Source organism: Pseudomonas sp. 05N433, assembly GCF_056396925.1.
On sequence record NZ_JBFTML010000037.1, the window covers coordinates 1 to 49,227 of the forward strand.

Consider the following 49,227-nt stretch of genomic DNA (forward strand, 5'->3'; position numbering starts at 1 on the left):
GTGCATGGCATCAACGGCGGAATATGCCTATAATCGCCGCCACTTTTTGGTCAATCCGGCCAAGTGTTTTTGGTCAACTAACGGGGGCACCGCCCAATGAGCTACAGCAAGATTCCGGCTGGCAAAGACCTGCCGAACGACATCTACGTCGCGATCGAGATCCCGGCCAACCACGCGCCGATCAAATACGAAATCGACAAAGACAGCGACTGCCTGTTCGTTGACCGTTTCATGGCCACCCCAATGTTCTACCCGGCCAACTACGGTTACATCCCGAACACCCTGGCTGACGACGGTGATCCCCTCGACGTGCTGGTCGTGACTCCTTACCCGGTTGCTCCAGGTTCGGTGATCCGCGCGCGTCCAGTCGGCATCCTGAACATGACCGACGACGGCGGCGGCGATGCTAAAGTCATCGCAGTCCCACACGACAAGCTGTCCCAGCTGTACGTGGACGTGAAGGAATACACCGACCTGCCAGCCCTGCTGATCCAGCAGATCGAGCACTTCTTCGCGAACTACAAGGACCTCGAAAAAGGCAAATGGGTGAAAATCGAAGGCTGGGACGGCGCAGACGCCGCCCGCGCCGCGATCACCAAGTCGGTCGCTGCCTACAAAGGCTGAGAAGCAACGGTTAGTTTCTAGCCTCACGCTTCAAGAAAAACCCCGGTTGATCCGGGGTTTTTTGTGCCTGCCTGGAACGCTTTTAACAATGAGTTTTGAGCATTTCGGCCTGGGTGTTTGCCTGTTTATTTTTTACGAAAAGCGTCTTACATCCGGTCTTAAATTTCCCTCGAAATTTGAACGGGTCGTTTATTCAAACCCCCATCCTGCGCCCGTAGACTCGTGTTTATGAAAAAGAACACTAGCGGCCCACGGTTCAGAGCGCTCCTCGAAGCAGCCAACATCACAACGACAGGATTTGCCGCTTTCTTCGACACGGAAGCGCAAAATATCCATAACTGGTACACCCGTGGTGTGCCCGCTTATCGCATGGAAGAAGTCTCCCGACTTCTGTCTGTAAACAGTGACTGGCTGAAAACCGGCGAAGGTCCTAAAGAGTCCTCACGCCTGCGTGTGCTCGACGAGTCCGGCAACACCTTCGACGCCCAGGCAATCCGGGGCATCTACACGGTGATCGAGCCCATCGACGTCGAACTGCCCTTCTTCAAAGAGACCGCCACCGCCCCAGGCTCCAACAAAACCCACGTCGTCGAGGACCCCGGCCAATCCATCCGCCTGCCCCACAGCCACCTCGACTCCCTGGAAATCAAACATGCCAATGCCATCTGCACCCATATGATCGGCAACAGCATGGCCGAAAAGATTGAAGACGGTTCTACCCTCGCCATTGATCGCGGGCTTACGCAGATTATCGATGGCGAGATCTATGCGATCGAGCATGACGGAATGTTGCGAATCAAATACCTGCACCGGATGCCGGGAAATGCGCTGCGGTTGCGCAGCCACAATCGTGCCGAGTATCCGGATGAGATCTTCAACGCCGAGCAGATCGACAAGCAGAACATCAGGGTATTGGGATGGGTGTTCTGGTGGTCGACGCTCAACAAACGCAGACCGTCCGTACCGTTCCTGTAAATACGAAGCCCTGTAGCAGCCTTCGGCAGCTGCTACGCCTCAGCGCAATCGCTCTATCCCGCACACCAAGCTGGGAATTCCTCAAAAAAATCAGTATGCTGCGCCCCACATTTGCGCATCGACCCTTTCCAAGGCTCAGATCGCACCGACAAGGCAGATCACTTTCTCGCCAAGTCCCACAGCCGGACGCAAGATCCGGGTGTACGTTTTGAAGGCTGGCGCGGTTTACCAAAAATAAACCAAGCCAGTCCCCGAGAAGCCGGCCACAAGCCGGCTTTTTAATGCCCGGAATAATCCTGCGCCCTCCCCCAAACCAACCTCAGCCCCCTCATCAAGCACCGCACTCCTTGTAGCAGCTGGCGAAGCCTGCGTCCGGCCACGAAGCAGTCGTAAAATCAGGCAACCGTTTCTTTCAGGAAGACCGTGTACAGCGGATATGCGAGGACTTCGGTCGAGCGCGACCCCGGCTCGAACGCAGCCTCGCAGGCTCGGCAGCTGCTACGGATTGGATAAAGGTCTCAGCAGTGCCGAGACGATCCCCCCTCACGGATAACTAAACCCCTTAACCAACGTCAACTCCCCCACCGCCCGCATCGGCACCAGGAACGTTTCCATTTTTTCATCTGGCGTCCCCTCCTCCGTAATCACTGTCACTTGCGCGGTGGTCAGCGGCTGAACCGCATCCTCCTGACCTTCGTCATCACTGCGATACCCGCCACCGTAGTAGTTCACATACACCAGGTATTGCCCCTTGATCGGCGCGGGCATGGCGAAGATTTCCGGGCCGTAGCCGGTGGTCACGTCGACATCCAGCGCTGCGCCGTTGGGTGCAACTCGATCGCCGTACCAGATGTGCGCGCCGTCGGGCGTAATCAGGTGCAAGTCCAGATCCGTGTTGTCGCTGTCCCAGGACAGCAGCACCCGCAACTTGGCCGGGGTTGCGCCGCCGCTGGCGTTAAGAAACTGCGTGCGGTGGCGTTGTTGGCCATCGGGGCTGCGGACTTCAACGCTGTTGCTGCCTTTGGGGAATGAGAACGGGCGGTCGAAGTGACCGGCGGGGTCTATCTTCAGTGGCATGCTGACGCCGTTGACGATCAGCTTGCCAGGTTCATTGCTCTTGGGGGTGGATTGGATCTGGCCGGTAATGCGCGCCGTATTGGCCTGGCCCACCGGGGTGTTAACCGACGAAGCCGGATAATTGACCGTCTGACGAAAGTTTTCGCCTTCGCCTTCAGGGGCGCCGGTACGCCAGCCGCCAATGGGCGTATCAAGTTTGACGGCGGCAAATGTCGCTGGCAGTACGCAAAAAGCGCAAAGCAACAGCAAGACCTGTGGATAACGGAGTTTCATGGCCTATTCCAGCAAGAGGTGACGGGCGAGCCCTTCGATGTAGGTTTCATCCTGGCCGTTAGGGTGTGCTTCGAAGGCCAGGTGCAGGTATTCGTGGGTCAGGTCGAGGCGGTCTTGCAACGACAGCACGCCGCGTACGTAGATGCGCTGGCGTTCACGGTCGACAAACGGACGACCAAAGGCCAGGCGGCAGACCGCAAAGGTGCTGACTTCGTTGTAGCCGACTTCGCTTTCGAGTCGTTGGCGCCAGCCGCGGCGCTGGTTTTGCAGCCAGTCTTGCGCGGCGGGCAGCGCTTCGCAGGAGGCGACCGGGTTGTCCCAGCGACTGAGGCTGGCGCGCGGGTAGGCATGCAGCAGGATGGCGTCGTAGCGTTGGCCGGCATTGGCTTGTTCGACGGCTTGCTGCCAGGAGAGTTTGTCCGGCCCCGGTTGGTCGGAGTGATAGGTGACGTTGCTGCCTGCGAGAACCAGATCGCTGGTCCACGCGGCGATGTTGCGCGATTCAGTGGCGGCCGGACGTGGCGCGACGCGCTGTCGACTGCTGCTGTCATCGATGCTCAGACAATCGCCGTTGCGAGTGGCATTTTGCAGCAGGTAGGTGCGGATCGCGACGGCCAGGGCTTTGGCCGCTTCGACGGGTTCAGGCCTGGCTTCGCGCTGCAGGACGCGGGCGACGTATTCTTCACGATCGAGGCGGGCGATGAGTTTGTCTTTGAGCAAGAACAACTCGCCGTCGCTGTGGATATCGAGTTGATTGCCGTTGGCGAACTCGACGCGGTAGTCGCCTTGCAAAGGGCCGGGCGCTATAACGCGATCCCCCGACAACACGCGTTTCAGTGGATAACGCGCGAACAGACCGACCTCAACGCACTTCCCTGCCTCGGCTGGCCACGACGAGGGCAGCACCGTCGCCAGCGACTGACCATAATGGCGCAACACCATTTGGCTGGTGCCACGCCCACCGGCCCAGATCGGCGTGCCGTCTACCGTCCAGCCCGCGAATCCGCCTTGGCGCGACGAAGGATCCTGATCCCCCAGCCAGCTCCAGGTTTTCACCCGCAACCGACCACCGAGTTCACCCACGACATTGCCATCCGCGGCATTGAGCACCACATCGAGCAACACCCTTCGCGCCTGATCCTGCGCCGGCATCACGGCCAACACCTTCAACAACTCCGCCACCGAAACCCGGGTCTGCGGTTGCAACGACGGCAAATCCAGCAACCATTTCGGCGCTTGTCTGGCCTGCCAATACTCGCGCCACTGTGCGCCGGCAATGCCCAGGCGCGCAGGCTCAAAGTACAAGCCGCAAGACTTCACCAACGCCTGATCACGCCCGATCGTGCCGCCCGCCGTGCAGCAATAAACTTCTTCCTTCGATTGCCCGCGACATTCATAAGCGGGTTCGCGCGCGCCGGTGTCCACCAGCCAACCGTAGACAAACAGCTTCCACAAGCTGCCCAACGGCGTCTGCAAATCATCAGGCAATGGCTCACGCGAGATCACCTGAGTCTGGCTCAACGCAAGCAATTCACCCTTGAAGCCCAGGCGCAACGGCTCGTCCTGCGCTGTCGCCAGCGCAGGAATCAAACACAGCAGTAACCAGACCAGAGGCCGGGTCATGTCAATTGACCGTGACCTGGCCAAGCGCCTGCTTCTGTTCCTGAGCCTGGTGCTGTGGCGCGTAGACCTGCGTGAAGCGCACCGGCGGCAGGTTGAACTGGCCTTTTTGCGAGAAGCGCACCAGATGACGCAGGCGCAACTCACCGCTCAGCGCATCCACTGGCACCGCATAGGCCATTTGCCCCGGCTCGAAACGGGCCTTCTCCAGCGAGGTCGGCTCGGTGCCGGCCTTGCCCATCAGCTTGATGCCCCACGTGGTGCGCTCGACGTCCGCACCCGGTGGCAGCGGCACTTCGAGCATGCCGTAGCGCAGCGGTTTCGCGGCTTTGCTGGTGATGATCACTTCGTCCAGGTACAGGCTGTCGCTGGACAACGGCTTGGTGCCGACCGCTTCGAGTTTGAATTCGAACGCTTCATCACCCGGCACCAGACGCGACAGGCGACGGGTGATGGTCACAGCCATCGGATCGATTGCCGGTTGTTTGGTCTGGAAGCTCAACATGGCGCGTAGCGGGCGCTCTTGCGTCCCGGTCAGCGACAATGCCGCCGGCACTGGCGAGGAGCCCTGCCACGTCCAATACATCTCACCGGTATCACTGTAACGTTTCTTCCAGCCCTCACCCGGTGCCAGTGCGATGGTCGGAGAGGCCTGCTCGATGCTGCGTTGCAACCAGGTCAGCGCCAACGCGCGTTCCAGGGTCGATTGCTGTGGCAACAGGCGTTGCAACAACGCTTGCGCATGAGCCTGATCGAAAGCTTGCAGTGACAGGTTCAGGGCTTCGACAAACGGTTGAGCGCTGGTGGCCACTTGCTGTTGCGCAGCATCCACTTGACGACTGAACGCCGGCGGCAGATTGACCTTGGCCTGACGCGCCAAAGACGCGGTCAACACCCGAGCACTGGCCAGCCCCAAGGCCGAATCCGGATCGTTCATGACCAGGCTCTCTGCGCCATCGTCCATCACGCTCGCGGCATTGCCTTCGCCGGCTTTCACCAAGTCGTCGATCAAACCGCTGAGCAGCGTGTTCACCGGCAATTGCATCTGTTTGGCAAACGACAGAATCAACGCCCGCTGCAACAGTGGTGTGTTTTGCGCCTGTTTCGCGTACACCTCCAACACCCGCTGCCAGTGCTCCGGCGGCAGGCTCAGTTCCAGCACTTTGCTGGCGTGCCAGTCGGCGTAATAGGCGTAAGCGGTGAGGAATGCATCCGGCTCGCCGTCAAAGCCCCACCAAGTGAAGCACGCCGACGGCCCGGCCATTTGCACCAGACGCAGGCGGCTGTTCTGCATGATCAAACGCAAGCGATCACGGATCTGTGGGTTCGACGACAGCGTTGGATAGGCGATGCTCAGCGGCAGCAGACGGCTGGCGGTTTGTTCGACGCCGCCATACGGATAGCTCAGCAGATCGTCGAGGGCCGAACGGAACACCGCTTGCGGGCTGTCATCCAGACGCAGGCGAATATCCGTGGCGTCCGCCGGCAAGGTCAACGGCGTGTCGCCGCTGACCGCGTCCAGGCTTTGGCTCTGGGTCACCTGCCAGCCTTCGCCAGTCGCGGTCAGGCGTACGGCCAAGGCGTCAGCGGTTTTGCCATCCTGCACCAGCTCGGCGGTCCAATCGCCATTGGCCAATGTGAATGCCGGCAATGGGATGTAGTTGATGCCGTTGTTCAGTGTGACCGGCACACGTTGCTCGGCACCCGCGTAATGAATCACCAGCTCAGCCTTGACCGGTTTCTCGGCCTGACTGAAAGCGAATACGCCAAGATCCGGTTTGTCGCCGTTACGGAATTTGGTCGGGCCGCTCCACTTCAGGTACAGCGGTTTTTCCGAGCGCACGAATTGCTTCTTTTGCCCGACCTGGCCGTCATCGGCGATGGCGCGGGCGGTGATGCGCCAGCGGGTCAAGGAGTCCGGCATCTTGAAGGTGAAGCGGGTCTTGCCGTTGGCGTCGGTGATCAATTCCGGCTGCCACGCGGCGGTGTCGACGTCTTCACGACGCGGCCGCTCCAGCACTTTCACCCCACGCTCGCTGCGGTTGGCTTTGCCCGGCGCACCCGGGCTGCCCGGCAGTGCCACGTCGTAGCTGATGAACGACAAACTGGCGCTGGTGCGCACGTTGTTGCGGCGCGGGTGGTAGAAGAACTGGTCGATGGTCGGCGCCACTTCCGGTTGCAGCGCGTAGATCATTTCGTCGACCACGCTGACCGTCAGGTGCGCCGGAATCGGCTTGCCGGCGAACTGGGTGGTGAGGTCCACGGACACGGTATCGCCGGGTTGATACGCCTCTTTGTCGGTAGTGATCGCCACATCGATCTGTGGCGCGACCACCTTGATACCGGCGTTCTGGAAGCTGTACTGACCGCCCTTGGTGTAGAGCACGGAGAACGTCAGGTTCGGCGCGAAGTTGTCCTTCACCGCGATGCGCGCGCGGTATTGGGTGTCGCTGAGTTTTTCCATCTTCAGCCAGTCGCCGCCCTTGGACAGCAACGCCGTGGCCTCGACCTTGTCGCGCTCGAGCGACAACAACGCATCGCTGACCGGCTCGGGGAAAGTGATCAACGCGAGGGCTTCGTCGCCGGCCTTGTATTCGGGTTTGTCGAGGACGATTTCCACGGTGCCGGGCACGGCTTTGACGCCATCACCCGTGACCGAATGACCGGTCGCGCCAAGCACGCGGCCATGATCATCTTTCAGCGTCAGGTTGTAAGTACCCGGACGGTCGAAGGCCAGGCTGAAGCCTTTGTCCTTGGCGGCGAGTTTTCCTTCGCCAGTGGTCTGATCTTCGAGTCGCACCCAGCTGTAGCTGCTCGGGTTGACCGCTTTGCTCTGCTCGCTGCCACCTTCATTGGCGTAGCTGAAGGCAACCTTGTCGCCCACCGCGCTGAACCGTTGCGGCGCGCTCAGGCGGAAACTGGCGGCACCACGGTCGATGAGGATTTCCTTGGTGGTCTTGACCCGGTACGCCGCGCCATCACTGGCGAACACGGTGAGCATGTAGCGGCTCGGTTTCTCGGCGGCGGGCAGGTCAAGCGTCGCGTTGCCCTTGGCGTCGGTGGTCAGTTCGGCGCTGGTCAGCTCCACCGGGAATTGCCCCAGGTATTGCAGTTCGTTATCGACCATCGACAGTTGTTGGGCGCGCAGGCTCAGGCTCACCTTGGCGTCGGCCACTGGTTTACCGTCCGGGTACAACAACACCAGACTGCCCTTGACCGGTTCGCCGGTGCGGTAATCTTGCTTGGCCAGGTTCAGAGAAATCTCGAAGTGCGGCTTGATGTACTCAGCCACGCGGAAGGCACTGCTGTAGGCCTGATCCTTGTAGCTGAAACGCAGCTCATAACCACCTGCCACCGCATTGTCCGGCAACTGGAAACGGCCCTGGGTGCCGGCCTTGGAATCGAGCTTCAACGCCAACGACTGCAGCGCAGTACCGGTGGCATCGAGCACCGTCACATTGACATCGGCAGCGGTCGGCGCCACGGAATCCCGGGCATTCTTGAACTCGCGACCGACGATTTTCAACGACACCCAATCACCCGGCCGGTACAGCGGTCGATCGGTAAACGCATAGAGTTTGGTGTCGTAGATTTCGCTGTCGTAATAGAAGTTCTCGGAGACGAACACCCCGCCCTCTTCGTCCTCGCCGATCACGAACGAACGCTCGGGGCTGACGTGTTTCAGGCGCAGCAAACCATCGGCATCGGTAGCGCCACTGCTCATCACGCCCAGGCCGTCGGTCCATAGCACATTCACTTTTGGCACCGAACTGCCTTCGTGTTTGCGCGCAGCCCACACCAGCAATTCATCACCGGCAATCTTGCTCACGGCCACGGTGTTGGAGACGAACACCATAGTGGTCGCGCGGTACTTGCCGATCAGCGCTTCCACCAGATACAGGCCCGGTTTCAGGTTGCCCAACGGGATGTACACGTTGCCCGGCGAGACGCTGACGAACTCACTGGAAGAACCAACCAGTTTCACGCCTTCAGGCGGCTGGATCGGTTTGGCTTGCCATAGCGGATAACGGAATTGGCTGACCACCGGCAGGCCCGGAATCAACGCGAATTGCGGCTGTGCGTCGTAGGGCGTTGGCGCGGCGATGGCGGTGCCCATCTTCAGTTCCGGCACTTCCTCGGTGACTTGTTTACGCGACTCGTAGGAAAACGCCCGCTGCATCACCCGACGGGATTTGCGGTACCAGTTGTCCCACAGGTACGCGAGGGTGTTCGACAGGCCTTCGCCCTTGAACTGGCCGTCGCTGACCACACGGTGCAGGTTCTTCTGGCGCTTGAGGAAATCCAGCGGCTTGTCGATGCGATACACCCGAATGTCCGCACCGCCGTAAGGCTCCATGCGGAACCGGCGATAGTCACGACCCGGCGCTTCGAGGCGTACCACCGCTTGTTCATCGCTGGCGAAACTACTGTCGGCCAACAGGAAAAAGCTTTCACCGGCTACCGGCGTATAGCCGCTCGGCTCGACGGTGTCTTCGGCGTTGACTGCCGACAGCGGCAGAACCAACGCAAGCAAAAGAGGCAGTTTTGAGCAAATGCGCAGCATGCGGGCACCGATCATTGGGAGAGAAAGTTCAGTCGATAGACGCCGATGAAGTTGGGGTTGGCTGCGTCGGGTATCCATCGGGTGTCCTTCCATGTCATGAGTTGCTGCAGGCTTGCGGAGCGCATGCCGTTGTCGGTGGGGGTGGTGGTGCCGGTGTGATAGGCGATGAAGCGGCCCATCCAGATCATCAGGTGCTGGTCATCGCCCTGATCGAAAAACATCAGGTCGCCGGGCCGGGCCTGGGCCAGGTCGCGGCCGACCAGATGACTGTTGAACTGAATCAGTTTGATCGCGTTGACGTAGGGCCCGACCTTGCCGCCGCCCTGCTGCCATTGCTGGGCGAGGCCGCGTTGGGCGTCACTCAGTTGCAACTCCGGCGGCAGGTAGCGGTTGGACAGGCCATTGCTGCGCAGCCATTTGTCGTCATGGACTTTCAGCGCTTCGTTGGCGGCAAACCGCACCAGCCCGGCGCAGTCCTGCTGATACCAGCGCGGGCTCGGGCCTTGGGTCAATTGTTCCTGGGCGATGCGCACGAACCAGGCACGGAATACCTGGGATTGCTGCGGGTCGAGCGCGGCGGCTTCGCTGGCGAATGTGCGGGTCCCCAGCAGCAACGCCAGCAAGCCGAGGCCTCGGATGAGTGCGGTCACAGAGCTTTCCACTCCAGCGGCAGCCATTGCCAGTGGCCGTCGGGCTCGCTGCCTTTGGGCAAGGTCAGGGCGTATTTGCCGTAGCCGCCAAGGGTGCGCAGTTTCGGGATCAGGTAGGTTTGCGCGGCGTTGTAGAACACCGGCTCCATGTCCTGCGGCAGGCTGTCGAGGGTTTCCTGCTGCATCAGTTGCGCCATGGAGTCGGGGCCGAAATAGATCGGCATCAGCAGGTCTTTCGGCAGCACGTCAGCCAGCGGCGGGAAGCGTTTGTCGAGGGTGCCCAGCGCTTTGTCGACGAGTTTGTCGTCGAGGGAGAACAGCAGCGTCGAACCATGGCGCGCCAGGCTGACGCGCATGAAGGCTTTGCCGGTGATCGCGTCCGGCTGCTCGGCATCCTTGGCCTTATAGGGGCCGAAGTTGGAGCTGACCTGGCGCTGCCACTGATGGGTTTTACCGTCCTGTTTCTCGACCACCGGGAATGCGTGCTCGGCAACATTGCCTTCGTAGGCACCGACCATCGAGCCGAACAGGTTGCCCAAGTCACCGTCGAGTTTGGCACTGTCATCGTCATTCAGGCTGGCCACCAGCAGCGGCGTGTACAGCCGCGAATCGGCGTACCAGCACAGGCCGGCGGCACCGGCCATATGTTCGGTCAGGGCCTGGGCCACGGACTCTTCGGCGCCAAGTTTCACCAGCAGCGGTTTCTGTTGTTCGGCGGCCAACGGCAAGGCCACGCAAGCGCTGGCGCCCATCGGCATGGCTTGCCAGATCGGTTTGAAGTCGAAGTCCGGCTGCTTGTCCAGTTCGTCCATGGCGAGGAAGCTGTGCCAGCCCTTGTCATCCATGTCGAAACGCAGGCCGGCAAAGTTCGGGATGAAGCGCTGATAACCCATGGCCAACACGCTGGAGTTGACCGAGAGGCGTTGTTTTACCTCGGGCGCACGCGGCGGCAGGCCGAAGGCTTCGGGGAACAGTTTGTCGCCGTTGAGCAAGGCGGCGATCGCCTTGGTCGAAACGCCGCCGGTTTCCTCCAAAGCCCCGTTATCCGGGTCGTAGAGTTTGGCCGGATTGGACAGCACCACCAATTTGTCGCCATGGGAAGCGAACACCAACGACTTGCTGGCGTTGTAGTTGAGCTGATAGAGGGTGACGGCGTCGGCACCGACTTTCACTTCGCCGAGCTTGCTCAGTTGCGAATCATCCAGCGCCACTTTCGCCAGCGGCTCCAGCACCTTGGCCAGTCCGCCGCGATCCATCACCAACAGGAAATCCTTGAGACGCCCATCCGCCCCACGCCACAGCGCCACATCCGCCGGTTGGTCGAAGAGCTGCTCGATCAGGCTGTCCTGCAGCTTCAGGTCATGCTCGTAAATAATCCGCCGCAGACTGCCAATCAAACCGAGACGGTCGGCGTGAGCTTCGTAATAGAAGACGAAATCTTCGGTCAGGGTTTCCTTGAGGAACGGCACGGCCAGCAAATCCTTGGGCAGCTGACTCAAGGAATGGGTTTCGAGCAGACCGTCCGGCCGGCTCATGCCCAGTTTGTCACTGGCCAATTGCGCAGGCGGGGCCTTGGGTTTGTGCAGGAACCAGCCCAATCCGCCCGCCACTCCGGCCACCAGGCATAGCCCGATCACCAGCGCTGGCCAGCGGCGAGGAGGTTTGGCAGCGGGTGCGGCGGCCGGGGAAGCTGCTGGTGGAATCGTGTTATCACTCATGTTCACGCTCATTTTCACAAGGCTGAATTCAACCGTGGTGCGGGATGTTTAATAGTTGAAAGTCTTGACCAGCAGCAGGTCGCCGATCGCCCGCAAGGGCACGATGAACGTCTCGCGTTTTTCGTCGACGGTGTTTTCATTGAGCACCAGATTGATTTGCGAGGTGATCACCTCGTTCTGGTTGCTGTTCTCATCGAAGTTATAGCCGCCGCTGCCGTAGTTGCCCCAATAGTTCACGTAAACCAGATAGGTGCCGTGCATCGGCGCAGTCATGGTGAACATTTCAGGGCCAGGGCCATCGACCCCGTCCGGGTCCAGCCCACCGCCGTTGCTCATCGCCGGACTGGCCCAGAACGCGTGCTGGCCGTCGGGGGTAATGATGTGCAGGTCGAGTTCGGCCTTGGGATCGTCCCAGCCCAGCACCACGCGAATCCGCGCCGGGGTGCGCAGGTTATTGGCTTCATAGAATTGAACGCGCTTGAGCGACTTGCCCTCGGAACTGCGCACTTCGACGCTGTTGGAACCGGCGCCGAACGCATACGGGCGGGCAAAACGCCCTTGATCGTCGGTGTACAGATTCAGGGGATTGCCGTTGACCGCCAGGCTGTGGGGCGGACGGAGCGTGCCGAGGGCCTTGAGCTGGCCTTCGATCATTGTGCGATTGCGCTGCACGCCCCGGTCGATGGGCGGTGTGGGATAGGCGACGCGAGGGTTTTCACTGCGGTCCAGCAAGCCGTGATAGCGCCAACCACCCACCGGTTCCGATAGCTCGGCCGTGGGCTCGGCCCGCGCCACTTGAGCGCAGACCAGCGTAATCAGCAGTGAAAGAACCCAACGCATGTGACGCCTCCTGCCATGCATAACGAAACCTGGCGCCTGATCCTCGGCGCGTTACAGATCAAAAAAACTGCGTTTCGTCAGAAGACCCTGAATATAGGGTCGTTGAAGGCGCGAAGATTAGCCATTCGGCAGTTTTTTAACAATCAGATACATCTATATTTGCGGTGAGAATCACGGTGTTTGTTGGGCGTGAGCCGAATAGCGATCTTATTCGGCTCATAAAGTGAGCCGAATAATCCACACAACCTATATAGACGACATACATCTGTGGCGAGGGAGCTTGCTCCCGCTGGGTAGCGTAGCGGCCCCAAAACCATACATCGCGTTTATTCAGGCCTACCGCGTCCAGAGGCTCGCGACTGCTGCGCAGCCGAACGGGAGCAAGCTCCCTCGCCCCAAGGTGTGTTGTCACCCCGGAACTGCTGCTCCAAATGGCCCAGCTCATTTGCCCATACCCCCCATGTCTGCTAGTGTCGCGCCGGTTTAACGTCAACCGGAAATAGCCGCCATGGCCCGCAAAAAAGCTGCACTGGATTTCGAACAATCCCTCGCTGACCTGCAAACGCTGGTGGAGCGTCTGGAGAACGGCGAATTGTCGCTGGAAGACTCGCTGACCGCTTTCGAGCAGGGCATCGGGCTGACCCGTGATTGCCAGGCGGCGCTGGCCCAGGCCGAGCAGAAGGTTCAAGTGCTGCTCGAGCGTGATGGCGAGTTGGCCGAGGAACCCTTCGACGCGGATCAGCCAGAATGATTGCAGCGTATTCGGCAGCCAGCCAGGCCCGCGTCAATGCAGCACTGGAAACCCTGTTCAACCCGCCGAGCCCTGAGCTCGCCCGCCTCTATGAAGCCATGCGCTACAGCGTGATGAATGGCGGCAAGCGTGTACGTCCGCTGCTGGCCTACGCCGCGTGTGAAGCGCTGGGCGGCAAGGCCGAGCAAGCCAACGGCGCAGCCTGCGCGGTTGAGCTGATCCATGCCTATTCGCTGGTGCACGACGATTTGCCGGCCATGGACGATGACGACCTGCGTCGTGGCCAGCCGACCACCCACAAGAAATTCGACGAAGCCTGCGCGATTCTCGCCGGCGACGGTTTGCAGAGCCTGGCCTTCAGCGCCCTGCTCGACCCACGCCTGAGCTCGTCGGATACCGAAACCCGGCTGCAGATGGTCAGCGCCCTGGCGCTGGCCGCAGGCCCGGCGGGCATGGTCGGCGGGCAAGCCATCGATCTTGGCTCGGTGGGACTGAAGCTCGATCAAAAAGCCCTTGAATACATGCATCGGCACAAGACCGGCGCGTTGATCGAAGTCAGCGTCAAACTCGGTGCCCTGGCCAGTGGCCGTGCCGAGAAGGACGAACTGAAGTCGCTGCAAAGTTATGCACAGGCCATCGGCCTGGCATTTCAGGTCCAGGACGACATTCTCGACGTCGAAAGTGACACCGCCACCCTAGGTAAACGCCAGGGCGCCGACATCGCCCGGGACAAGCCGACCTACCCGGCGCTGCTCGGTCTCGACGCGGCCAAGGCCTACGCTCTGGAACTGCGCGACCAGGCCCTGCACGCACTGCGACCGTTTGACGCGGCAGCCGAGCCCTTGCGCGATCTGGCCCGGTACATCGTTGACCGCCGCAACTGACGGCGTATCCGCCAAAAAAGACCAACGCGTGGGCAGGGGGCGATGCATCAGGTAAACTGCCGCATCTTTTATACCTATAACGATTCGCCTGATGCCCACGACGTTTCATGAGATTCCCCGTAAGCGCCCGACCACGCCCCTGCTCGACCGTGCCAACACGCCGGACGGCCTGCGCCGGTTAGGCGAAGCCGAGCTGGAAACCCTGGCTGATGAGTTGCGCCTGGAATTGCTCTACACGGTCGGCCAGACCGGTGGGCATTTCGGTGCCGGCCTGGGCGTGATCGAGCTGACCATCGCGTTGCACTACGTTTTCGACACCCCGGACGACCGGCTGGTGTGGGACGTGGGTCATCAGGCCTATCCGCACAAAATCCTCACCGGCCGTCGCGCGCGCATGAGCACCCTGCGCCAGAAGGATGGCATCGCCGCCTTCCCGCGTCGTTCCGAGAGCGAGTACGACACCTTTGGCGTCGGCCACTCCAGCACCTCGATCAGCGCAGCGCTGGGCATGGCCATTGCCGCCCGCCTGCAACACAGTGATCGCAAGGCAATCGCGGTGATCGGCGACGGCGCACTGACCGCTGGCATGGCCTTCGAGGCGCTGAACCACGCGCCGGAAGTGGACGCCAACATGCTGGTGATCCTCAACGACAACGATATGTCGATCTCGCGCAACGTCGGCGGGTTGTCGAACTATCTGGCGAAAATCCTTTCCAGCCGCACTTACGCAAGCATGCGCGAAGGCAGCAAAAAGGTCCTGTCGCGCCTGCCCGGCGCCTGGGAAATCGCCCGTCGCACCGAAGAATATGCCAAAGGCATGCTGGTCCCTGGCACGCTGTTCGAAGAGTTGGGCTGGAACTACATCGGCCCGATCGATGGCCACGACCTGCCGACCCTGATCGCCACCCTGCGCAACATGCGCGATCTGAAAGGCCCGCAATTCCTGCACGTGGTCACCAAGAAGGGCAAAGGCTTCGCCCCGGCGGAAGTCGACCCGATCGGTTACCACGCCATTACCAAACTCGAACCGCTGGACGCTCCGGCCGCCGCGCCGAAAAAAGCCAGCGGGCCGAAATATTCCGGTGTGTTTGGTGAGTGGCTGTGCGACATGGCCGCAGCCGATCCGCGCCTGGTCGGGATCACCCCGGCGATGAAGGAAGGCTCCGACCTGGTGGCCTTCAGCGAACGCTTCCCGACGCGCTATTTCGACGTGGCGATTGCCGAGCAACACGCCGTGACCCTGGCAGCCGGCATGGCCTGTGAAGGCGCCAAACCGGTGGTGGCGATCTATTCGACCTTCCTGCAACGCGGTTACGACCAGCTGATTCATGACGTCGCGGTACAAAACCTCGACGTACTGTTCGCCATCGACCGCGCCGGCCTGGTGGGCGAAGACGGCCCGACGCACGCAGGCAGCTTCGACCTGTCGTTCCTGCGTTGCATCCCCGGCATGCTGGTGATGACCCCGAGCGACGAAAACGAACTGCGCAAAATGCTCAGCACCGGCCACCTGTACAACGGCCCGGCGGCGGTGCGTTACCCGCGTGGCACCGGCCCGAATGCACCGATCGCGAAAGACCTCGAACCGATTGAAATCGGCAAGGGCGTGGTTCGTCGCCAGGGCAGCACAGTCGCCCTGCTGGTGTTCGGCGTGCAACTGGCCGAGGCACTGAAAGTCGCCGAGAAGCTGGATGCGACGGTCGTCGACATGCGTTTCGTCAAACCGCTCGACGAAGCACTGGTTCGCGAAATCGCCGGCAGTCACCAATTGCTGGTGACCGTCGAAGAGAACGCGATCATGGGCGGCGCCGGTGGCGCGGTCAGCGAGTTCCTCGCCCGCGAGAACATCCTCAAGTCGGTGCTGCACCTGGGCTTGCCAGACATCTATGTCGAACACGCCAAGCCTGCGCAAATGCTCGCCGAATGCGGGCTGGATGAAGCCGGGATCGAAGAGGCGGTGCGTCAGCGCCTGCAATTGCTGAATATCTGATCCTCTGGCTACATGCAAAACCCTGTGGCGAGGGAGCTTGCTCCCTCGCCACAGGTTAAAGATCGGGTGCGATCAACTGACAGAGCTTGGCCGTCGCTTCGATCATCTGCCCACTCGGTCGTTCCAGGCCTTTATCCGTCACCAACAGCAATTGCCCCTGCGCCACCGCCGTCACCTGGGGCCAGGCCTTCCACGCCTCGAGCTGCGCCTGATCGCTGGCCAGAATCACCTCGGGGTTGCGCTGCAACACCGCCTCCACACTGACCTGCGGTGCAGGCTGTGGCAGGTCGGCAAACACATTGCTTGCCCCGCAAACCTGTAGCGCATCACTGATGATCTGCCTTCCGCCCACGGTGTACAGCGGCCGATCCCAGACTTGATAAAACACCCGCAGCGGCTCGTCCCTTCGATAGCGCTGGCGCAAGGAGTCGAGTCGCTGACGCAGTTTTTTGGCCAATGCAACGCCCCGCTCCGCTCGCCCGAGTTGCGTGGCTATCGCTTCGATCTGCACAGTGAGTTGTTCGAGGTTATGCGGTTCGGCGACATAGGTGGGAATGTTCAGCCGTTTGAGCTGTTCACGCTGAGCCGGCCCCACACTGCCCGGCCAGAGCAGCAGTAAATCAGGTTTGAGGCTGAGCAACCGTTCGATGTCCAACTGACCGTAGCGGCCCACCGAAGGAATGTCTTTGAGCTCGGCCGGACGCTCACCGGCATCCAGCACTCCGACCAGCAGGTCAGCCGAATTCAGTTCAATCACGATTTCGGAAAGCGACGGTGCCAGGCTGACAACCCGCTCGGCCGCAGCTGCCGGACCACCGATGGCCAGCAACAGGACTGCCAGCCAGACGCAGCGCATCAGCCGAGTTGACGCGGGATACGGTAGAGGTAGAACAGCACCGCCGTCGACAACGCCAGCAGCATCAGCGGCACGGCTTCCAGACCAACGAAGACTGCCAGTGCGCCGATCCAGGCGGGCAGGCCGGCGACCAGAAACGCAGCACGGCGTTTCGCGGCCAGGGCGATCCAGGCGGTGGGTTCTTCAGGGGTATCGAGGGCTTTTTGGGTCGCGATCAGCGCATGTTTGTAACCGCCAAAGAACTTCAGGCTGACAAACATCGACGCCACACCGGCAATGAAAAACGGCATGGCCAGCACCGGCAGAATCGCCTCGCTTTGGCCGAATAAGCCATTGACCACGAACAGCGGCAGCAAGGCCAACGCCAGAAATTGCCACCAGTTGACGGCCAGTCGTCGCCGTACCTGACCGCGGGTCACGCCCGGTCAGCCTCGCCCTGGTGCTCGTTGCCCATCATGTGGTCGAGCTTGCTGGCCTTGGTGGCCAGGTAGAGTTTGTTGTGCGGGTTGTGCCCGGTGTGCAACGGCACGCGCTCGGCAACCACGATGCCCATGTCGGTCAAGGCTTTGACCTTGCGTGGGTTGTTGGTCATCAGTCGCAGGGATTTCACGCCCAGATGCTCCAGCATTGGCAGGCACATGGCGTAGTCGCGCTGATCGGCGGCGAAACCCAGACGCTCGTTGGCTTCAACGGTGTCAGCACCGCCGTCCTGCAATTCATAAGCGCGGATCTTGTTCAGCAGGCCAATGCCACGGCCTTCCTGACGCAAGTAGAGCAATACGCCACGGCCTTCACGGGCGATCGCCTGCAACGCCGCCTCGAGTTGCGAACCACAGTCGCAACGCTGGCTGAACAAGGCATCGCCGGTCAGGCATTCGGAGTGCAACCGACCGAGTACCGGAGCACCGTCGGCGATCTCACCCAGGCTCAGCACCACGTGCTCACGCCCGTTCTCTTCATCGAGAAAGCCGTGCATGGTGAATTGCGCAAAAGGCGTTGGCAGCTTGGAAGCGGCGACAAAAACGACAGGCACCGGTGTGCTCCTGATCTATAAGTACTGAAGATTCGCAGAGGCGGCATTGTAACAGCACGTTCCTACAGACGCTTAGGCTGAATTATCGGCCATAACGATCAAAAAGTTTGATATCTGCCCCGCGCCCGCATTGAACGTTTTCATTTCGAGCCGAACGGATAGGGCTGTTTCCAGCGTTCGAAGACCGGTTTCAGCTGACCGCTTTTTACCAGCAATTCCATACGCTGGTCGAACAGCACCATCAACTGCCGTGCCCGAGGGGTATCGGCGAAGCACAGGTACAGCGGTAAATCCGCGATGTGCGTGCGGCGGAACTGCGACGGATCCTTGGCTCGGCTGACGATAGAGTTAACCTCGTCCAGCGCGTCAATGTAGTAGTCGACGTGGTTGTGGATCAGCATCGGCAGAATCCCGGTACGCCGCGCGACTTCGTTATAGCGCTGCACGTTGGGCAGGTAAGCCTGGTACTTGTAGCCGCGTACCCAAGCCAAACGGTAATTGCCCAGATTTTCCGGGGTCGGCGCCGGATTGGTGGCCAGGCCCAGTGCATAGATCGGATCGGTATCGAAACTCCAGCGCGGATAGAGCACGTCACTGACTTCATCCCGATAGGCACCGACACACGCGTCCACTTCGCCACGCTGTGCCAGGCCCGTGGCGCGCGTATACGGTTCGATTCGAATATCCAGTTTGACGCCCGCAGGCTCGAACACTTCGCGCAACACGTCCCAGCCCAAACCACGACCATCGGCGGCGGTAAAGTCTTCCCACGCTTCGCTGGCCAGGTGAATCACGGACGGCGTCGTCGGTGCATCCCCCGCCTGGGCGAACGAGCAAAACGTCGCGAAAACCATCACCATCAACCAGCGAGCCATCTTTCGTCCTCGACTGTAGCCTTCAGGCGAAAAGCCAGACCAGCCCTTGCATCGCCAACCACGCGAACACCCCCGCAAGCACGTCGTCGAGCATGATCCCGACGCCACCGTGCACATGCCGGTCGATCCAGCGAATCGGCCAAGGCTTGAGGATGTCGAAGAAGCGGAACATCAGGAACCCCGCCAACAACCAATACCAACCTTGCGGCACCAGCCACAGGGTGATCCACATCCCGACCATTTCGTCCCAGACGATGCCTTCATGGTCGTGCACGCGCAAATCGTCGGCGACCTTGCCGCACAGCCAGAAGCCGAACAGCATGGTGATGCCGAGCATCAGCCAGTAGCCCCAGTCGGGCAGCATCTGCCACAACGGAATAAAGGGTAACGCCACTAACGAACCCCAGGTGCCCGGCGCTTTTGGCAGGGTGCCCGAGCCGAAGCCGAACGCCAGGAAATGCCACGGATTGCGCCAGACCGACGGTGGTACGAACTCCGACGGAACCTGTTTGGGATGATCTGTCACGGTGTCTCCCGAAAATGTTGGTAACCCCGGATTGGCGGGGTGATGTCGTGTCCGTCGGCGTCCAGCAGAATCACGCCCTGCCCTGCAACCACCTGCCCGAGCACATGGATCGGCCAGCCGTCCGCCAGTAACGATGGCAACTCGGCAGGCGGCAAGGTGAAGGCCAGCACGTAATCGTCACCGCCACTCAGGGCAGCCTGCTCAGCGCCGGATTGACCGAGGAAAGCCAGCAGCGCCTTCGACAACGGCAGCCTGCTGCGCTCTACCCGAATCCCGACTTTCGACGCCAGGGCAATATGCCCGCAGTCGGCGAGCAGGCCGTCGGAGATGTCCAGCGCGGCGGTGGCCTTGCCACGCAAGGCCTGGCCCAACGCCAGTTGCGGTTGCGGCGACCAGTAGTGGGCCAGCAATGGCTCGGCGATGGCCGCGTCCGCAGTCCGCTGGCCGAGCACCAGCGGCAATGCGCCCGCGCCGTTACCCAGTTCACCGCCCACACAGAGTAAATCGCCCGGCCGTGCGCCGCTGCGGGTCAACGCCAGACCGGTCGGCACCCGGCCGAACACGGTCATGGTCAGGCTCAACGGCCCGCGAGTGGTATCGCCGCCCACCAGTGCCACACGGCAATTCTGCGCCATGAGGTTCAAACCACGGGCGAACGCTTCCAGCCAATCGGAAGTCCCGGTCGGCAAGGTCAAGGCAAGGGTAAAGGCAACGGGGGTGGCGCCCATGGCGGCCAGGTCGCTGACGGCCACGGCCAGCGAGCGCTGGCCGAGCAGAAACGGATCGCAGGGGTCGGCGAAATGCACACCGGCCACCAGCGTATCGGTAGAAATCGCCAACTGCTCCCCGGGAGGAATAGCCAGCAAGGCGCAGTCGTCGCCGATCCCGAGGGCAACGCCTTCGCCGCCCTGCGCACAAGGCGCGGCGGCGAAGAAGTTGCGGATCAGCTCAAACTCACCCATGGCAATGGCAGTTCAAGCGCCAATCAGCGCTTGAACGCCTTCACTTCGGCTTCACGCAGACGCGGGGCCAGCTTGTCGAGCACACCGTTGACGAACTTGTGGCCGTCGGTGGAACCGAAGACCTTGGCCAGTTCGATACCTTCGTTGATCACCACGCGGTATGGCACGTCGACACGCTTGAGCAGTTCCCAGGTGGACAGGCGCAGAACCGCCAGTTCAACCGGGTCCAGCTCTTCGATTGTCAAGTCCAGGCAAGGCTTGAGCGCGGTGTCGATCTCGGTCTTGAACTGCGGAACCCCGTGCAGGATTTCGCGGAAGTACGCGCCATCGACATCGGTAAAATCGTTATCGACCCGGAACTGCGCTTCGATCTCGTTCAGCGACTGCTTGGCCATATGCCATTGGTACAGCGCCTGGGTCGCGAGCTGACGGGCTTCGCGACGCTTGGCGCTTTTCGATGGCTTGCCGGCATCCGCAGGCTTTGGATCGCGCGGGTTGAAACGATCGCTATCGTCGCTAATCACTTGGCCTCCAACTGCGCCAGCAGGCTGACCATTTCCAGAGCGGACAGGGCAGCTTCAGCACCTTTGTTACCGGCCTTGGTGCCGGAACGTTCGATGGCTTGTTCGATGGAATCAACGGTCAGTACGCCGAAAGCGACCGGTACGCCGAACTCCATGGACACCTGGGCCAGGCCCTTGGTGCATTCGCCAGCCACGTATTCGAAGTGCGGAGTACCGCCACGAATGACCGCGCCCAAGGCGATGATTGCCGCGAACTCGCCCTTCTGAGCGACTTTCTGCGCAACCAGCGGGATTTCGAAGGCGCCAGGCGCACGGATGATGGTGATGTCGCTTTCGCTCACGCCATGGCGAACCAGGGCATCAACTGCACCGCTGACCAGGCTTTCAACCACGAAGCTGTTGAAACGGCCCACTACCAGAGCGTAGCGGCCTTTAGGGGCGATGAAGGTACCTTCGATGGTCTTCAGGGTCATTCGTTAGATCTCTTAAAGAGCCGGGACGCGTTTTCTACGCATCCCTCAGTGATGTGTTAGCCGCGAATCAAGGACTGGAAACAACCGGTCATTATTCGGAGGGCACGTATTCTACAACTTCCAGATCGAAACCGGATATCGCATTAAATTTCATCGGCGCAGACATCAGGCGCATTTTACGCACGCCCAGGTCCCGAAGGATCTGCGAACCGGCACCAACGATGCTGTAGGTGGTCGGCTTTTTCACTGCGCTGTGGTCGGCGGTTTCGCGGATGTGCGCCAGCAACACGTCGCCATCGAGCGGGTGACCGAGCAACAGCACCACACCGCTGCCAGCCTCGGCAACCGCGGCCATGGCGGCGCGCAGGCTCCAGCGGCCCGGTTGCTTGACCATCAGCAGGTCACGCAGCGGGTCCATGTTGTGCACCCGAACCAGGGTCGGTTCTTCGGCGCACACGTTGCCCAGGGTCAGGGCCATGTGCACGTCGCCTTCCACCGAATCACGATAGGTCACCAGGTTGAACTGGCCCAGTTCGCTGTCCAATGGCTGCTCGGCAATCCGCTGAACGGTACGTTCGTGGATCATCCGGTAGTGGATCAGGTCGGCAATGGTGCCGATCTTGATGTTGTGCTCGGCGGCAAACGCTTCGAGTTCGGCGCGACGGGACATGGTGCCGTCGTCGTTCATCACTTCGCAGATCACACCGCTCGGCTCGAAACCGGCCATGCGTGCCAGGTCGCAAGCCGCTTCGGTATGGCCGGCGCGGGCCAGGGTGCCGCCGGCCTGGGCCATCAGCGGGAAGATGTGGCCGGGGCTGACGATGTCTTCAGCCTTGGCGTCTTTGGCGGCAGCGGCTTGTACGGTACGCGCACGGTCAGCCGCGGAGATACCGGTGGTCACGCCTTCGGCGGCTTCGATGGACACGGTGAACTTGGTGCCGAAGCCGGAACCGTTGCGTGGCGCCATCAATGGCAGCTTGAGCAGTTCGCAGCGCTCGCGGCTCATTGGCATGCAGATCAGGCCACGGGCGTGCTTGGCCATGAAGTTGATGTGCTCAGCCTTGCAGCACTCGGCGGCCATGATCAGGTCGCCTTCGTTCTCGCGGTCTTCGTCATCCATGAGGATGACCATCTTGCCTTGGCGGATGTCTTCAACCAGTTCTTCGATGCTATTGAGCGCCACAAGGCACCCCCTTGAGTCAGGATTTGAGGTAGCCGTTTTGGGCCAGAAAGCTTTCAGTAATAGTGCCGCCAGACTTCTGCGAAGAGCCAGGCTCAGCAGCTTTGTCACCCAGCAGCAGGCGCTCCAGATAACGGGCCAGCAGATCGACCTCCAGGTTCACCCGGCGACCTGGCTTGTAAGAAGCCATGATGGTTTCACTCAGGGTGTGCGGAATGATCGTCAGCAGGAATTCGGCGCCATCGACCGCGTTCACCGTCAGGCTGGTGCCGTCGACGGTGATCGAACCTTTATGGGCGATGTACTTGGCCAGTTCTTTCGGCGCACGGATGCGAAATTCCACGGCGCGGGCATTGTCGCTGCGCGAAACCACTTCGCCGACACCGTCGACGTGACCGCTGACCAAGTGCCCACCCAGGCGGGTGGTCGGGGTCAGGGCTTTTTCCAGGTTGACCGGGCTGCCGCTTTTGAGGTCATTCATGGCGGTGCAGTCGAGGGTTTCGCGACTGACGTCCGCCGCAAAGCCATTGCCCGGCAGTTCAACCGCCGTCAGGCACACGCCGTTGACGGCAATGCTGTCGCCCAGTTTGACGTCGCTCAGGTCGAGCTTGCCGGTTTCTACGTAAACCCGCACATCTCCGCCTTTTGGGGTCAATGCACGAATACTGCCGATGGATTCGATGATGCCGGTAAACATGGAGTCCTCCTCGAGAACAGGGCCTTCTGGGCTGCAGCCGGGAATTATACGCTGACCGTTGGGACAGGTATGGCAATGACTCGCCAGTCATCGCCAACCGCGCGGATTTCGGTAATTTTGAGCTCGGGCGCATCTTTCATCTGCGCCAGCGGCCAGTCCAGCAACGGTCGCGCCGTGGAGCCGAGAAACTTGCCGGCAATGAAAATCTGGAACTCGTCCACCAACCCTTGCTGAGCAAACGCCCCGGCCAGACGCGGACCGGCTTCGACCAGCACCTCGTTGACGTCACGGGCAGCCAGTTCAACCAGCAACTTGCGCAGGTCGACCTGGCCATCGTCGCCCGCCACGATCAGGCACTCCGGACCGTTGGCGTATTGCTCTTCGATCGCCATGCACGTCGCAACCAACGCCGGACCAGCCTTGAAAAACGGCGCGTCCAGAGGCACCCGCAGGCGACCGTCGATCAGCACGCGCAGTGGCGGACGGCTCATGGCCAAGGCGGTTTGTTCGGGATCGAGGCCCAATTCATCGGCACGCACGGTCAAGCGGGCATTGTCCGCCAGCACCGTGTCGGCGCCGGTCAGCACCACGCTGGCCTGCGCGCGCAGCCGTTGTACCGCCGAGCGAGCCGCCGGGCCGGTAATCCATTGGCTCTCGCCGCTTTCCATCGCTGTGCGACCGTCGAGGCTCATGGCCAACTTGACCCGCACGAACGGCAAGCCGTGTTCCATGCGCTTGAGGAAGCCTTCATTGAGCTTGCGCGCCTCACCTTCCAGCACGCCGCTTTCGGTGGCGATTCCCGCCTGGGCCAGACGTTGCAGACCGCGACCGGCAACTTCCGGGTTCGGGTCCTGCATCGCCGCAACGACGCGCGCCACACCGGCATTCACCAGCGCATCGGCGCAGGGGGGTGTACGGCCGTGGTGGCTGCACGGTTCCAGGGTCACGTAAGCCGTGGCGCCTCGCGCCTTGTCACCGGCGGCACGCAAGGCGTGGACTTCGGCATGGGGCTCGCCGGCGCGCACATGCCAGCCTTCGCCGACAATCTGCCCGTCACGCACCACCACGCAGCCAACCCGCGGGTTGGGGTGCGTCGTGTAATGACCTTTGCGCGCCAGTTCCAGGGCACGGGCCATGTAATGGGCGTCGAGGATGGCTTGTTCCGGGGAGGTGGTCATTCTTTCACCGGTTCACGGGCGAGGCGATCGATCTCTTCGCGGAACTCGTTGAGGTCCTGGAAGCGTCGGTACACCGAAGCGAAGCGGATATAGGCGACTTCATCAAGCTTTTTCAGCTCGGCCATCACCAGTTCGCCGACCACGAGGGATTTGACCTCGCGCTCGCCAGTGGCGCGCAGCTTGTGTTTGATGTGCACCAGCGACGATTCCAGGCGCTCGACACTCACCGGGCGCTTCTCCAGCGCTCGCTGCATGCCGGCACGAAGTTTTTCTTCGTCGAACGGCTGGCGACTGCCGTCGGTTTTGATCAGGCGCGGCAACACCAGTTCAGCGGTTTCGAACGTCGTGAAGCGTTCGCCGCAGGCCAGGCATTCACGCCGGCGGCGCACCTGTTCGCCCTCGGCGACCAGACGCGAGTCGATGACCTTGGTGTCGTTGGCACCGCAGAAGGGACAGTGCATGGTGGCAGGCAACAAAAAATGGGAGGGCCATGGTAGCGCATCCCCGTGGCAAGACAAGCCATAGGGTTTGCGGTATACAGACGGGCTATAATGTTTTCACCTTGCTGGAGCCGCCAATGTCGTTACGACCGCTCGTTTTGCTCAGTCTTTTCAGCCTGCTGGTGGCCTGTGGCAGCGATGCACCCAAGCCCCAGCCACCAACACCAGGCCCAGCGCCGCAACAGGCGCAGAAGAAGGCCAAGGCGTCTGCCGAGCTCGGCCCGCTGCCGGCTTACCAACGTGAAATCAGTGGCACCCTGATGGGCGTGCCGGCCGACGCCGAAGTCGAACTGGCGCTGCTGGTGATCGACGAAAAGGATCGCCCGCAACAATTGCTCGCCAGTGCCAACCTGATCGGCACCAATCAGGTGTTGCCGTTTCGCCTGCGTTTCAACCCTGAATCCTTCCCGGTTGGCGCTCGCGTTGAACTGCGCGGCCGCGCCAGCCAGTCCGGGCAGTTGATTCTGCATCTGCCGGCGCAACTCATCACCCAGCCGACGACCCAGGCCCTGGGTCAGTTGCAATTCGTCAAAGCGCCATGATTGCACCGCTCGACCTGCAACAGGCGTTGGGTGAACTGCTCGGTGACGCACAGCTTGTAGCCTGTGAATTGCCGGGCACCGAGCTGAAACTCTGGCTGATCGACGGCGACAACATGGATCGCGCCTTCAGCCCCGAAGAAACCCGGCGGATTCTCCACGAGCCGCCGTACTGGAGTTTCTGCTGGGCCAGTGGGCTGGCCGTGGCCCGCTATCTCGCCGAACACCCGCACTGGGTCGTAGGCAAACGGGTGCTGGATTTCGGCGCCGGTTCCGGCGTGGCTGCGATTGCGGCCGTGAAGGCCGGGGCGCTGGAAGTGGTGGCCTGTGACCTGGACCCGCTGGCGATTGCCGCGTGTCGGGCGAACGCCGAACTCAATGATGTGCAGCTGCGCTACTCGACGGATTTTTTCGCCGAAGCGGATCGATTTGATCTGGTTCTGGTGGCCGACGTGTTGTACGACCGGGAGAATCTGCCGCTACTCGACGAGTTTCTCAGCCGTGGCCGGGAAGCGTTGGTGGCGGATTCACGGGTGCGGGATTTTCGCCATCCGCTGTATCAGCGCATCGAGATGCTGCAGGCGATGACCTTGCCGGACCTGGCCGAACCCGAAGAGTTTCGGCATGTGAGCCTTTACCACGCGCGGCGCGGTTAGCAAAAAGCTTCACGGGCAAGAGTTGGATCACCCCCGCTTTCAGCCGCCCCCCACCAAGCCTTATAGTGGCCTCATCCACGCTTTTACGAGATCCCCCATGAGTCAGGAAACGCCGTACATCTTCGACGCCACGACTGCCGATTTCGACCAGTCGGTGATCGAGAACTCTTTCCACAAACCGGTACTGGTGGATTTCTGGGCCGAATGGTGTGCGCCGTGCAAGGCCTTGATGCCGATGCTGCAAACCATCGCCGAGAGCTATCAGGGTGAGTTGCTGCTGGCCAAGGTCAACTGCGACATCGAGCAAGACATTGTTGCGCGTTTCGGCATTCGCAGCCTGCCGACCGTGGTGCTGTTCAAGGACGGTCAGCCGGTGGACGGTTTTGCCGGTGCGCAACCGGAATCCGCTGTGCGCACGATGCTCGAACCTCATGTGCAAATGCCGCCTCCAGCCGCCGCCGACCCGTTTGAACAGGCTCAGGCGCTGTTCGATGAAGGCCGTTTCGCCGACGCCGAAGCCACGCTCAAAATCTTGCTGACTGAAGACAACACCAATGCCAAGGCACTGATCCTCTACGCCCGCTGCCTTACCGAGCGCAGCGAGCTGAGTGAAGCGCAAGCCGTACTCGACGCGGTCAAGACCGATGAACACAAGGCCGCGCTGGCCGGCGCCAAGGCGCAGATCCAGTTTCTCGGCCAGGCCAGGGATTTGCCGGATGCGGCAGACCTGAAAGCACGCCTGGCGAAAAATCCGCAGGATGATGAGGCGGTCTATCAGTTGGCGATCCAGCAACTGGCCCGTCAGCAATACGACGCGGCGCTGGATGCGTTGCTGAAACTGTTCGTCCGCAACCGCAGCTACAGCGAAGGCTTGCCACACAAGACCTTGCTGCAAGTGTTCGAACTGCTGGGCAACGATCACCCGTTGGTGACCACGTACCGTCGCAAGCTGTTTGCCGCGCTCTATTAAGCTCTTTTTTGCGGCTTACTCGATCCAGCTGTAGAGCGGCGTATCCCCGCCGCTCACTACTTTGACCTCTGCGCAGTGGCGCAAGCGCACCAACAAGCGCTTGCCCGCCGCTGCGCTGCCGGTCAGCCCTTCCAGTTGCTCCAGCAAATCCGGCCCACTCAATTGCCCGGCCTTGCGCAGCAATTCTTTGGCGATCTGCCATAGCGCATCATCCTGATTCACCGGTTTGACCGGTGTTGCACTCGCCTCGGGTTTGGCAGCCTGCAACTGCGCACCGAGCTGCGCCCAGTCGCCCTCATCCAGTTCAAGGGTCAAATCCACCGGCCAGTCGCCGATGCTTCCGCGTATTCGCAACATAAGTCTGCTCCAGCACATACCTGACTCGCATGCTCCCATGGGTCTTGCACAACGCCAAGCAGACGGTCAAACTCTCGGCACTTTCGTTATAAGATTACATAACAAATTTTTCATTTTACTTTTCGGAGACCCGTCATGCGCCGTCTGCTGCTCGCTTTGCCGTTTGCCTTGTTGCCGCTGGCTGTCGCCCACGCGGCTGTCGAGCAAGATCACGACCATGAGCACGGCAGCCTCGGTGCCCACGAACACGGCGTCGGTCGTTTGAATGCGGCGCTGGACAGCCAGACCCTGGAGCTGGAGCTGGAAAGCCCGGCAATGAACCTGGTGGGGTTCGAGCACGCCGCCACCACCGATGCCGACAAGGCCAAAGTCGCTGCGGTCCGTGCCCAACTGGAAAAACCGCTGACGCTGTTCAACCTGCCGAAAGCCGCCGGTTGCGTGGTCGCGACCCAGGAACTGGAAAGCCCGTTGTTCGGTGACAAACCGGATGCCGACGATGAGCATGAAGAAGCCAAGGACGGTCACGAGCATCAACATGACCACAGCGAAATCCACGCCCGTTACCAATTCAGCTGCTCGGCCCCGGGCGCGCTGAAGACCCTGGACCTGGCGACTGTCTTCAACACGTTCCCGGCTACCCAGAAGATTCAGGTACAACTGGTCAGCCCGAGCGGGCAGCAAGGGGTTGAGGTGACGGCCAAGGCGGCTGCCCTGAAATTCTGATCCGACACCAATCCTGTAGGAGCGAGTCTTGCCCGCGAAAGCGATCTGTCAGTCAACATCTCTGTTGGATCTACTGGCCTCTTCGCGGGCAAGCCTCGCTCCTACAGGGGGTAATGTTGAATGCGAAGTCGAGACAAACCTCATGAAATCGGCGCCATGACCCAAGCACTCATCGAATTGTCCGACCTGGGCTTCAGCTGGCCCGGTCACCCGCCGCTGCTGGACATCCCGGCGTTTCGCCTGGAGCCTGGTGAAACCCTGTTCCTCAAAGGCCCCAGCGGCAGCGGCAAGACCACCCTGCTCGGCTTGCTCGGCGGTGTGCAAAAGCCTGATCGCGGCAGCATCCGGTTGCTCGGCCAGGAATTGACTGAACTGTCTGCCGGGGCTCGCGACCACTTCCGGGTCGATCACACCGGCTACATCTTCCAGCAATTCAACTTGCTGCCGTTTCTGTCGGTGCGGGAGAACGTCGAACTGCCCTGTCACTTCTCGAAACTGCGCGCCGAGCGGGCGAAACAGCGCCACGGCAGCGTCGATCAGGCCGCCGCCACCCTGCTCGCCCATCTGGGCCTGAAGGACGAAAACATTCTGGGCCGCCGCGCCGATTCACTGTCCATCGGCCAGCAGCAGCGGGTCGCTGCCGCGCGTGCACTGATCGGTCAGCCGGAACTGGTGATCGCCGACGAACCGACCTCGGCCCTGGACTACGACGCTCGCGAAAACTTCATTCGCCTGTTGTTCGCCGAATGCCGCGAAGCCGGCTCGAGCCTGTTGTTCGTCAGCCACGATCAGAGCCTCGCGCCGCTGTTCGATCGCCACCTGTCGCTGGCCGATCTCAATCGCGCCGCCACCCCGTCCGAGGTTTGAGATGTATTTGTTTCGTCTAGCCATGGCCAGCCTCGCTAACCGTCGCTTCACCGCGATCCTCACCGCGTTCGCCATCGCCCTGTCGGTCTGCCTGCTGCTGGCGGTGGAGCGGGTGCGCACCGAGGCCAAGGCCAGTTTCGCCAGCACCATCAGCGGCACCGATCTGATCGTCGGCGCGCGTTCCGGCTCGGTGAACCTGCTGCTGTATTCGGTATTCCGCATCGGCAACGCCACCAACAACATCCGCTGGGACAGCTTCGAGCAGTTCGCCAACAACCCGAAAGTGAAGTGGGCGATCCCGATGTCCCTCGGCGATTCCCATCGTGGTTATCGGGTGATGGGCACCACTGAGGCGTACTTCGAGCATTACCAGTATGGCCATCAACAGCATCTGGAACTGGCCGACGGCCGTGCCTTCGCCAGCGATCCGTTCGAAGTGGTGCTCGGCGCCGAAGTGGCCGACGCGCTGCACTACAAACTCGGCGACAAACTGGTGCTGGCCCATGGCGTGGCGGCGATCAGCCTGGTCAAGCATGACGACAAACCGTTCACCGTGGTCGGCATTCTCAAACGCACCGGCACCCCGGTGGACCGCACGCTGCACATCAGCCTCGGCGGCATGGAAGCGATCCACATCGACTGGCACAACGGTGTACCGGCGCGGGGTAACGGTCGGGTCAGTGCCGATCAGGCGCGTAACATGGACCTGACGCCGCAAGCGATCACCGCGTTCATGCTCGGCCTTAACAACAAGATTTCGACCTTCGCGCTGCAACGTGAAATCAACGAATTCCGTGGCGAACCGATGCTGGCGATCCTGCCGGGTGTGGCGTTGCAGGAGCTGTGGAGTTTGATGAGCACGGCGGAAAAAGCCTTGTTCGTCGTCTCGCTGTTCGTGGTGCTGACCGGGTTGATCGGCATGCTTACGGCGATTCTCACCAGCCTCAACGAGCGGCGCCGGGAGATGGCGATTCTGCGTTCGGTGGGTGCGCGGCCATGGCATATCGCGACTTTACTGGTGCTGGAAGCGTTTGCCCTGGCGCTGTCGGGAGTGATTGCCGGCGTGGCGCTGCTGTATGTGGGCATCGCCGTGGCGCAGGGTTACGTGCAGTCGAATTACGGTTTGTACCTGCCGCTGGCCTGGCCAAGCGAATATGAATGGACGCTGCTCGGTGGCATCCTGATCGCCGCGCTGCTGATGGGCAGCGTGCCGGCCTGGCGCGCTTATCGCCAATCCTTGGCCGATGGCCTGTCGATCCGCCTGTGAGGACCTTGAACATGCCCCGCGCTCTGCTTGCGCTGTTGATGTTGGTTGCTCTGCCGCTGTGGGCGGCCGAGCCGAAAGACCTGACCTGGTCGGAAATGATCCCGCCGGATGCCCCGCCGGAAGTGCCGAACATGACGCCGCTGCACGACCTGTCGAAGATGAGCGACGCATTGTCCGCGGAGTCGGCCCCGGCCGCCAAACAGGACATGCCGAACGCGCCGGTGGTGAAAAGTCTCGATGGCCAGAACATTCGCTTGCCGGGGTACATCGTGCCGCTGGAGGTCAGTGAAGAAGGCCGCACCACGGAGTTTCTGCTGGTGCCGTATTTCGGCGCCTGCATCCACGTACCGCCTCCGCCGTCGAACCAGATCGTGCACGTCAAAAGCGAAGTCGGCGTGAAGCTCGATGAGCTGTACCAGCCGTACTGGGTCGAAGGTGCGTTGCAGGTCAAGGCGTCCACCAGCGAATTGGCGGATGCCGGGTATCAGATGGAGGCGCAGAAGATTTATGTGTATGAACTGCCGGAGTGAACACCGGTAGTTCGGTGTTGAATGAAAGGACGCCTTCGCGGGCAAGCCTCGCTCCTACAAGGAAATGTTGAACCTGTCGGAGCGAGGCTTGCCCGCGAAGAGGCCCTCGAAGGTTCCGCAAAAATCTGGGCCATCACTGTTTCGTTGAGCTGAGTCAAAAGACCGTATCAGTTGGATCCCTACCATTGGACATCAAGTATTTTTAACGTCCTTTGGAGCCCCCATGCACAAGTCCCTGCTCAGCGCTTCGCTGCTTGCCCTCGCGCTCGCAGCCCCGCTCACCCATGCCCATGAGGCTGGCAATATCATCGTTCGGGCCGGTGCGATCACCGTCAATCCGACAGCCGACAGCTCCAGCGTCAAGGTCGATCAAGGCCCGCTGAAGGGCGCCGACCTGGGTGGCAAGGCCACCATGAGCAGCGACACGCAACTGGGCCTGAACTTCGCCTACATGATCACCAACCACCTGGGGATCGAACTGCTCGCGGCCTCGCCGTTCGAGCATGACGTGAAGCTCAAAGGCACCGCGCTCGGCGCCGCCAACGGCAAACTCGGCACCCTGAAACACCTGCCGCCGACCCTGAGCCTGGTCTACTATCCGATGGATGCCAAGTCCGCATTCCAGCCGTATGTCGGCGGCGGGATCAACTACACCTGGATCTACGACGAGCACGTCAGCAGCGAAGCCAGCGCCAATGGCTTCAGCAACTTCAACGCGAAAAACTCCTGGGGCCTGGCCTGGGAAGTCGGTGCCGACTACATGCTCACCGATAAGGTGATGATCAACGCCCAGGTGCGCTACATCGACATCGACACCCGTGCCACCGTGGAAAACAACGCCGTGGCTCCGGGCACCCGCGCACGGGTGAACGTGGACGTCGATCCGTTCATCTACATGGTCGGTCTGGGTTACAAGTTCTAAGCAACATGTGATCAGCTTTTGTGGCGAGGGAGCTTGCTCCCGCTGGGCTGCGAAGCAGCCCCAAGATTGATGGCGACTGCTGCGCAGTCGAACGGGAGCAAGCTCCCTCGCCACGGAACTGCATCGGTCATATTCGACACACAAAAAAGGCGCTTCAAGGCGCCTTTTTCGCGGCTATGTAAAACCTCAGCGCCCCAACAACCGTGCCAGGCCAACGCTCATCGGCGTCTGCTCCGGGTAGGTGAACCGCTCCAGCAAACGCCGGTTATTCGCTCGTGAATGGCGGATGTCACCGGAACGCGCCGGGCCAAAGCTAACGGGCGGCAGCTTGCCCACTACGGCTTCAAGGGCTTCAAGCATTTGCTTGAGGGTCGTCGCCTGATTCCAGCCGACATTCACCGCGCCGACCTCGACCTGCGGTTTCTCGATGGCTTGCACCAGCACGTCCACCAGATCCTCGACGTAGACAAAATCCCGAGTCTGCTCGCCATCACCGAACACGGTGATCGGCAGGCCTTTCTGCGCGCGCTCGCTGAAAATGCTGATCACACCGGAGTATGGCGAAGACGGATCCTGACGCGGGCCGAAGATGTTGAAGAAGCGGAAAATCACCGGTTCCAGACCATGCTGGCGGCGATAGAAATCGAAGTAATGCTCGCTCGCCAACTTGTCCACCGCATACGGCGTCAACGGTGCCTTGGGCGTGTCTTCGTCGATCGACTCGCCCTCGCCATTGTTGCCATAGACCGCTGCGCTGGACGCGTACAACACGCGTTTGACACCGGCCTGACGCATGGCTTCGCAGACGTTCAGCGAGCCGATGAAGTTGCTCTGGTGAGTTTTCACCGGGTCATCCACCGAAGCCTGCACCGAAGCCACCGCGGCCAGATGCGCCACCGCGCTGCAACCGAGCATCGCCTGCGCCACCAGGGCGGCATCAGCGACATCGCCTTCGATCAGTTCGACGAGGGGATTGTCCATCGGCAGGTTGCTGCGCTTGCCGGTGGACAGGTCATCGAGAATTCGCACCGAATGACCTTTGGCAAGCAAGGCATCGGTCAGGTGCGAACCGATGAAACCGGCGCCGCCGGTGATTAAAACAGGGCCGTCAGCCATGGCGATAAAACCTATCCAGTAAGCCCGGGAGTGCCGCGCGCCAGGCGCGGGGCTTGATCCCGAAGGTGTGCAGAATTTTCTTGCAGGCCAGCACTGCGTGTTGCGGTTCTTCGGCAGCGTCGGGCCGCGCGGCGTGAGCCTGGGCGGTCGGCGCTTCGATGGCCAGCGGATGCAGGGCGCGCGCTTCAGTGAGAATCGCCTGCCCCAGTGCCAGCGGTGTGGTCGCCTCATGCCCGGCGTAGTGGTAGGTGCCCCACAGCGGCGCAGCACAATCGAGTTGCTTGAGCACCGAAATGATCACTCGGGCAGCGTCGTCCACCGGCGTCGGATTACCGCGACGATCATCCGCCAACAGCAGTTCTTCAGCTTTCTCGGCTCGGGCGAGGAATCGCCCGAGGGTGCCCTCGGGGCTGTCATCGAGCAGCCAGCCGAAACGCAGCAACACATGCTGTGGACAAGTGGCGCGCACGCTTTGCTCAATGCGCCACAAAGCTTGACCGCGCAGGCCCAACGGTACCGGTTCGTCTTTTTCGCTGTAGGCGGTCGCCCGGGAGCCATCGAACACGCGATAACTCGACGGTTGCACCAGCACGATGTTGTGATGCTGGCACAATTCGGCCAGACGCTCGATGGCGCGCTCCTGCCCGGCCAGACGCTGTTCGCTGACGGTCTCCGCCTGGAACCAGTCGAAATAGTAGGCGAGATTGATCAACGCATCCGGACGGGTATCGTCGAGCAGTTGCGTCAGGCTCGCGGCGTCCCAGCCGTCTTGTGGTGGGCGGGGGGCGAGGAAACCGATGTCTTCCTCCGCACCGAGGCGAATCAGCGCCTGCCCAAGGGCATTTCCGCCGCCCAGTAACATAAGGCGCATTCGCATAGAGTCAGCAGGCCCAGTCTGATTGGAACGATGGCTTTATCGACAGCGCCCGCAGGCGATGTCCTCAATAATTGCCGGAATCGTTGCATTTTGCGGGTTTAGTGCGCAACCGTCACCCGTAAAGTGTAGTTCCCGGGGATTTGTGGTGCCGCTACTGGCCTCAGGAGCAACACAGAGCCTGAGCGGTACTTGCAACTTCCCGTCCCCACCCGCATAAATTGGCTCATGAACCTGCCCATCCCCGCAGACAGCGCTCTGAACGGTTTCCACCCCGCCGTCAGCGCCTGGTTCAGCAACACCTTCGCGACGGCTACCGCCGCCCAGGCCCGGGCGTGGCCGTTGATCCGCCAGCGCCGTTCAACGCTGATTGCCGCGCCCACCGGCTCCGGCAAAACCCTCACCGCGTTTCTGGCCGTGCTCGACGATCTGGTCCATCGTGGCCTGGAAAACCCGGATGGCCTGCCAGACGAAACCCTGGTGGTCTACGTTTCGCCGCTCAAGGCCCTGTCCAACGACATCCGGATCAACCTGCAAAACCCGCTGGCCGGCATCACCGAGCAGTTACGCCTGATGGGCCTGCCCGACGTGCCGATCAGCACCGCCGTGCGCACCGGCGATACGCCGCAAAAAGACCGCTCGGCCATGCGCAAAACCGCGCCGCACATTCTGGTGACCACTCCGGAATCCTTATACGTGCTGCTCGGCTCCGACTCCGGCCGGAAAATGCTCGGCACCACGCAAACGGTGATCGTCGACGAAATCCACGCCATCGCCGCCAGCAAACGCGGCAGTCACCTGGCCCTGAGCCTGGAGCGCCTGCAAGCGCTTTGCCCGCAACCGTTGGTGCGGATCGGCCTGTCCGCCACGCAAAAACCCATCGAGGCGGTATCGCGTTTTTTGGTTGGCGGTGATCGCGACTGCGAAATCATCGACATCGGCCATGCCCGCCCACGGGATCTCGATATCGAAGTGCCGCCCGTGCCGTTGTCAGCGGTGATGGCCAACGACGTGTGGGAGCTGGTCTATGACCGCCTCGCCGCCCTCGCCCGCGAACACCGGACCACGCTGATTTTCGTCAACACCCGGCGCCTGGCCGAACGCCTGAGCCGACACTTGAGCGAACGCCTCGGCAAAGACGCGGTGGCCGCCCACCATGGCAGCCTGGCCAAGGAGTTTCGCCTGGACGCCGAGCAACGGCTCAAGCGCGGCGAGCTGCAAGTGCTGATCGCCACCGCCTCGCTGGAACTGGGGATTGATATCGGCGACGTCGACCTGGTGTGCCAGATCGCTTCGCCACGCTCGATTGCCGGTTTTCTGCAACGGGTCGGCCGCTCCGGGCACCAGGTCGGCGGCACACCCAAGGGCCGATTGTTCGCCACCACCCGCGACGACCTGATCGAATGCGCCGCTTTGCTCGATTGCGTGCGCCGTGGCGAACTCGACACCTTGTTGATCCCCGAAGCGCCGCTGGACGTGCTGGCCCAGCAGATCATCGCCGAGGTCAGTTGCCAGGAATGGCACGAGCAGGCGTTGCTGGAGATGCTGCGTAAAGCCTCGCCTTACGCCAAGCTCGACGAAAAGCATTATCAGGCGCTGCTGCACATGCTCGCCGAGGGCTACAACGGTCGCCAGGGCATACGTAGCGCGTACCTGCACCGGGACGCCGTAAGCCGCACCTTGCGCGGTCGTCGGGGCGCCAAGCTGACCGCCGTGACCAGCGGCGGGACGATTCCCGACAACGCCGACTACAGCGTGTTGCTGGAGCCTCAGGGGCTGAACATCGGCAGCGTCAACGAAGACTTCGCGGTGGAAAGCATCGCCGGGGATATCTTTCAGCTGGGCAATACGTCGTATCGAATCCTGCGGGTCGAAACCGGCAAGGTCCGGGTCGAAGATGCTCAGGGCCAGCCGCCGACCATTCCGTTCTGGCTCGGTGAAGCACCCGGTCGCAGCAATGAACTGTCGTTCGCCGTGGCCCGCCTGCAAGCGCAACTCGATGAACTCCTCGCCGCCACACCCGGCGATCTGCAACAGGCCCTCGACTGGCTGACCGACACTCTCGGCCTGAACCTCGCCAGCGCCGAGCAACTGGTCGACTACCTGGCCCGGGCCCGCCTGACCCTCGGCGCCTTGCCGTCCCAGGACACACTGGTGATGGAGCGCTTTTTCGACGAGTCAGGCGGTACGCAACTGATCATCCACTCACCGTTCGGCAGCCGCATCAACCGCGCCTGGGGCCTGGCCCTGCGCAAGCGTTTCTGCCGCACCTTCAACTTCGAATTGCAGGCCGCCGCCAGCGAGGACGCCATCGTGTTGTCGCTGTCCAGCAGCCACAGCTTCGAGCTGGACGACGTCTGGCGCTACCTGCACAGCAACAGCGCCGAACATATCCTGACTCAAGCGGTGCTCGAAGCCCCGCTGTTCGGCGTACGCTGGCGCTGGAATGCCGGGGTCGCCCTCGCGCTGCCACGCTACAGCGGCGGCCGCAAAGTGCCGCCGCAGATCCAACGGATGAAAAGCGAAGACCTGATCGCCAGCGTGTTTCCCGATCAGATCGCCTGCGTGGAAAACCTCGCCGGCGAGCGCGAGATTCCCGACCATCCGCTGGTGGAACAAACCCTCGACGATTGCCTGCACGAGGCCATGGACAGCGAAGGCTGGCTGGCGTTGTTGCGGCGCATGGAACAGGGCGATATCCGCCTGATCAGCCGCGACCTGCCGGCGCCTTCGCCACTGGCGGCGGAAATCCTCAGTGCCCGCCCCTACACCTTCCTCGACGACGCGCCGCTGGAAGAACGCCGTACTCAGGCGGTACTCAACCGTCGCTGGAGCGATCCGCAGTCCACCGACGACCTCGGTGCGCTGGACGCCGACGCGATTGCCGCGGTGCGCGACGAAGCCTGGCCAACGCCAACCGGCCTCGATGAAATGCATGAGGCCTTGATGAGCCTGGCGTGCATCACCGACGCCGAGGCCCGGGCCAACCCCAATTGGCTCGAATGGCTGAACACCCTGGCCAACAGTGGCCGCGCCAGCCGTTTGCAGATCAACGCCAAGCAATCGCTGTGGCTGCCACTGGAGCGACTGACCTGCCTGCGGGCGATTTATCCACAGGCCACCTTGTTTCCGTCGTTGGAGGCGTTGCCCGGTTTCGATGAAACCTGGGAGCCGGACGAAGCGGTGCTGGAAGTGGTCCGCGCGCGACTCAGTGCGTTTGGTCCATTGCCGCTGAAAGCGATTGCCGAACCGCTCGGTTTACCGGCGCTTCAAGTCACTCAGGCCCTGGCCCAACTGGAACGCGAAGGTTACGTGCTGCGCGGGCAATTCAGCCCCGGCACCCGCGAAGAGGAATGGTGCGAACGGCATCTGCTGGCGCGGATTCATCGCTACACGGTCAAACGGCTGCGCCGGGAAATCGAGCCAGTGGCGTTGCAGGATTTCATGCGCTTTCTGTTCGACTGGCAGCATCTTTCCACCCTGAGCCGAGGCCAGGGCAGCGCAGTGTTGCCGGCGATCATCAGCCAGTTCGAAGGCTACCCCGCCGCCGCTTCGGCATGGGACAGCGACATTCTACCGGCGCGGCTCAAAGACTATTCGGCGAGCTGGCTGGATGAGTTATGCCGCAGCGGCAAACTGGTCTGGACCCGCCTGACCGCGCGCAACAAGAGCACCGGCACGGCATTGCGCAGCACGCCGATTCTGCTGCTGCCGCGTAATCAGGTCGGGTTGTGGAGCAGCTTGACCGAGCAGACGCCGGTCAACGAGTTGTCGCCCAAAACACAAAAGGTCCATGCAGCACTCAGCCAGCACGGCGCGCTGTTTTTTGATGAGCTGATGCACGAGGCCCATCTGCTGCGCTCGGAACTGGAAATCGCCTTGCAGGAACTGGTCGGTGCCGGACTGGTCAACGCCGACAGTTTCGCCGGGTTGCGGGCGCTGATCACCCCGGCCAGCAAACGCCAGAATCGCAGCAGCCGACGCGGGCGTGGAGCGTTTGTCGGCGGGATGGACGACGCCGGGCGTTGGGCGTTGCTGCGCCGCAGTGCGGTCGCGCCGGTTGTGGATAAGCCGGTTGTGGATAAACAACGCCCGACGTCCACACCCACAGAAACCCTGGAACACATCGCCATGACCTTGCTGCGCCGGTACGGCGTGGTGTTCTGGCGCTTGCTGGAGCGCGAGGCGGACTGGTTGCCGAGTTGGCGGGAATTGCTGCGCACGTTCCATCGGCTGGAGGCCCGGGGCGAGATTCGTGGCGGGCGGTTTGTCAGTGGCCTGGCCGGCGAACAGTTTGCCCTGCCCGAGGCGATCCCGTTGTTGCGTGAAGTCAGGCGGCGCCCCCATGACGGTAGCTTGATCGCGGTGTGCGGGGTCGATCCGCTGAACCTCGCCGGCACCCTGCTGCCGGGCGCGAAAGTGCCGGCGCTGGCGAGCAATCGGCTGGTTTATCGCGACGGCTTGCCGGCCGCCGCCGAGATCGCCGGCAAGCAGCAGTTCTGGCTGGAGCTGGATCAGCAATCGACTACAGAAGTACACAACACACTGATCCGCCACTCCCCCCTGTAGGATTCAACCTCCTGTGGCGAGGGAGCTTGCTCCCGCTGGGGTGCGAAGCGCCCCCAAAACCTGTAAACCAATTTCTCCCGGATGCACCGCGCTGTATGGCTTTGCGACTGCTCCGCAGCCGAACGGGAGCAAGCTCCCTCGCCACAAGGTTTAATACCAGCCGTGAGATATTTGACCTGCACGCAAATATCAAATGCCCATCCCTGTATTTTTCCGCACGCCCCAAACCCCGACACTGCGCTCCATCAATCAATCCATCGGAGTTGCAGCCATGCCCATTGCCTTGCTGGCGCTGACCCTTAGCGCTTTCGCCATCGGGACGACGGAGTTCGTCATCGTTGGCCTGTTACCCACCATCGGCGCCGACCTCAGCGTCAGCCTGCCGTCCGCCGGTTTGCTGGTCAGTTTGTATGCACTCGGGGTGGCCGTCGGCGCGCCGGTGCTGACCGCCCTCACCGGCAAAGTCCCGCGTAAATTGCTGCTGTTGTCGCTGATGGTGCTGTTCACCCTCGGCAACTTGTTGGCCTGGAAAGCGCCGAGCTACGAGTCGCTGATCATTGCGCGGATCGTCACCGGCCTGGCCCACGGGGTGTTTTTCTCAATTGGCTCGATCATCGCCACCAGCCTGGTGCCTAAGGAAAAAGCCGCCAGCGCGATTGCCATCATGTTCACCGGCCTGACTGTGGCGCTGGTCACTGGCGTGCCGCTGGGGACGTTTATCGGTCAGCATTTCGGCTGGCGTGAAACCTTCCTCGCGGTGTCTGCACTGGGTGTGATCGCCTTCATCGGCAGCCTGCTCTACGTACCGAAGAACATCGCCCACAGCAAACCGGCTTCGCTGTTGCAGCAGTTGCAAGTGCTCAAGCAACCGCGCCTGTTGTTGGTGTATGCCATGACGGCGGTCGGCTACGGCGGCTCGTTCATCGCCTTCACCTTTCTGGCACCGATTCTTCAGGACATTGCGGGCTTCAGCGCCAGCACCGTCAGCCTGGTGCTGCTGGTGTACGGCATCTCGGTGGCCGTCGGCAACATCTGGGGCGGCAAGCTGGCGGATAAACGCGGCCCGATCGGCGCCCTGAAAATCATCTTCGCCCTGCTCGCCGCCGTACTGTTCGCACTGACCTTCACCGCCGCCAATCCATGGCTGGCCCTGGCCACTGTGCTGGTCTGGGGTGCGGTGGCGTTCGGCAACGTGCCGGGGCTGCAGGTGTATGTGGTGCGTCAGGCCGAACATCACACCCCGCATGCGGTGGACGTGGCGTCGGGCCTGAACATCGCGGCATTCAACCTCGGCATTGCCGGTGGTGCGTGGGGTGGTGGCTTGATCGTGGCGCATATGGGCCTGATCCATACCGCGTGGATCGGTGGCCTGGTGGTGTTGGTGGCATTGGCACTGACCGCCTGGAGTGGTCGTCTCGATCGATTGGGTCCGGTGTATGCCGAGCCGGCTGAAGGTTCGGCCCGGATCGTTGTCGGGCACTGATAGATCAAAAGATCGTAGCCTTCGGCAACTCCTGCACGCCTGTGGGAAGCTGCCGAAGGCTGCGATCTTTTGCTTTTACCGTCCGTAGCCCCGTCGAAACTTTCTCGCACACCCGGCAGTCATCAAAAGACAGGGCTGTCCGAGGATGGGAGGCGACATGGCGGCGATTCATATCGGCATTTCAGGCTGGCGCTACACGCCCTGGCGGGGAGCCTTCTACCCGAAGGGGCTGACCCACAAACGCGAATTGCAATTCGCGTCACGGGCGGTCAACAGCATCGAAATCAATGGATCATTCTACGCCCTGCAACGGCCCGAACGTTACGCCCAGTGGTACGCCGAAACCCCGGCGGGCTTCGTGTTCAGCGTCAAGGCGCCGCGTTTCATCACCCACATCAAGCGCTTGCGGGAGATCCATAAACCCCTGGCGAATTTCTTCGCCTCCGGGGTGCTGGAACTCAAGGAAAAACTCGGCCCGATCCTTTGGCAGTTCCCGCCCAGCTTCAAATTCGACCCGGAGCTGTTCGAACACTTTCTTGAACAACTGCCCCACGACACCGAACAGGCCGCCGCCCTTGCCCGCCAGCACGAACCACGTCTGAACGGTCACGCCAGCATGAAGGCCTACGGCAAAAAACCAGTGCGTCATGCCGTGGAAATTCGCCACGAAAGCTTCGTCGATCCGGCCTTCGTCCGGCTGCTCAAACGCTACAACACCGCGTTGGTGATTGCCGACACCGCCGGCAAATGGCCGTACCGCGAAGACCTCACCAGCGATTTCGTCTACCTGCGCCTGCACGGCGCCGAAGAACTCTACGCCAGCGGTTACACCCCTCAAGCGCTGCAACGCTGGAGCGAGCGGATCGAGGCCTGGCATCACGGCCAGCAACCGGCAGATCCGCAATTGATCGCGCCCCGGCAAAAACCCAAGACTCGCAGATCCCGGGAAGTGTTCTGCTATTTCGATAACGACATCAAAGTCCGCGCGCCCTTCGATGCCCGCCACCTGCTTGAGCGTTTGCATCTCGACAAAGACCTTGTCACGGCCCCCGGCGAGCCGGTTGCCGAAGGAGCGCTGCCATGAGCATTCCCGAACCGGTCGGCGGAACGGATGAACAGCAACCCATCATCAATGCCGTGAGCCGCTTCACCGTGCTGACGGTCAACACCCACAAGGGGTTTACCGCACTCAATCGGCGCTTCATCCTGCCCGAGTTGCGCGAAGCGGTGCGCAGTGTGTCCGCCGATGTGGTGTTTTTGCAGGAGGTCCACGGCACCCACGAACAGCATCCCCAGCGCTACAACAATTGGCCGGCGATGCCCCAGTACGAATTCCTTGCCGATAGCCTGTGGCCGCAATTCGCCTACGGGCGCAACGCGGTCTACCCGGCGGGCGATCACGGCAATGCACTGTTGTCGAAATTCCAGATCATTCGCCACGACAACCTCGACGTGTCCATCAGCGGCCATGAAAACCGTGGAGTCCTGCATTGCGTGTTGCGGATGCCCGGCGATGGCCGGGAAGTGCATGCCATTTGCGTCCATCTGGGTCTGCGCGAAAGCCACCGGACGGCACAGCTCAAGCTGCTGATCCGACGCCTGGAAGAGTTACCGCAAGATGCCCCGGTGGTGGTCGCCGGCGACTTCAACGACTGGCGCCAACGCGCCGATGCGTTGCTCAAGCCTTGCGGTTTGCGTGAGGTCTTTGCCGAGCAGCATGGCAAACCGGCGCGCAGTTTCCCCGCGCGTTTGCCGGCGTTACGCCTGGACCGCATCTACGTGCGCCATCTCAAGGCCAGCCATCCGCAAGTGCTGGCGGCACGCCCCTGGTCACACCTTTCCGACCATGCGCCCCTGTCGGTGGAGATCGAGTTATGAGCAGCCCATCGATGGAAAAAACCACGGTCGAACACGTCTCCCCTCCTCCCCCCGTGCGCGAGCCTGCGGTGACTGAAGTTGAATACGGCTGGCACGGTAACAACCGGGTCGAGTTGCTGGAAAACGGTGAGGCGTACTTTCCACGGGTGTTTGAAGTGCTGCGCCAGGCCCAGAGGGAAATCCTCCTGGAAACCTTCATTCTGTTCGAAGACAAGGTCGGCAATGAGCTTCAACAGATCCTGATTGAAGCGGCGCAACGCGGTGTGCGTATCACGGTCAGTCTCGACGGCTTTGGTTGTGGCGAACTGAGTACGGCGTTCCTCGCCGCCCTGAGCAACGCAGGCGTGCACCTGCAAATATTCGACCCTGCCCCGCGTCACCTGGGCATCCGCACCAACTGGTTCCGCCGTCTGCACCGCAAGATTGTGGTGGTCGACGGCACGATTGCGTTCCTCGGCGGGATCAATTTTTCCGCCGACCATCTGGCCGACTTCGGCCCCGAGGCCAAGCAGGATTATTCGGTTGAAGTGCAAGGCCCGGCAGTGGCCGATATTCATCATTTCGCCCTGCTAAAAAGCGGTCGACCGGCTCGGGCCAAATACTGGTGGCAGCGCCGCAGGCAGCGGCACGCTGAACTGGCGGTCAGCGATCATGACGGTCAGGTGCGGCTGGTGTATCGCGACAACGCAGAACACCCAAACGATATCGAAGAGGTGTATTTGCAGGTGCTGCGCAGTGCCCGGCGTCGCGTGGTGATCGCCAATGCCTACTTCTTTCCAGGCTATCGGCTGCTGCGCGAGATTCGCAATGCGGCACGCCGGGGGGTCGAGGTGCGCCTGATTCTTCAGGGACAACCGGACCTGCGGGTGGCCAGGCTCGCCGCGCGCATGACCTACGATTACCTGCTGCGGGCCGGGGTGGTGATCTACGAATATTGCGACCGCCCACTGCACGGCAAAGTCGCCCTGGTCGACGAGGACTGGAGCACTGTCGGCTCAAGCAACCTCGATCCGCTGAGCCTGTCCCTGAACCTGGAAGCCAACGTGCTGATCCGCGACCGTATCTTCAACCGCGATCTGTACGAGCGTCTCGACGAGTTGAGCAGCAACCATTGCAAGGTCATGTCGGTGGACACAGCCCCTCGCGGGCGAATCTGGGACATGACCATCGGCTTTCTGGTGTTTCACTTCCTGCGGCATTTCCCCGCATGGGCCGGTTGGTTGCCGGCGCATAAACCGCACCTGAAGCCCTTCATCCACCCACCCGGGAGCGCCAAGGCATGAGCCATTCCCAAGCGCAGCCTGCGTCGCACTCCGACACGCCGGGCAAACACCACTGGCACCGCTGGAAAAGGCCGCTGACGATGCTGTTTTTCCTGGCGCTGATCGTATTGTTCACGATGCTCGCCCAGCGCATCGAATGGAACGAAGTGTTCGATACCCTGGCTGATTTCAAAGTACGCACGTTGATCATTGCGTCAGGTGTGACCCTGGCAAGCTTTCTGGTCTATGCCTGTTTCGACCTGATCGGGCGCACCTACATCCGGCAGAACCTGACTTGGCGGCAGATCCTCCCGGTGGGGATCATCAGCTATGCCTTCAACCTCAACCTGAGCGCCTGGGTCGGCGGCGTCGCCATGCGTTATCGGCTGTATTCGCGGCTCGGCGTGAGCAAAGGCAACATCGCAAAAATCCTCGGGCTGAGCCTGGCGACCAACTGGTTCGGCTACATGGTGATTGCCGGCGCGGTGTTCAGCAGCGGCCTGATGCGAATGCCGCCGGGCTGGAAAGTGAGCAGCAATGCACTGCAGGACGTGGGGATTTTGTTGCTGTTGTTGAGCATGGGATATCTGGCGGCCTGCCGGTATTCCAGGCGCCGGAAATGGTCGGTTCGCGGCGTGGATATCATTCTGCCGTCGCTACGCATGGCAATCCTGCAACTGGCCCTCGGCGCACTGAACTGGGCGCTGATGGCGGCGGTGATCTTCACGTTGCTGCCGAGCAAACTGGACTATCCGCCGGTGCTTGGTGTGTTGCTGATCAGCGCCATTGCCGGGGTCATCACCCATATCCCGGCCGGGCTCGGTGTGTTGGAGGCGGTGTTCGTGGCGCTGCTGCAGCACGAAGTATCGCGGGGCAGCCTGGTGGCGGGGTTGATCGCTTATCGGGCGATCTATTTCATTCTGCCGCTGCTGATAACCGTGGTGATGTACCTGGTGGTGGAAGCCAAGGCCAAGTCGTTGCGGATCTCGAAGAAACCTCGGTGAGATGTGGTTTGCCCGCGAACGACCGCAAGACCACCGCCTCTCTCAACTCGATTGAATGATGCTCAACCGCTCACCCACCACCATCTCGGTGATCCAATCCACCAGAATCGAGGTGTACGCCTGTTGCGAAACCGGGTCGCTCAAGGCGTGATCCGCACCATCGATGATCCGGTGAGTCAGCGAGTGAGTCTGCTGACACGCGGCGCGGTAACTCATGATCGTCGCGTGGGGTACATAGGCATCGGTCTCGGACTCCACCAGCAACACATCCCCGGTGAATTGCGAACAGGCGTGCAACGCGCGATTGCTGTCGGCGCGCACCAGCGTGCCGCGATAGTCGCGCAAGTCGGCTTTGTCCAACTCACGCTTGGGCGTGTGCCACAAGTCGTCGCGATACAATGCCGGCACCCGCAGCGCCAACCAGCGCACCGGACGCAACGTCGTCAGGATCGCCGCCAGATAACCGCCATAACTGGTGCCGACCACCGCGATCGCAGAGGTGTCGAGCGCCGGGTGGGCGAGCAAACGGTCGTAGGCTGCCAGCAGGTCGCGCAGGTTGTCTTCGCGGGTGACCCTGGACAACGGAATGCCGGTCCCGCCGGTATGGCCACGCAAGTCGAACGTCAGGCACACACAACCCAATCCGGCAATGCCTTTGGCCCGCTCCAGGTCGCGCTCCTGGCTACCGCCCCAGCCGTGGACGAAAAGCACCCCCGGGACTTTCGATTTGGGGCTGAGGAAGGTCCCGCTCATCTGTTCATCGTCGATGTCGATCTGAATGGTTTCGCTTCTAGCCGTCATAGGATTTGACCGTCACGTACTTGAGAAGAAAATCACTGTGTTCCGCCGGCCCGCGGTACACCTCGATAGCGTTCGCCGGCAGCGTTTGATCGCTATAGGTTTCGACCGAGGACACGCGAATCGCACGCAGGCCGGGGTCGTGGACGAAGCTTTGCAGCGCCGCGACTTCAGCGCTGCTGGCACCGCCCAAACGCCAGGATTGTTCGAGCACGCCGCTGCGTTGTCGGCCGTTGCAGTCCAGCCCCTGGGCGATGTCGTAGTTGCGCCGCGAAGCATAGAAACCGGGGTAGGCTTCATCCGCCGCACTGTCGAATACCTGTGCCTGCTGGATCGCCAGCCTCACGTCATCCGGCAGTTCCAGCGCCAGCAGGTCCTCATAATACCCCTGCACCACCAACAGGTTGGACCCTCCATAAACCTGCTCGCCCTGAGCGTCTTCGGTCAAGTATTGATCACCGCAATAACTCAGCACTTTGTCGCCGATGAAGCTTTGGCCGACGCTGTGGGTGATCACCTCGGTCAAGTCCTGCTCCAGCACCACGCCTTCGGTGAACAGTGTCTTGGCCTCGGGGCGAGCGAGGATGGCGTCGAACTGGTCAAGGCTCTTGATCACTTCCTGACCGCGTCCGGCGCAGGCGTGAATAGGCTTGATGCGGATCGGGCCGCTGTAGAGCAGGTGCTCCGCCGCCGGGCGCGCATCGTCCAGGGAGAACACGCTGAGGCCATCGAGCACGACGCTGCGCACCCGTTCGCAAAACAACGTTGCCCAGCCTTCGGGCGCGAACGCATAGCGGTTCAACAGCCCATGACTGATGGCTTTGGTGCAGATGAAATCGTGGTCGACGTAACCGCCCCACAAATCCTCCGGCCCTTTGACGCCCAGCTTCCGGGCGATAGCGGCGCCCACCAGCGTCTGGGTCGGCAACAGATAGCGGTCACGACCGCTGTGCAGTTGCGGGTCGTAACTGCCGCCGTATTCGAGCCCGACGATCTGCGCCAGCCAACGAGCCAGCGCCCGATTGGTTTCAACTTCGTGCAGCGGGGCATCGGGCCGTACCGAATGGGCGAGTACCAGTTTCTTGCGATTTGTTGGGGTCATGCGTCCCCCTTCAATCTGCGTTGGATAAATGTAGCTGGAGGGGTGCAGGGATCAGGCCAATGGCGGCTGATGAAGAACGACTGTTAAATCAGCCGGTTGCCCAGACAGTAATGGCATTACGCCTGTTTGATTATGCACGACGCCCTTCAGGAGTCCGGCATTTTGCACGACTCAAACCTCCCACATTTTCTTGATCTGGCGTGCTCTGGCTACCGGGCCACAACAGCTGGCGGCGTCACGCCAAACCGCGTCCGGTAATCACTCGGCGCCAGCCCGGTAATCTTTTTGAACGTCGCACGAAACGCACTCGGGTCCTGATAACCCACGGTCCAGGCAATGTGATCAATGGTGCCGTTGGTGAATTCGAGCATCTCGCGCGCCTTGCCGACGCGCAGGTGCTGGCAGTACTCGGTGGGTTTCAACCCGGTCGCCGCACGGAATCGCCGCAGGAAGGTGCGCTCTTCCAGCCCCGCCCGTTCGGCCATTGCCGCCAGCGAGACATCGACCGCCCCGGTGCTTTGCAGCCAATGCTGGACCTTGAGAATCGAGGCATCGCCATGGCTGAGAATCGGTGAAAAATTACTGCCGCATTCGCTCGCGCTGTCGCTGTGCTCCACCACCAGAAAGCGTGCCGTGCTGGTGGCGATGCTCGGCCCCAGTAAACGGTTCACCAGGCGCAATCCCAGCTCTGACCAGGCCATCAGCCCGGCGGTGGTGATCAGATCGCCGTCGTCGACGATGGGCGTGTCGGCCTTGAGCTTGATCGCCGGGTAACGCTCGGCGAAGGCTTTGGCAGAGGTCCAATGAGTGGTGGCGCTACGGCCGTCGAGCAGGCCGCTTTCAGCCAACAGGATCGACCCCACGCAAACCCCGCCCAACGTCGCACCACTGGCGTGTTGCTGACGAATCCAGCGGATCAGCCCCTGCGGTGCCTGGCCCTCGGAAAAGCCGCCAATCGACGGCGGGATCAACACCGCGACCAACGCTTCGGCCGGGCCGGGTTGACTGTCATAGACCCGCTCTGGCACCTGATCGCCCTCGACCCGCCAATGACTGACCCGCAACAACGGCAACTGCGCTGTCTGATGCTCGGCGGCAATCCGGTTGGCCACCCCGAACAGATCCGTCAGCCCATGCACCGCCGCCATCTGCGCGCCGGGATAGATCAGCACGCCCAATTCGACGACTGCCCTTTCTACGCCCATTGTCAGTTTTCCCCCTTCTATTGTCGGTGCGGCCAATCCTCGGACGGCCTGCAGAACCTGATACTTGAATCACACCCAACAAGCACTTCGAGGAAACACTCATGGCCAAGCAAGCACTCATCGTAGTCGATATCCAGAACGACTACTTCCCCCAGGGCAAGTGGCCTTTGGCGGGCGCCGATGCCGCCGCAGACAACGCTGCACGGCTGATCCAGGCCTTTCGCGAGGCCGGTGACGCGGTGGTGCACATCCGCCACGAATTCACCTCCGACGCCGCGCCGTTCTTCACTCCGGGCTCCGACGGCGCGAAGCTGCACCCCAAAGTCCTCAACCGCGCCGATGAACCGGTGGTGCTCAAGCACTTCGTCAACGCGTTCCGCGAAACCGAACTCAAGGCCATCCTCGACCAGCAAGGCATCGAACACCTGGTGGTGGTCGGCAGCATGAGCCACATGTGCATCGACGGCGTCACCCGTGCCGCAGCGGACTTCGGCTATACGGTCACGGTGATCCACGACGCCTGTGCCACCCTTGATCTGGAGTTCAACGGCGTCACCGTCCCGGCCGCCCACGTTCACGCCGCCTTCATGTCGGCTTTGGGTTTTGCCTATGCCAGCGTGGTGTCCACCGATGACTTTCTGGCTGGTTAGATGAGAAGCTCGTTCTACAGGATTGCGCTTAACTGATCGGAATCATGCTGCTTCCCTTCTTTTTCATACACCTGCGCAACCGTCGAAAAATCTCACGCGTGAGCTATTGAGGGCTGCAAAAATAGCCTGTAGTGTTATCACGCGTGAGTTTTTCACAACGGGATCAGCACCATGAAAAGCAGCTCTCCATCAGATCCGCCTACCGGGTCTGTTACCGATTCAGCGAGCCGCAAAGGAGAGCGCTCGAAACCCTCCGCGAAAAAACCATCGAGCTTTTACATGAAGCAGATGCGCGCGGGCCTGGGTGCCGCCGGCTATGTGAAACACGAGACTTGGGTGCTTCCCGAAAATCGAAGCCTGCTCAAGCAGATGGAGAAACAGCTACGCCAACCGATTCTGGCTGGCTCATTCATGTCGGAGAATTACATGAGCGCAGGTAATAACTGGAACATCGATCGCCTCTACAGCGCCCTCCAGGCCCTCGACGAAGTGGTTGCGAACGAAATCACCCTCTCCCTCGTTCAAGGCTCCGAATCCAGCATCAAGCTGGAAATGAACGATTTCGGTGGCTTGCCGATTTACATCGCGGTGGTTGGCGATCAGATCATCGTCGATACGGTCCTGGTCGATGTCGAATCGATCAACAACGTCCCGGCATTCAATGATGCCGTTCTGCGCAGCCGGGAAATGTTCCCGCTGTCCTCGATCGGTATCGAGTCCATGCCCAACGGGCAGGTCGTTTACAACATGTTCGGCGCGCTGAGCTCCGACTCCAGCCTGACCAACGTTGTGACTGAGATCAAAACCCTCGTCGACAACGTCCAGCGCGCCAGCGAAGCCTTTGAACGCTTCTTCAATTAATTATTCGGGAACAGGATATATCCAATGACTCAGTCCATCTGGAGCAAATTGTTCACCGCGCTGCGTGGCGGTGCCAACGAAGTCGGCGAATCGATCGTCGACCAACAGGCCCTGCGCATTCTCGACCAGGAAATTCGCGATGCTGACAGCGCGCTGGCCAACGCCAAGCGTGAGCTGGTCACCATCATGGCCAAGCACAAACTGTCGGCTGACCGCGTCAGCGAGTACAACGCCAAGATCAAGGACCTGGAATCCAAAGCCCTGGCCGCCATCCAGGCCAACCGCGAAGACTTGGCACTGGAAGTGGCCGAAGCCATTTCGACCCTGACCAATGAACTGGATGTCGAGCAAAAGCAGGCCACCGAATTCGGCGGTTACGCCGACAACATGCGCAAAGACATCACCAAGGCTGAAAACCGCATCAAAAGCCTGCGCCAGCAAGTGGACATGGCCAAGGCTCGTGAAAGTGTACAGAAAGCCCAGGTCAGCGCCTCGATCGCCAGTGGCGGCGCCAACGGCAAGCTGGAAACCGCCGTCGGTACACTGAACCGCCTGCAGGCCAAGCAGCAGCAACGCGCCGCTGAACTGCAAGCCCAGGACGAACTGGCCGATGCGTCGACCGGCACCGACCTGGAGCGCAAACTGCGCGAAGCCGGCATCACGCCGGACGAAGGCAGCGCCAATGCGATCCTGGAACGCCTGAAGAAAAAATCGGCCGAGTAAGCAATACCCCAGCAGAAAGGGCATTCATTGCCCTGATGCCAGTCAGTCAAGTGCACTGACCCTGTGGCGAGGGAGCTTGCTCCCGCTGGACTGCGCAGCAG

46 protein-coding genes are annotated in these 49,227 nt (G+C 61.4%); 22 read left to right on the plus strand and 24 right to left on the minus strand.

All coding sequences use genetic code 11. From position 1 onward, the window contains the following. Window positions 1–96: 96 nt before the first annotated feature. Complete coding sequence (gene ppa / locus AC1DIS_RS19320; RefSeq protein WP_007933577.1) at window positions 97–624, plus strand: inorganic diphosphatase; 528 nt, start codon at window positions 97–99, stop codon at window positions 622–624. A gap of 228 nt (window positions 625–852) precedes the next feature. Next, complete coding sequence (locus tag AC1DIS_RS19325) at window positions 853–1,599, plus strand: S24 family peptidase (protein ID WP_086945945.1); 747 nt, start codon at window positions 853–855, stop codon at window positions 1,597–1,599. Between the two features lie 543 nt (window positions 1,600–2,142). Here AC1DIS_RS19325 and AC1DIS_RS19330 read toward each other — a convergent pair. The 6 genes from AC1DIS_RS19330 to AC1DIS_RS19355 are packed head-to-tail and all read right to left on the minus strand — an operon-like array spanning window position 2,143 to window position 12,341. After that, window positions 2,143–2,949 carry a YfaP family protein gene (locus tag AC1DIS_RS19330; RefSeq protein WP_477743840.1) on the minus strand — a complete coding sequence of 269 codons (807 nt, stop codon included), beginning with the start codon at window positions 2,947–2,949 and terminating at the stop codon, window positions 2,143–2,145. 3 nt (window positions 2,950–2,952) lie between these two features. Then, window positions 2,953–4,572 carry a DUF2300 domain-containing protein gene (locus AC1DIS_RS19335; RefSeq protein ID WP_477743839.1) on the minus strand — a complete coding sequence of 540 codons (1,620 nt, stop codon included), beginning with the start codon at window positions 4,570–4,572 and terminating at the stop codon, window positions 2,953–2,955. A gap of 1 nt (window position 4,573) precedes the next feature. Continuing rightward, the gene (locus AC1DIS_RS19340; protein ID WP_477745517.1) at window positions 4,574–9,133 is read right to left on the minus strand and encodes an alpha-2-macroglobulin family protein; all 4,560 of its coding nucleotides are present in this window, start codon (window positions 9,131–9,133) and stop codon (window positions 4,574–4,576) included. Window positions 9,134–9,144: 11 nt separating this feature from the next. Beyond that, window positions 9,145–9,810, minus strand: a complete 666-nt coding sequence (locus AC1DIS_RS19345; protein ID WP_032833720.1) for a DUF1175 domain-containing protein — start codon at window positions 9,808–9,810, stop codon at window positions 9,145–9,147. Further along, a complete protein-coding gene (locus AC1DIS_RS19350; protein WP_064620641.1) occupies window positions 9,780–11,501 on the minus strand; it encodes a DUF2138 domain-containing protein in 1,722 nt (573 codons plus the stop codon). The genes AC1DIS_RS19345 and AC1DIS_RS19350 overlap by 31 nt, the downstream gene beginning before the upstream one ends. 48 nt (window positions 11,502–11,549) lie before the next feature. Continuing rightward, on the minus strand, window positions 11,550–12,341 hold the full coding sequence (locus AC1DIS_RS19355; protein WP_018925700.1) for a YfaP family protein: 792 nt from the start codon (window positions 12,339–12,341) through the stop codon (window positions 11,550–11,552). A gap of 508 nt (window positions 12,342–12,849) precedes the next feature. On the opposite strand from AC1DIS_RS19355, the gene AC1DIS_RS19360 reads away from it, so the two are divergent. From AC1DIS_RS19360 to dxs, 3 genes are all read left to right on the plus strand, one after another. Beyond that, complete coding sequence (locus AC1DIS_RS19360) at window positions 12,850–13,092, plus strand: exodeoxyribonuclease VII small subunit (RefSeq protein ID WP_007894317.1); 243 nt, start codon at window positions 12,850–12,852, stop codon at window positions 13,090–13,092. Then, window positions 13,089–13,976: a (2E,6E)-farnesyl diphosphate synthase gene (ispA, locus tag AC1DIS_RS19365; protein WP_111454196.1), complete on the plus strand. Its 888-nt coding sequence runs from the start codon at window positions 13,089–13,091 to the stop codon at window positions 13,974–13,976. Before AC1DIS_RS19360 ends, ispA begins: the two co-directional genes overlap by 4 nt. 91 nt (window positions 13,977–14,067) lie before the next feature. Beyond that, entirely contained in the window at window positions 14,068–15,966 is a 1,899-nt protein-coding gene (gene dxs / locus AC1DIS_RS19370) for a 1-deoxy-D-xylulose-5-phosphate synthase (RefSeq protein WP_018925697.1), read from the plus strand. A gap of 55 nt (window positions 15,967–16,021) precedes the next feature. Here the strand turns inward: dxs and AC1DIS_RS19375 are convergent, their stop codons facing one another. The 12 genes from AC1DIS_RS19375 to nrdR all read right to left on the minus strand — a co-directional run bounded on the left by AC1DIS_RS19375 (window position 16,022) and on the right by nrdR (window position 24,731). After that, window positions 16,022–16,822 (minus strand): cobalamin-binding protein, encoded by an 801-nt coding sequence (locus AC1DIS_RS19375; RefSeq protein WP_086945952.1) that lies wholly within the window; start codon window positions 16,820–16,822, stop codon window positions 16,022–16,024. After that, entirely contained in the window at window positions 16,822–17,241 is a 420-nt protein-coding gene (locus AC1DIS_RS19380; protein ID WP_477743836.1) for an MFS transporter, read from the minus strand. The genes AC1DIS_RS19375 and AC1DIS_RS19380 overlap by 1 nt, the downstream gene beginning before the upstream one ends. Then, window positions 17,238–17,855, minus strand: a complete 618-nt coding sequence (ribA, locus tag AC1DIS_RS19385) for a GTP cyclohydrolase II (protein WP_018925694.1) — start codon at window positions 17,853–17,855, stop codon at window positions 17,238–17,240. Before ribA ends, AC1DIS_RS19380 begins: the two co-directional genes overlap by 4 nt. 140 nt (window positions 17,856–17,995) lie before the next feature. After that, entirely contained in the window at window positions 17,996–18,730 is a 735-nt protein-coding gene (locus AC1DIS_RS19390) for a type 2 periplasmic-binding domain-containing protein (protein ID WP_064620650.1), read from the minus strand. Between the two features lie 22 nt (window positions 18,731–18,752). After that, window positions 18,753–19,256, minus strand: coding sequence for a phosphatidylglycerophosphatase A family protein (locus AC1DIS_RS19395; RefSeq protein WP_018925692.1), 504 nt, complete (start codon window positions 19,254–19,256; stop codon window positions 18,753–18,755). Then, window positions 19,253–20,218: a thiamine-phosphate kinase gene (gene thiL / locus AC1DIS_RS19400; RefSeq protein ID WP_477743835.1), complete on the minus strand. Its 966-nt coding sequence runs from the start codon at window positions 20,216–20,218 to the stop codon at window positions 19,253–19,255. The genes AC1DIS_RS19395 and thiL overlap by 4 nt, the downstream gene beginning before the upstream one ends. A 23-nt stretch (window positions 20,219–20,241) precedes the next feature. After that, window positions 20,242–20,742, minus strand: coding sequence for a transcription antitermination factor NusB (gene nusB, locus AC1DIS_RS19405; protein ID WP_007933632.1), 501 nt, complete (start codon window positions 20,740–20,742; stop codon window positions 20,242–20,244). Next, window positions 20,739–21,215 (minus strand): 6,7-dimethyl-8-ribityllumazine synthase, encoded by a 477-nt coding sequence (gene ribH, locus AC1DIS_RS19410; RefSeq protein WP_003228649.1) that lies wholly within the window; start codon window positions 21,213–21,215, stop codon window positions 20,739–20,741. The genes nusB and ribH overlap by 4 nt, the downstream gene beginning before the upstream one ends. Before the next feature lie 91 nt (window positions 21,216–21,306). After that, entirely contained in the window at window positions 21,307–22,398 is a 1,092-nt protein-coding gene (gene ribBA, locus AC1DIS_RS19415; RefSeq protein ID WP_018925690.1) for a bifunctional 3,4-dihydroxy-2-butanone-4-phosphate synthase/GTP cyclohydrolase II, read from the minus strand. 16 nt (window positions 22,399–22,414) lie between these two features. Next, window positions 22,415–23,092, minus strand: a complete 678-nt coding sequence (locus AC1DIS_RS19420; RefSeq protein ID WP_086945954.1) for a riboflavin synthase — start codon at window positions 23,090–23,092, stop codon at window positions 22,415–22,417. 44 nt (window positions 23,093–23,136) lie between these two features. Further along, on the minus strand, window positions 23,137–24,270 hold the full coding sequence (gene ribD / locus AC1DIS_RS19425) for a bifunctional diaminohydroxyphosphoribosylaminopyrimidine deaminase/5-amino-6-(5-phosphoribosylamino)uracil reductase RibD (RefSeq protein ID WP_018925688.1): 1,134 nt from the start codon (window positions 24,268–24,270) through the stop codon (window positions 23,137–23,139). Next, complete coding sequence (nrdR, locus tag AC1DIS_RS19430; RefSeq protein WP_007906838.1) at window positions 24,267–24,731, minus strand: transcriptional regulator NrdR; 465 nt, start codon at window positions 24,729–24,731, stop codon at window positions 24,267–24,269. The genes ribD and nrdR overlap by 4 nt, the downstream gene beginning before the upstream one ends. Before the next feature lie 116 nt (window positions 24,732–24,847). Here nrdR and AC1DIS_RS19435 point away from each other — a divergent pair, with 116 nt between their 5' ends. The 3 genes from AC1DIS_RS19435 to trxA all read left to right on the plus strand — a co-directional run bounded on the left by AC1DIS_RS19435 (window position 24,848) and on the right by trxA (window position 26,935). Next, window positions 24,848–25,312, plus strand: a complete 465-nt coding sequence (locus AC1DIS_RS19435) for a YbaY family lipoprotein (protein WP_018925687.1) — start codon at window positions 24,848–24,850, stop codon at window positions 25,310–25,312. Then, window positions 25,309–25,965, plus strand: coding sequence for a class I SAM-dependent methyltransferase (locus AC1DIS_RS19440; RefSeq protein ID WP_018925686.1), 657 nt, complete (start codon window positions 25,309–25,311; stop codon window positions 25,963–25,965). Before AC1DIS_RS19435 ends, AC1DIS_RS19440 begins: the two co-directional genes overlap by 4 nt. Before the next feature lie 97 nt (window positions 25,966–26,062). Next, a complete protein-coding gene (gene trxA, locus AC1DIS_RS19445) occupies window positions 26,063–26,935 on the plus strand; it encodes a thioredoxin (RefSeq protein ID WP_086945956.1) in 873 nt (290 codons plus the stop codon). A gap of 15 nt (window positions 26,936–26,950) precedes the next feature. Here the strand turns inward: trxA and AC1DIS_RS19450 are convergent, their stop codons facing one another. Further along, complete coding sequence (locus tag AC1DIS_RS19450; RefSeq protein ID WP_086945957.1) at window positions 26,951–27,292, minus strand: hypothetical protein; 342 nt, start codon at window positions 27,290–27,292, stop codon at window positions 26,951–26,953. Window positions 27,293–27,427: 135 nt separating this feature from the next. Here AC1DIS_RS19450 and AC1DIS_RS19455 point away from each other — a divergent pair, with 135 nt between their 5' ends. The 5 genes from AC1DIS_RS19455 (at window position 27,428) to AC1DIS_RS19475 (ending at window position 31,601) form a co-directional block, all read left to right on the plus strand. Further along, entirely contained in the window at window positions 27,428–28,015 is a 588-nt protein-coding gene (locus tag AC1DIS_RS19455) for a DUF2796 domain-containing protein (protein WP_477743834.1), read from the plus strand. Window positions 28,016–28,171: 156 nt separating this feature from the next. Further along, the gene (locus AC1DIS_RS19460) at window positions 28,172–28,882 is read left to right on the plus strand and encodes an ABC transporter ATP-binding protein (RefSeq protein ID WP_019650853.1); all 711 of its coding nucleotides are present in this window, start codon (window positions 28,172–28,174) and stop codon (window positions 28,880–28,882) included. A gap of 1 nt (window position 28,883) precedes the next feature. Further along, window positions 28,884–30,149 (plus strand): ABC transporter permease, encoded by a 1,266-nt coding sequence (locus tag AC1DIS_RS19465; protein WP_007933653.1) that lies wholly within the window; start codon window positions 28,884–28,886, stop codon window positions 30,147–30,149. A gap of 11 nt (window positions 30,150–30,160) precedes the next feature. After that, entirely contained in the window at window positions 30,161–30,679 is a 519-nt protein-coding gene (locus tag AC1DIS_RS19470) for a DUF3299 domain-containing protein (RefSeq protein WP_018925681.1), read from the plus strand. 223 nt (window positions 30,680–30,902) lie between these two features. Further along, window positions 30,903–31,601, plus strand: a complete 699-nt coding sequence (locus AC1DIS_RS19475) for an OmpW/AlkL family protein (RefSeq protein WP_064620668.1) — start codon at window positions 30,903–30,905, stop codon at window positions 31,599–31,601. 186 nt (window positions 31,602–31,787) lie between these two features. Here AC1DIS_RS19475 and AC1DIS_RS19480 read toward each other — a convergent pair whose 3' ends face one another. Both AC1DIS_RS19480 and AC1DIS_RS19485 read right to left on the minus strand, forming a co-directional pair. Then, window positions 31,788–32,717, minus strand: a complete 930-nt coding sequence (locus AC1DIS_RS19480; RefSeq protein WP_086945172.1) for an NAD-dependent epimerase/dehydratase family protein — start codon at window positions 32,715–32,717, stop codon at window positions 31,788–31,790. Then, the gene (locus tag AC1DIS_RS19485) at window positions 32,710–33,594 is read right to left on the minus strand and encodes a sugar nucleotide-binding protein (protein WP_032833719.1); all 885 of its coding nucleotides are present in this window, start codon (window positions 33,592–33,594) and stop codon (window positions 32,710–32,712) included. The genes AC1DIS_RS19480 and AC1DIS_RS19485 overlap by 8 nt, the downstream gene beginning before the upstream one ends. Window positions 33,595–33,819: 225 nt before the next feature. Between AC1DIS_RS19485 and AC1DIS_RS19490 the strand changes: the two genes are divergently transcribed. The 6 genes from AC1DIS_RS19490 (at window position 33,820) to AC1DIS_RS19515 (ending at window position 43,787) form a co-directional block, all read left to right on the plus strand. Further along, window positions 33,820–38,160, plus strand: coding sequence for a DEAD/DEAH box helicase (locus AC1DIS_RS19490; protein ID WP_477743832.1), 4,341 nt, complete (start codon window positions 33,820–33,822; stop codon window positions 38,158–38,160). A gap of 271 nt (window positions 38,161–38,431) precedes the next feature. After that, window positions 38,432–39,643, plus strand: a complete 1,212-nt coding sequence (locus AC1DIS_RS19495; protein WP_477743831.1) for an MFS transporter — start codon at window positions 38,432–38,434, stop codon at window positions 39,641–39,643. A 157-nt stretch (window positions 39,644–39,800) separates the two neighbouring features. Next, the gene (locus AC1DIS_RS19500; RefSeq protein WP_018925675.1) at window positions 39,801–40,727 is read left to right on the plus strand and encodes a DUF72 domain-containing protein; all 927 of its coding nucleotides are present in this window, start codon (window positions 39,801–39,803) and stop codon (window positions 40,725–40,727) included. After that, the gene (locus tag AC1DIS_RS19505) at window positions 40,724–41,521 is read left to right on the plus strand and encodes an endonuclease/exonuclease/phosphatase family protein (RefSeq protein WP_018925674.1); all 798 of its coding nucleotides are present in this window, start codon (window positions 40,724–40,726) and stop codon (window positions 41,519–41,521) included. The genes AC1DIS_RS19500 and AC1DIS_RS19505 overlap by 4 nt, the downstream gene beginning before the upstream one ends. Beyond that, on the plus strand, window positions 41,518–42,804 hold the full coding sequence (gene clsB / locus AC1DIS_RS19510; protein ID WP_477743830.1) for a cardiolipin synthase ClsB: 1,287 nt from the start codon (window positions 41,518–41,520) through the stop codon (window positions 42,802–42,804). Before AC1DIS_RS19505 ends, clsB begins: the two co-directional genes overlap by 4 nt. Then, a complete protein-coding gene (locus tag AC1DIS_RS19515) occupies window positions 42,801–43,787 on the plus strand; it encodes a lysylphosphatidylglycerol synthase domain-containing protein (protein WP_086945168.1) in 987 nt (328 codons plus the stop codon). Before clsB ends, AC1DIS_RS19515 begins: the two co-directional genes overlap by 4 nt. Window positions 43,788–43,829: 42 nt before the next feature. Here the strand turns inward: AC1DIS_RS19515 and AC1DIS_RS19520 are convergent, their stop codons facing one another. The 3 genes from AC1DIS_RS19520 to AC1DIS_RS19530 all read right to left on the minus strand — a co-directional run bounded on the left by AC1DIS_RS19520 (window position 43,830) and on the right by AC1DIS_RS19530 (window position 46,892). Further along, window positions 43,830–44,588, minus strand: a complete 759-nt coding sequence (locus AC1DIS_RS19520) for an alpha/beta hydrolase family protein (protein ID WP_018925671.1) — start codon at window positions 44,586–44,588, stop codon at window positions 43,830–43,832. Further along, window positions 44,578–45,687 (minus strand): DUF3182 family protein, encoded by a 1,110-nt coding sequence (locus tag AC1DIS_RS19525; RefSeq protein ID WP_477743829.1) that lies wholly within the window; start codon window positions 45,685–45,687, stop codon window positions 44,578–44,580. Before AC1DIS_RS19525 ends, AC1DIS_RS19520 begins: the two co-directional genes overlap by 11 nt. Before the next feature lie 209 nt (window positions 45,688–45,896). After that, window positions 45,897–46,892, minus strand: a complete 996-nt coding sequence (locus AC1DIS_RS19530) for a GlxA family transcriptional regulator (RefSeq protein ID WP_477743828.1) — start codon at window positions 46,890–46,892, stop codon at window positions 45,897–45,899. Between the two features lie 101 nt (window positions 46,893–46,993). On the opposite strand from AC1DIS_RS19530, the gene AC1DIS_RS19535 reads away from it, so the two are divergent. From AC1DIS_RS19535 to AC1DIS_RS19545, 3 genes are all read left to right on the plus strand, one after another. Next, the gene (locus AC1DIS_RS19535; RefSeq protein WP_018925668.1) at window positions 46,994–47,542 is read left to right on the plus strand and encodes a cysteine hydrolase family protein; all 549 of its coding nucleotides are present in this window, start codon (window positions 46,994–46,996) and stop codon (window positions 47,540–47,542) included. A 279-nt stretch (window positions 47,543–47,821) separates the two neighbouring features. Then, window positions 47,822–48,403, plus strand: a complete 582-nt coding sequence (locus AC1DIS_RS19540) for a YjfI family protein (protein ID WP_086945165.1) — start codon at window positions 47,822–47,824, stop codon at window positions 48,401–48,403. Between the two features lie 24 nt (window positions 48,404–48,427). Continuing rightward, window positions 48,428–49,126, plus strand: a complete 699-nt coding sequence (locus AC1DIS_RS19545) for a PspA/IM30 family protein (protein WP_007933675.1) — start codon at window positions 48,428–48,430, stop codon at window positions 49,124–49,126. Window positions 49,127–49,227: the final 101 nt, after the last annotated feature.

Excerpts from the sequence above, each read along its gene's own strand:
- clsB (WP_477743830.1), top strand. The coding sequence starts at position 41,518 with ATGAGCAGCCCATCGATGGAAAAAACCACGGTCGAACACGTCTCCCCT.
- AC1DIS_RS19520 (WP_018925671.1), bottom strand. The coding sequence starts at position 44,588 with ATGACGGCTAGAAGCGAAACCATTCAGATCGACATCGACGATGAACAG.
- AC1DIS_RS19455 (WP_477743834.1), top strand. The coding sequence starts at position 27,428 with ATGCGCCGTCTGCTGCTCGCTTTGCCGTTTGCCTTGTTGCCGCTGGCT.
- AC1DIS_RS19490 (WP_477743832.1), top strand. The coding sequence starts at position 33,820 with ATGAACCTGCCCATCCCCGCAGACAGCGCTCTGAACGGTTTCCACCCC.
- AC1DIS_RS19345 (WP_032833720.1), bottom strand. The coding sequence starts at position 9,810 with ATGGCTGCCGCTGGAGTGGAAAGCTCTGTGACCGCACTCATCCGAGGC.
- AC1DIS_RS19470 (WP_018925681.1), top strand. The coding sequence starts at position 30,161 with ATGCCCCGCGCTCTGCTTGCGCTGTTGATGTTGGTTGCTCTGCCGCTG.
- AC1DIS_RS19440 (WP_018925686.1), top strand. The coding sequence starts at position 25,309 with ATGATTGCACCGCTCGACCTGCAACAGGCGTTGGGTGAACTGCTCGGT.
- AC1DIS_RS19325 (WP_086945945.1), top strand. The coding sequence starts at position 853 with ATGAAAAAGAACACTAGCGGCCCACGGTTCAGAGCGCTCCTCGAAGCA.
- AC1DIS_RS19465 (WP_007933653.1), top strand. The coding sequence starts at position 28,884 with ATGTATTTGTTTCGTCTAGCCATGGCCAGCCTCGCTAACCGTCGCTTC.
- trxA (WP_086945956.1), top strand. The coding sequence starts at position 26,063 with ATGAGTCAGGAAACGCCGTACATCTTCGACGCCACGACTGCCGATTTC.
- AC1DIS_RS19535 (WP_018925668.1), top strand. The coding sequence starts at position 46,994 with ATGGCCAAGCAAGCACTCATCGTAGTCGATATCCAGAACGACTACTTC.
- AC1DIS_RS19505 (WP_018925674.1), top strand. The coding sequence starts at position 40,724 with ATGAGCATTCCCGAACCGGTCGGCGGAACGGATGAACAGCAACCCATC.
- AC1DIS_RS19435 (WP_018925687.1), top strand. The coding sequence starts at position 24,848 with ATGTCGTTACGACCGCTCGTTTTGCTCAGTCTTTTCAGCCTGCTGGTG.
- ppa (WP_007933577.1), top strand. The coding sequence starts at position 97 with ATGAGCTACAGCAAGATTCCGGCTGGCAAAGACCTGCCGAACGACATC.
- AC1DIS_RS19450 (WP_086945957.1), bottom strand. The coding sequence starts at position 27,292 with ATGTTGCGAATACGCGGAAGCATCGGCGACTGGCCGGTGGATTTGACC.
- AC1DIS_RS19500 (WP_018925675.1), top strand. The coding sequence starts at position 39,801 with ATGGCGGCGATTCATATCGGCATTTCAGGCTGGCGCTACACGCCCTGG.
- AC1DIS_RS19355 (WP_018925700.1), bottom strand. The coding sequence starts at position 12,341 with ATGCGTTGGGTTCTTTCACTGCTGATTACGCTGGTCTGCGCTCAAGTG.
- AC1DIS_RS19460 (WP_019650853.1), top strand. The coding sequence starts at position 28,172 with ATGACCCAAGCACTCATCGAATTGTCCGACCTGGGCTTCAGCTGGCCC.
- AC1DIS_RS19340 (WP_477745517.1), bottom strand. The coding sequence starts at position 9,133 with ATGCTGCGCATTTGCTCAAAACTGCCTCTTTTGCTTGCGTTGGTTCTG.
- dxs (WP_018925697.1), top strand. The coding sequence starts at position 14,068 with ATGCCCACGACGTTTCATGAGATTCCCCGTAAGCGCCCGACCACGCCC.
- AC1DIS_RS19530 (WP_477743828.1), bottom strand. The coding sequence starts at position 46,892 with ATGGGCGTAGAAAGGGCAGTCGTCGAATTGGGCGTGCTGATCTATCCC.
- AC1DIS_RS19350 (WP_064620641.1), bottom strand. The coding sequence starts at position 11,501 with ATGAGTGATAACACGATTCCACCAGCAGCTTCCCCGGCCGCCGCACCC.
- AC1DIS_RS19375 (WP_086945952.1), bottom strand. The coding sequence starts at position 16,822 with ATGCGCTGCGTCTGGCTGGCAGTCCTGTTGCTGGCCATCGGTGGTCCG.
- nrdR (WP_007906838.1), bottom strand. The coding sequence starts at position 24,731 with ATGCACTGTCCCTTCTGCGGTGCCAACGACACCAAGGTCATCGACTCG.
- AC1DIS_RS19475 (WP_064620668.1), top strand. The coding sequence starts at position 30,903 with ATGCACAAGTCCCTGCTCAGCGCTTCGCTGCTTGCCCTCGCGCTCGCA.
- AC1DIS_RS19330 (WP_477743840.1), bottom strand. The coding sequence starts at position 2,949 with ATGAAACTCCGTTATCCACAGGTCTTGCTGTTGCTTTGCGCTTTTTGC.
- AC1DIS_RS19480 (WP_086945172.1), bottom strand. The coding sequence starts at position 32,717 with ATGGCTGACGGCCCTGTTTTAATCACCGGCGGCGCCGGTTTCATCGGT.
- ribH (WP_003228649.1), bottom strand. The coding sequence starts at position 21,215 with ATGACCCTGAAGACCATCGAAGGTACCTTCATCGCCCCTAAAGGCCGC.
- AC1DIS_RS19360 (WP_007894317.1), top strand. The coding sequence starts at position 12,850 with ATGGCCCGCAAAAAAGCTGCACTGGATTTCGAACAATCCCTCGCTGAC.
- AC1DIS_RS19335 (WP_477743839.1), bottom strand. The coding sequence starts at position 4,572 with ATGACCCGGCCTCTGGTCTGGTTACTGCTGTGTTTGATTCCTGCGCTG.
- thiL (WP_477743835.1), bottom strand. The coding sequence starts at position 20,218 with ATGGGTGAGTTTGAGCTGATCCGCAACTTCTTCGCCGCCGCGCCTTGT.
- ispA (WP_111454196.1), top strand. The coding sequence starts at position 13,089 with ATGATTGCAGCGTATTCGGCAGCCAGCCAGGCCCGCGTCAATGCAGCA.
- AC1DIS_RS19515 (WP_086945168.1), top strand. The coding sequence starts at position 42,801 with ATGAGCCATTCCCAAGCGCAGCCTGCGTCGCACTCCGACACGCCGGGC.
- AC1DIS_RS19540 (WP_086945165.1), top strand. The coding sequence starts at position 47,822 with ATGAAGCAGATGCGCGCGGGCCTGGGTGCCGCCGGCTATGTGAAACAC.
- AC1DIS_RS19495 (WP_477743831.1), top strand. The coding sequence starts at position 38,432 with ATGCCCATTGCCTTGCTGGCGCTGACCCTTAGCGCTTTCGCCATCGGG.
- AC1DIS_RS19485 (WP_032833719.1), bottom strand. The coding sequence starts at position 33,594 with ATGCGAATGCGCCTTATGTTACTGGGCGGCGGAAATGCCCTTGGGCAG.
- ribD (WP_018925688.1), bottom strand. The coding sequence starts at position 24,270 with ATGACCACCTCCCCGGAACAAGCCATCCTCGACGCCCATTACATGGCC.
- AC1DIS_RS19420 (WP_086945954.1), bottom strand. The coding sequence starts at position 23,092 with ATGTTTACCGGCATCATCGAATCCATCGGCAGTATTCGTGCATTGACC.
- AC1DIS_RS19525 (WP_477743829.1), bottom strand. The coding sequence starts at position 45,687 with ATGACCCCAACAAATCGCAAGAAACTGGTACTCGCCCATTCGGTACGG.
- AC1DIS_RS19390 (WP_064620650.1), bottom strand. The coding sequence starts at position 18,730 with ATGGCTCGCTGGTTGATGGTGATGGTTTTCGCGACGTTTTGCTCGTTC.
- AC1DIS_RS19545 (WP_007933675.1), top strand. The coding sequence starts at position 48,428 with ATGACTCAGTCCATCTGGAGCAAATTGTTCACCGCGCTGCGTGGCGGT.